The sequence below is a fragment of the Pseudomonas graminis genome (assembly GCF_001705435.1).
Classification (GTDB): Bacteria; Pseudomonadota; Gammaproteobacteria; order Pseudomonadales; family Pseudomonadaceae; genus Aquipseudomonas; species Aquipseudomonas graminis_B.
On the sequence record NZ_MDEN01000069.1, the window covers coordinates 283356 to 339792 of the forward strand.

The window sequence follows — 56437 nt, forward strand, 5'->3', positions numbered from 1 at the left end:
AACGGCCAGGTAGACCATCTGGTGAAAGCGTCTCAGGCCTGGATCCCGATGGTCATGCAATACGGCAGCAAGGTGCTGCTGGCAGTGGTCGTCCTGCTGGTCGGCTGGTGGCTGATCAATAGACTGACTTCCCGGGTGGGTGCACTGTTGGCGCTGCGCCACGTCGATCTGGCGTTGCAGGGTTTCATCAGCAGCATCACCAACATCATTCTGAAGATCCTGCTGATCGTCAGCGTGGCTTCGATGATCGGGGTTGAAACCACCTCATTCGTCGCCGCGATCGGTGCGGCCGGTCTGGCCATCGGCCTGGCGTTGCAGGGCAGCCTGGCAAACTTTGCCGGCGGCGTGTTGATTCTGCTTTTCCGTCCGTTCCGCATTGGCGACTGGATCGAAGCGCAGGGTGTATCCGGCACCGTGGACGGGATTCAGATCTTCCACACTGTGCTGCGTACCGGCGACAACAAGACGGTGATCCTGCCCAACGGCAATCTGTCCAACGGCATCATCACCAACACCAACCGTCAGCCGACGCGCAAGATCACCTTCGACGTGGGCATCGACTACGACGCCGACCTCAAGCAGGCGTTGCAAGTGTTGATGGACATGGCGGATGACCCGCGCATCCTGCAGGACCCGGCGCCACAGGCGGTGGTCGCGGCACTGGGCGACAGCTCGATTACCGTGTCCCTGCGTGTGTGGACCAAGACCGGTGACTTCGGTGACGTGTCGAACCGCTTCAACGCTGAAATCCGCGACCGCCTGCGCGCGGCCAACATCGACATCCCGTTCCCGCAACGGGTGATTCGTGTGGTGCAGGACGAGCAGCCTACGAAGGCCTAACGCTCGATCGCAGAAACCAAAAAGCCCCGACTCGTGAGAGTGCGGGGCTTTTTGTTGAGTGGGCCACGGGAGCGTGCACGTCAAACATGGCGACACTGCGGATCGTTAACGCGGACGACAACTTGTGGGAGCGAGCTTGCTCGCGAAGGGGCCGGAGCATCCGAAGCATCTTTAGCGGTCGGGCTAGAGTCTTCGTGAGCAAGCTCACTCCCACATTTACGGAGTATCCTGCGCGATCGCACATGGTCCGGACGATAAAGCGCTGCCTAGAGCACCGAGTCCACAGGCTTGGCCGGCTCTTCGGCTTCTTCCCGCGCTTCCCGGCGTGCTTCCTGCGCCCAGTGCAGGGCGATCATGAACAGCGTCGGCACGCCCATCAGCGCGGTCGCCAGGAAGAAGTTGTGATACCCCAGCTTCTCCACCATGACCCCGGAATAGCCGCCGATCAGGCGCGGCAACAGCAGCATGATCGAGCTGAGCAGCGCGTACTGAGTGGCCGAAAACTTGAGGTTGGTCAGGCTCGACAGATAGGCCACGAACGCTGATGTCGCGAGGCCCGAGCTGAAGTTATCCAGCGAGATCGTGACGATCAGCATCTTCAGGTTCGGGCCCATGTCGGCCAGCATCAGGAACAGCAGGTTGGTCGCTGCCGAGGTCACGCCGCCGATGAAGAGGATCGGCAGAATGCCGAAGCGCACGATCGCCAGGCCGCCAAACGCGGCGCCGGCCAGCGTCATCACCAGCCCGAAAATCTTGCTGACGCTGGCAATCTGATCCTTGGTGAAGCCCTGGTCGATGTAGAACACGTTCGCCATCACGCCCATGACCGTGTCGGACATGCGATACGTGGCGATCAGCCCCAGCAGCAGAAACGCCTGCCAGCGATAACGCAGGATGAAGTCGTTGATCGGCGTCAGCACCGGCGCCAGGCCGCGTCGGCCCATGGACGACAGGCAGGCCACGGTCAGCAGCGTGTAGAGAATCGCGCGCAGAAAGGCGCGGTCTTCCATCAGCAGGTCTTTCCAGGTGGTGCCCTGGAACAGCACGCTGGCGAAATCGGTGTTGTACAGCTGGGTGAACATCGCCGGCACCGAAACCAGCAGAATGATCAGCACGAACACCGAGGCCAGTTGATGAGCAAAGCCGTAACGCACCGCCGACAGCTGGGTGCGGATCGGCACCGATGGCTCACGCATGATCAGGCTGGTGATCAGTGCCGGCACCATGAGCAGGCCGAACAGTACGTAGGTGCCGGCCCAGGCCGAGTGTTTGTAGGCGAAGCCGGTCGAACCGAAGCCTTCGGCGAAGTACAGCGCGCCGGCGGTGGCGAGGAGGGCGGCGACGCGGTAGCCGGCCATGTAGCTGGCGGCAAGAGTCGCTTGCTGGCTGTCGCTGGCGATTTCGAGGCGGTAGGCGTCGATGGCGATGTCTTGGGTCGCGGAAGAAAACGCGACCAGCACCGCAATCGCGATCAGCCACGAGAGGTGCTGCTGCGGATCACAGAACCCCATCCCGATCAGGCCCAGGGTGACCAGCGACTGCGAAAGCACCAGCCACGAACGACGTCGGCCGAGCCGGCCCAACAAAGGCAGGCTCCATTGATCGAGCAACGGCGACCAGACCCACTTAAAGGCATAGGCCAGGCCGATCAGGCTGGCATAGCCAATGGTTTCACGCGCGACGCCGGCTTCACGGAGCCAGACCGACAGCGTCGAGAACACCAACATGTAGGGCATGCCCGCGGCAAAGCCGAGCAACAGGAGCACAAACGTAGAGGGGCTGGCATATGCGGCGAGCGCGGCGCGCCAGGTTTTGCGGGGCATGGGCTGGAATCTGCCTCAGGTTACGTAAACAAAGCGCGCACTCTAACCGTTGTGCTCTGTCGGGCGCCAGCCATGACGCTGCATATCCACACGATTGTTACGGATGGTCACGCCTTCGGCCCTCAGCCGTGCGCGTTGCTCCTCTCCCGACACCGTTCCGGGCGCCAGGCTGATGCGCCCGCCGGCGGCGATCACGCGGTGCCAGGGCAGGCTGCTGCCGTCCGGCAACTGACTCAACGCCCTGCCGACGAAGCGTGCCGCTCGTCCCAAACCGGCCAGCTCCGCCAACTGACCGTAACTGACCACTTTGCCTTCCGGCACTTGATGCAAGGTGAGGTAGAGCGCCGTGCGCCGTGCCTCTGCGGGCGAGAGACCGGTAGGGTCGTCGTGCGCCGGTGTTTGTTCGATCACGCATTCGTTCCTGTAAAAGGGATGAACGGGAATTTTCGACAAGGAACTATAGAAGCCTTAGACGGTCAGTCATACCTGTGTCGGCGGTCCGCCGATTGCCAAGACGTTGTCCATTCGGATAATGCCCGATTTTCCGCGAACCAGAGCCTTGTCGTTGCTTATGTTGTCCAGAACCCTGTTGTGCGTTGCTGTTGCCACTGCTTCTACCCCATTGCTCGCTGACACCGTCTGGTTGAAAAACGGCGACAAAATGACCGGGACCATCAAGTTCTTCGACGGCGGCAAGCTGCTGATCAATACCAAATACGCAGGCGACGTCCCGCTGGACTGGAAGGAAATCAAGACGCTGGAAAGTGACCAGCACCTTCTGGTGAAGCAGGACGCTACCACTGGCGAAGTCTCCAAATCGTTGCAGCCGGCCGAAGATGGCAAGGTCACGCTGGCCAATGGCGATGCACCGAAGACAGTTGAGCTGGCGAGCATTCAGCAGATCATCAAACCCAAGCCGGTGGTCACTGATCTGGTGTGGAAGGGCAATGTCGACGCTGCGCTCGACTTCCAGCGCGCCGAGAACGACACCGACGATTACAACATCGCCTTCAAGACCTCAGCGACCCACGGCCAATGGCGCCACAACGCCAAGGGCGAGTACAACCGCGAGTCCCAGGACAGCCTGACCACTACCAATAACTGGGACGCCGAGTACTCGGTGGACCGGTTCTTCACGGACAAGTGGTTCTGGGACGGCCGCATCACCTACAAGCGTGACACCATTGAAGACTTGGCCCGTCAGCGCACCGTCGGTACCGGTCCGGGTTACCAGTTCTGGGACGACGAGCTGGGCGCATTCAAAATCGGTGCGCTGCTTAACCGCACCGATTTCGAATATTCCAACGGTGAGAAGGACAACTTCTATTCCGTGTCCGGCACTTGGGACTACAACCGTTACCTGATCGGCAAGAAGGTCGAATTCTTCACCAACGGTGAAGTCGGCAAGCCTATCAGCGGCGTAGCTGACTACAGCCTCGAGACGGAAGTGGGCCTGCGTTACAAAGTCACCGAATGGGCCTCGCTCAACCTCAAGGCTGAGAAGGACATCATCAGCGGCTCCGACAACGGCGACCTGGACAAGACCCGCTACACCGCCGGTTTCGGTGTTTCCTGGTAATAGCAGCTCTATCGATGCCTGAACGTGCGCAGGTCAACCTCAGATCTGCGCGCGCCGGCTGGCTTGAGTTTTCACCGCGTTTTCTTTACGCGAACCTTCCGCCAAACCGTCACTCCCTCCCAATCTGGCACCTTCCCACGATTACGATTATCGTGTGGCATGCGTCGCCGTCTCCCGCTTCGCATCCCCGATGCCTTCGTTTTACTGCCCAGGAGCCCCACATGAGCGCCAGCGCCAACCGGCAAGCACGAGCCTTGCTGCTCAAGGAATACCGTGGCGTGTTGTCGACCCATTCCAAGTCGATGCCCGGTTACCCGTTTGGCTCGGTGGTGCCTTATTGCCTGGATGATCAAGGCCGTCCGCTGATCCTCATCAGCCGCATCGCGCAACACACCCACAACCTGCAGCTCGACGCCAAGTGCTCTTTACTGGTGGGCGAACGGGGCGCCGAACATGTGCAAGCGGTGGGGCGCGTCACGCTGATGGCCGAGGCCGAGAAGATCAGCGACGAGGCACAGACGGAAGCGGCCGCTCAGCGGTACTACCGCTATTTTCCGGAATCCCAGAGTTACCACAGCGCCCACGATTTCGATTTCTGGGTGCTGAAGCCGGTGCGTTATCGCTTTATCGGCGGCTTTGGCGCGATTCACTGGCTGGACGACGCAGCGCTGGCCAATCCATTTGCCGGGGCTGCGGAGGTGAGCATGGTCGAGCACATGAACGCCGACCACGCCAAGGCCATCGCACACTACGTCGAACTGGCCGGTTTGCCCAAGACCGAGCCCGCCATGCTGGTCGGCATCGACAGCGAGGGCATGCATTTGCGCGTGGGACAAAGTCTGCACTGGCTGGCCTTCGCTGAACCCTGTAATACGCCGACACACGTCCGCCAGGCCTTGATTCAACTGGCTCACGCTGAAAAATGGCCCACACTTGAACATGCCGAGGCTTGAATTAACGACTTTGCGACTTCACGTAAGGTCTACTGGAAGCCTTCTTCCGTTTAGGAACTCACTTTGATGCGCGTTTTTCTTCTGCTTTTATTGCTTTTTCCGGTGCTCGAGCTGTTCGTGCTGGTGAAAGTCGGGATGTCGATCGGCTTCCTGCCGACCTTCCTGCTGGTCGTTGCCGGGTCAATGCTCGGTGTGTTCGTGGTGCGGATCGCCGGTGTGGCCACCGCGCTGAGTGCCCGCCAGAGTCTCGCCCGTGGCGAACTGCCCGCCCAGCAGATGCTCGACGGTTTGATGATGACGATCGGCGGTGGTTTGCTCGTGCTGCCTGGCTTCATCAGTGACGTGCTGGGCCTGCTGTTTCTGATGCCGTTTACCCGTCGCCTGATCGTCGGTAAGGTGCGCAACCGCGCCGAGGCTCAGGCCGCGCGCCAGCGTGCGTTTGCCGAGAACATGCATGCGGCGAATTCACCGGGTCCCATGCACCCCGGCGCTGCCCGTCCTGAAGCACGCCGCCCTGAGGTCATTGAGGGCGAAGTGATCGAAGGCGAATTCGAGCCATTGGACAAAAAGTGATTCACGTCCACCACAACACGGCACCCGCGGGTGCCGTGTTCGTTTTTGCGACCACACTTCCTTCAAAAAATTTCTGGGGTCAGCCTTGAATTCGGCTTGCTCGCCCTTATGTATGGGTCACCGCAAGGTTTCTGGCGCGTTTCGTCAGACCGTATTCTGCGGTTCGCTCGCGAACCGTAACCGGCAAGCCCGGATGTTTTAACCCGCCGGTGTTCGCACCGGGCGTTTAAAAACCATAATTAGGAGATCGACAATGAAGCTTCGTCCTCTGCATGACCGCGTCGTAATCCGTCGCAGCGAAGAAGAAACAAAAACTGCTGGCGGTATCGTGCTGCCTGGTTCGGCTGCTGAAAAACCTAACCGTGGCGAGATCATCGCCGTCGGCAACGGTCGCATCCTGGACAACGGTGAAGTACGCGCGCTGGCCGTGAAAGTGGGTGACAAAGTGGTGTTCGGCCCTTACTCCGGCAGCAACACTGTGAAAGTAGACGGCGAAGACCTGCTGGTGATGAGCGAGAACGAAATTCTCGCGGTCGTCGAAGGCTGAGTTGATACCCCATTTCCCGTTACTACAAAGTATTTAAGGAATAACGATCATGGCTGCTAAAGAAGTTAAATTCGGCGATGCTGGCCGTAAAAAAATGCTGGCTGGTGTCAACGTCCTGGCCGACGCAGTAAAAGCAACTCTGGGCCCTAAAGGCCGTAACGTCATCATCGAAAAAAGCTTCGGCGCTCCGCTGATCACCAAAGACGGTGTGTCCGTAGCCAAAGAAATCGAGCTGAAAGACCGTTTCGAAAACATGGGCGCGCAGCTGGTCAAAGACGTTGCTTCCCGTGCGAACGATGACGCTGGCGACGGCACCACCACCGCCACTGTTCTGGCTCAAGCCATCGTTAACGAAGGCCTGAAAGCCGTCGCTGCCGGCATGAACCCGATGGACCTGAAGCGCGGCATCGACAAGGCGACCATCGCCATTGTTGCCGAGCTGAAGAAGCTGTCCAAGCCTTGCACCGACACCAAGGCAATTGCCCAGGTCGGCACCATCTCGGCCAACTCGGACAATTCCATCGGCGACATCATTGCCGAAGCCATGGAAAAAGTGACCAAAGACGGCGTTATCACCGTTGAAGAAGGTTCGGGTCTGGAAAACGAGCTGTCTGTCGTTGAAGGCATGCAGTTTGACCGCGGCTACCTGTCCCCGTACTTCATCAACAAGCCGGACACCATGGTTGCGGAGCTGGAAAGCCCGCTGCTGCTGCTGGTTGACAAGAAGATCTCCAACATCCGCGAAATGCTGCCAGTTCTGGAAGCCGTTGCGAAAGCTGGCCGTCCTCTGCTGATCGTGGCTGAAGACGTTGAGGGCGAAGCGCTGGCGACTCTGGTCGTGAACAACATGCGCGGCATCGTGAAGGTTGCAGCGGTCAAGGCCCCTGGCTTCGGCGACCGTCGCAAGGCCATGCTGCAGGACATCGCTGTTCTGACTGGCGGTACCGTTATCTCGGAAGAGATCGGCCTGAGCCTGGAAACCGCTACCCTGGAACACCTGGGTAATGCCAAGCGCGTTATCTTGAACAAAGAAAACACCACGATTATCGACGGTGCTGGCGTTCGTGCCGACATCGACGGTCGTATCGCGCAGATCCGTCAGCAGATCGGCGACACGTCGTCGGACTACGACAAAGAGAAGCTGCAAGAGCGTCTGGCCAAGCTGTCGGGCGGCGTTGCAGTGATCAAGGTCGGTGCGGGTTCCGAAGTTGAAATGAAAGAGAAGAAAGCCCGCGTTGAAGACGCCCTGCACGCAACCCGTGCGGCCGTTGAAGAAGGCGTGGTGCCTGGCGGTGGTGTTGCGTTGGTTCGTTCGCTGCAGGCGATTTCCGAACTGCGTGGCGACAACGCTGATCAGAACGTGGGTATCGCTCTGTTGCGTCGTGCGGTTGAAGCGCCTCTGCGTCAGATCGTGGCGAACTCGGGCGACGAGCCTAGCGTTGTGGTCGACAAGGTCAAGCAGGGTACGGGTAACTACGGTTACAACGCTGCGAGCGGCGAGTACGGCGACATGATCGAGATGGGTATTCTCGATCCGGCCAAGGTGACGCGTTCTGCTCTGCAGGCTGCTTCGTCGATCGCCAGTCTGATGATCACTACTGAGGCGATGATTGCTGATGTGGCTGATGAGAAGGCAGCCGGTGGCGGTATGCCTGATATGGGCGGCATGGGTGGTATGGGCGGCATGATGTAAGCCAGCCGTACCCCGATGTAGAAAAAACCCCGCTTAGGCGGGGTTTTTTTATGGGCGGCGCTAAATGACTCCCTCCGCGAGTGACCTTCGAAAAGCCTCAGGATCAAGAGCGTCTGCCTAGGGGCAGACATTTCGCCTCCGGCGAGTTACTTGGAAAAGTCGAAAGTCGCACCATCCCCAAGTAACCAAGGGTGCTTGCTCCTGGTTGGGCCCGACTTCGTCGGGTTCCTTCACTCCGGTCTCGCTCCGTGGGCCCGCGCCGAACGGGCATCCATGCCCTGACGGCGCTCTCGCCGCATCCATGCGGCTCGGCCCACTGCGCGAGATCTGCGTTCAGCCTGCACCCAAGTCGCGTTTGGCGGTGACTGGACTTTTTGTGTACGAAGATCAAAAGCGGATCAAGAGCAGATGCACATCAAGGGCTTCCCGGCTAAAGCCGGTCCTACAGGGAGAGCCAATCCCACGGGATGCACGCGGTCTCCTTGTAGGACCGGCTTTAGCCGGGAAGAGGCCCGTTTGGGCACCCTCAATTTTGGCTCTAACGCTTGATCATGCCCACGCTCTGCGTGGGCATGCATACCGGTTGTAGGGGACTCGGTTGTAGGGGACTGATTTATTTACCGGATTGAAGGGGACTGATTTATTTACAGCGCTTCACCGTAAATTAATCTGTCCCCGTCTAGTCATCATCCCGAAACTGCTTCTCCACCCACCACTGCATCCTTTTTCGCCGGCCGGTACAGCACGACGTAATACGCCCCCAAACAAAGCAGCCAGCAGAACACCGCCGTCCAGATGTTGTGGGAGAAGAAGTGCGCGCCTTGTAGCATTCGGCCGATGGAGAAGACGGTGCCCAGTCCCGCCGCGAAGATCAGGCCGGCTTTGGCCAGGCGGGGTTTGCGGTCGCGGAAGACGAAGAACAGGGCGAACAGTGTGAAGCCGGTGGCCGCATGGCCGCCGGGCCAGCAGCGGCCGGGTTTGTCGGTTTGGGGGCGGGGGCTGAGGAGTTCGCTGTAGGTTTCCTGGCCGCCGAATTCTTTCAGGCTCCACGGGCACTGCACCGATGTCACGACTTTCACCGGCGTGACGAAGCTGGTGGATAACGCCATCGACAAGACCATGCAGCCCAGTTCACGTTTCCAGGGCTTCAGCACGTTGACGAAGAACGAGGCGATGAAGCTCACGAAGGACAACACGCCGATGGCGATGACGGCCTGTTTGGCGCGGTCATGCAGGACGTCTTCGAGAAAGAAGCTGTGCCGACCGATGAACTCGCCCGCCACCGGGTCATAGGCCAGTTTGGCGATGTCCATGTCCAGCGAGGTCAATTCCAGCAAGATCAGAACGATGGCGGTCACGGCCGGTATGCCCAGATAAACCCAGGCGTTGATCGGGCGTGAGGCGGGCCGTTCGAGTGCGTGTGACATGGCAAATCCCGTGTGGTGGGCGAGGGGAGAGCGGGGGTGTATGGAGCCCGAGCGGTGCGAAGTCTGAGCAGAACGCTGTCGCGGCGCCGTGAACCGCGGGTGAAAAAAACGTTATGCACCGCAGTGCTGGCCCTTGAGCGCGCATCGCCGTAAGCTGCCGCCAACTCTGACCTTGTTGAGCGGCATCTCGAGCCGTGTCCCGGGTCTCGCCACACCGCATAGGGAGACACGCGCCATGAGAATTCTGCTGGTTGAAGACAACCGGGACATTCTGGCAAACCTTGCCGATTACCTCGGATTGAAGGGCTATACCGTCGATTGCGCGCAAGACGGTCTGTCTGGTCTGCACCTGGCAGCGACCGAGCACTATGACCTGATCGTGCTCGACATCATGCTGCCCGGTATCGATGGTTACACCCTGTGCAAGCGCCTGCGTGAAGACGCGCGCCGCGACACCCCGGTGATCATGCTCACCGCCCGCGACCAGCTCGACGACAGGCTGCAGGGGTTCCGCTCCGGCGCCGACGACTACCTGCTCAAGCCGTTCGCGCTGTCGGAACTGGCGGCGCGCATCGAGGCCGTGCTACGGCGTGCCCAGGGCGGCGGTCGGCGTACCCTGCAGGTCGCCGATCTGATCTACGACCTCGACACCCTTGAAGTGACCCGTGAAGGGCGTCTGCTTAAACTCAACCCGGTTGGCCTGAAGTTGCTCGCGGTGTTGATGCAGAAGAGCCCTCACGTGCTGCGCCGTGAAGTCTTGGAAGAAGCCTTGTGGGGCGACGATTGCCCGGACAGCGATAGCCTGCGCAGCCATGTTCACCAATTGCGTCAGGTCATCGACAAGCCGTTCGCCAAGCCGCTGTTGCAGACCGTCCACGGTGTCGGATACCGCCTCGCCGAGGGGCGTGATGGAGTTTAAGCAAAGCCTCGCCCAGCGGATCATCATCGCCTTCGCCTTGATGAGTGCGTTGGTTGCCGGTTGCTTCGCGATGGGCATTGTCGCGACGGTGCACCTGGTCGAAGAAAAGCTGATTTCGGCGGGACTGGGCGGCGACCTGACGCGGCTGTTGCTGATGGACAGCGTCAATGACTGGAACCATCGCCCCGAGCCGGATCAGCTGTTTTACTTCAGCGGCGGTCCGGGGGATTTCGAGCTGCCGAAGGATCTTCGTCATTTGGAGTCGGGCTTTCACGAAGTCTTTCGCGGGCCGTTGTCCTACCACGCGATGGTCGAGATCGTCGACGGTCGCCACTACGTGCTGCTCCAGGATCAAAGCGATTTCGAAGAACGTGAGCGCGTGCTGTTCGCCGTGGTGCTGGTGGGCTTTGTGCTGGCGTTGGCGCTGGCGATTTTCCTCGGCTGGATACTGGCGCGGCGGGTGATGGCGCCGGTGGTGCGGCTGGCCCGGCAGGTGCGCCATCGCGATCAGTTGCTCGGCCTCGCGCCGCCCCTGGCCCCTGATTACGCCGCTGACGAAGTGGGCGAGTTGGCGGTCGCCTTCGACGCCACACTGGGCCGCCTGCGTGATGCCTTGACCCGCGAGCGGATGTTCACCAGCGACGTCAGCCATGAACTGCGCACGCCGTTGATGGTGCTGGCCAGTTCCTGTGAGCTGTTGCTGGAAAACCCGGCGCTGGACCAGCGCGCGCGGGCCCAGGTCGAACGCGTGGCGCGGGCGTGCGAGGAAATGCGCGATCTGGTGCAGACCTTCCTGATGCTGGCACGCACCCAGCGCGACGACCTCGCCCTGAATCCGCAACTGACCCTGCAAGGCGCCGCCCAGCAGTTGATCAGCCTGTGGCGCGAGCCGATCGAGCGCAAAGGGCTGACCTTGGAATACCTGCCTGGCCAACCTTCCGAAGCCGCCTACAACGCCACCTTTCTGTATGCCGTGATGGGCAACTTGCTGCGCAATGCGTTGCACTACACCGAAACCGGCTTTATCCGCCTGACGCTGCGTGAAGGCGGCTTCATGGTGGAGGATTCCGGTGTAGGCATCCCCGAGGAAAAACGTGAGGCAATGTTTCAGCCATTCGTGCGCGGCACCGAGCAAAGGGGCGAAGGTCTGGGCCTGGGACTGTCGTTGGTGCAGCGTATCTGCGAAAACCAGGGGTGGTCGGTGAGCCTGGACACCATGGAGCCCAACGGCTGTCGATTCAGCGTGGACATGGGTTCGCGCCCTGCCAAAGACCCCGTTCGGTTGCCGTCGACAAATGTACAGCCTGTGTAAAGGTGCTAAAACTCCGCGGAATATGGCCGTATGCTGGCCCTAAGTCCTTGAATAATCTCGTAACATATCTTCACTTTTTCAGACGTTTTTTTCACATTCATGTGACCTGAACATAACGCCCCGCTGCTTAGTTTGGCCCTCTCATTCAAAGGAGAAGCGGCCGTGAGCAAGCGGATCGAGCTTGATTTTTCGCGCAAGTACGACGACGAACACGCGAAAAAGTACTTACGTAAACACAACGATGGACTGGCGAGACGCTTGTCGGACCGACGTGACAAACAGCTCGCCCGCCGCGCATTGGCGCTGGCAGGCGAGCCGGGTCTGGTGCTGGACCTGCCCTGTGGCGCCGGTCGTTTCTGGCCAGTGCTGGCAGAGAAGCCCAACCGGGTGATCATCGGTGCGGACAACTCGGCGGCGATGGTCAAGATCGCCTGCGAGTCGCAACCCGCGGAGGTCGTCAAGCGCGTGCAACCGCTGCAGACCTCGGCCTTTGCTATCGAGATGCCCGACAACGCCGTCGACAGCATCTTCTGCATGCGCCTGATGCATCACATCGGCAAGGCCGAAGACCGCGCCGTGCTGTTGAAGGAGTTTCACCGGGTGACCCGCGACAGCGTGATTGTGTCGTTGTGGGTGGATGGCAATTTCAAGGCCTGGAAGCGACGACGCGCCGAAGCGTCGCGACCGCAACATGATTATCAGAATCGCTTCGTGCTGCCGGTGGCCACCGTAGAGGCCGAATTTGAACAGGCAGGGTTTCGGATTCAGGAGTGCCTGGATTTCCTGCCGATGTACGCCATGTGGCGTGTGTATCTATTACGTAAGAGGTAACAACAGGATGGCCGTGGATTTCGCAACAGAGTTAGCCGTTCCTGCCAAGGACCGCTTCGCCTATTTCTGGAACACGCGGGGCGAGTGGGTCGAAGAACCCAATGTGCGCCGTGGCGGTGAAAGTGGCGTGCAGCGCGTCGTCTCGGAAAACGGTCGGCTGCTGTATGTGAAGCGCCAGACAGGCCATATCTACCGCAGTTGGTTGCACCCTTTTGGCCGTCCGACGGTGTTGCGCGAACGCGATGCCCTCGAGGGCCTTCGTCAGCTCGACGTCAACGTGCCGCGCATGGTGTTCTGCGGCGCAGAGCGCGATGAGAACAACGAGTGGCGCGCGCTGCTCGTCACCGCCTCGCTGGACGGTTTTGACGAATTCGAAAACTGGCTGCGCGCCGGCGGTCGTGAGCAGTATGGCGAAGCCGTCTACGAACAGATGCTCCAGGAAATCGCCAGCAACCTGGCCCGTATGCACAAGGGTCGCTGGCAGCACAGCTGCATCTACATCAAGCACGTTTTCGTTCGTGTCGTGGGCGAGGGCGCCAATGCCAGGGCTGAAGTGGCGTTGCTCGATCTGGAGAAATGCCGCCAGCGCCTGACGTCCTACGCTGCCGCACAGCACGACATGAAACAACTGCGCCGCCATTCGTCGTTTCAAGCGGCGGACTGGACAAAGCTGGTCTACTTTTACGAGACCGCGTTTGGCAGGCCCATCAAAGGTTTACAGCGATGAAGTTAGAAATGGCGCGAGGTTTGTTTTTGGTCGGGGCGTTGGGGGTGACTTCCATCGCGCTGGCTGCCTGGGATCAGCCCGGGCCGAAGATTCTGAGTGCAGTGCATGGCGAAGGCCATTGCCCGCTGCCTCGGGTGGCCAAGGTGTCTGACACGGCCCGGCCTGATCACGATCTGCTGCTGTTGATGTTCGGCTTGGCCCAAGGGAGCGGACCGCAAGGCTGATTCTTTTCCGTTGCGCTGACCAAAAGGCCCCGAAGATCGGGGCCTTTTTTGTGGGCGTGTGGCGAGGTTTTTGCGTCAGCGACCAGCAGTCGTGTCGGCAACCCCATGGCTATTGCCGTCGGGCTGCGCATCATCCCGCCGCGCCAGCAGCGTATACACGCACGGCAGCACAAACAGCGTGAACAACGTCCCCACCGACATGCCCGTGGCAATCACCAGCCCGATATCGAACCGGCTGACCGCGCCCGCACCCGTCGCGAGAATCAGCGGCACCATGCCGAACACCATCGCTGCGGTGGTCATCAAGACGGGACGCAAGCGTATCGCCGCCGCTTCCTCCACCGCTTCGCGGGCGGTCAGGCCTTTGTCCCGGCGTAGCTGGTTGGCGAATTCGACGATCAGAATGCCGTGCTTGCTGATCAGCCCGATCAACGTGACCAGACCCACCTGGGTGTAGATGTTCAGCGACGAGATGCCGAGGAACAGCGGGATCAATGCGCCGCAGATCGACAGCGGCACCGTCACCAGAATCACCAGCGGATCGCGGAAGCTCTCGAACTGCGCGGCGAGCACCAGAAAGATGATCGCCAGGGCCAGGCCGAACGTCACCCACAGCGCATTGCCTTCCTGCACGTACTGACGGGAGGCGCCAGCGTAGTCGTAGGCAAAACCCGGTGGCGATTCTTCGATCGCGATCTGTCTCACCAACTCAATCGCCTCCGCCTGACTCACCAGGGGGAAGCCGGAGATGATCGCCGAGTTGAGCTGCTGGAACTGATTGAGCTGTCGGGGCCTTGCCCGGTCGCTGACGGTAATCAGCGTCGACAACGGCAGCATCTTGCCGTCGGCGTTCTTGACGTAGTAATTCGAGAGCCACGCCGGGTTGTCGCGGTAGGCGCGCTCGACCTGGGCGATGACCTTGTAGCTGCGCCCGTCGATGGTGAAACGGTTGATTTCCGCCTCGCCGAGCAGCGTCGCCAGACTGCCGCCCAGGTCCTGCATCGACACGCCCATCTGGGCGGCCTTGGCGCGGTCGATGTCGACCACCACTTCCGGCTTGTCAAACGCCAGGTCAACGTCCAGAAACGCGAATTTGCCCGAATCGGCGGCGCGTTTCTTGATGCGATCCGTCACCTCCAGCAGCGCGGCATAGTCGCCCGGTGTATTGATCACGAATTGAAACGGCAACCCTTCACCGGTGCCGGGCAACGACGGCAGGTTGAAGCCGAAAACCTGCAGCCCGGTGATGCCGTTGAGCTTGGCCTGCACTTCTGGCAGCAGCTCCATTTGCGTGCGGCTGCGCTCATCCCACGGCTTGAGCAGGAACCCGCCGACGCCGGTTTGCACGCCATTGAAACCGTTGATCTGGAACGAGGAGTAGTACTCCGGGAACGCTTTGAAAATGCTGATGAACTGATCGGTGTAGGTGTTCATGTAATCGAGGTTGGTCGGCTGCGGTGCCGTCGCCATCATGAAGATGATGCCCTGGTCCTCGTCCGGCGCCAGTTGCGATTGGCTGAGCTTGAGAAACACCGGAATCAGGCACAGCACCAGCACCGCAAACACGATCACCACCGGACGCGTATTCAGCGTGCCATGGAGGACGCGCTGGTAACGGCCTTTCAGGCTCTCGAAGGCGTGATCGAGCTTGTGCGCCAGGCCGCTGGGGTTCTCTTCCCGGCGCAGGAGCACGGCGCACATCATCGGTGACAGGGTCAGCGCGACGATCCCGGAAATCACCACCGCGCCGGCCAGCGTCAGGGCGAACTCCTTGAACAGCGCGCCGGTCAGTCCCTCCAGAAAACCGATGGGTGCATACACTGCGGCCAGGGTGATGGTCATCGACACCACCGGCATGGCGATCTCGCGAGCGCCCTCGATGGCTGCATCGAACGGCGTCTTGCCTTCCTCGATGTGCCGGTGAATGTTCTCCACCACCACGATGGCGTCGTCCACCACCAGCCCGATGGCCAGCACCATCGCCAACAGCGTCAGCAAATTGATCGAATAGCCCATCAACTGCATGAAGAACAGCACCCCGATCATCGACAGCGGGATGGTGATCACCGGGATCAGCACCGAACGCAGGGCGCCCAAAAACAGGAACACCACGACGATGACGATGAGTACCGCTTCGATCAGGGTCTTCACGACTTCATGGATCGAGGCTTGAATGAACAGCGTAGCGTCGTAGGCGATGGACGCTTTGAGGCTCGGCGGTAACTGGGCTTCCAGCTCCGGGAGGATGCGCCGCACTTCCTTGATCACATCCAGCGGGTTCGAGCTGGGCGTGCCCTTGATGCCGATGTACACCGACGGTGTGCCGTCGAACGAGCTGACCGTGTCGTAGTTTTCCGCGCCCATTTCCACCCGCGCCACATCGCCCAGTAGCACGCGGCTGTCGCCCACGGTCTTGAGCGGGATGGCCGCAAAGGTCTCGGGGGATTTCAGGTCGGTGCTGGCGTTGACGCTGGTGACCACGTACTCGCCCTTTACCTCGCCCGCAGCGGACAGGAAGTTGTACTTGCGCACCGCCTCGGTGACGTCGCCGGCGGTGAGGCCGAAACCGGCGAGCTTCACTGGGTCGAGCCACAGGCGCATGGCGAAGACCTGATTGCCCAGGATCTCGGCTTCAGCCATGCCCGGCAGCGTCGCCAGCTTCGGCTGGATGACCCGGGACAGGTAATCGGTGATCTGCGGATTGCTCAGTTCGGCGCTGTAAAAGCTGATGTACATCAGCGCCGAGGCGTCGGCGGCTTCCTTGCTCAGCACCGGATCTTCCGCGTCCTGGGGCAGCTTGTTCTTGACCTCGTTGGCCTTGGCCAGCAGCTCGGTGTAGAGGCGGTCGCTATTGGAGCCGATGCGTGCATAGATGGAAATGACCGAGAAGTTCTGCCGGCTGACCGAGGTCATGTAGTCGATGCCTTCGGCGCTCGCCAGACTCTGCTGCAGCGGCTGAGTGATATAGCCCTGAATGGTTTCGGCGTTGGCGCCGGGGTAGGCCGTGGTCACGGTGATCAGCGCGTTCTCCATCTGCGGGTACTGGCGGATGGTCAGCTTGCTGAACGCCTGAAAACCCAGCAGCACGATCAACAGGCTGATCACGCTGGCGAGCACCGGGCGACGGATGAACGGGTCTGTAAAGGCCATGATCGATTCCTTGATCAGTCAGCTTTGGGCTGGCTGTTCTGCGCCGCCGGGGTGGCGTCAGACGGTGTTGCCGGGTCGGCCACGATGGCGACGGCAGCGCCGTTATCCAGTTTGAGCTGACCGCCGGTGACCACGTGCTCTCCGGCTTTCAATCCTTTGCTGATAATCACCAGCCCGCCCCGACGCTCGCCGGTTTCAACAAAGCGCCGCTCGACCATGAGCTGAGGCTCGCCCTTGCTGTTGTTTTCCGGCTGGCCGTCGGCGGTCTTTTTCGGCACGACGACGTAGACCGAGTTGCCGTACAGCGTGTAGGTGATCGTGCTTTCCGGCAGCACCAGTTGCGGCGTGTCCTGCCCGAGCAGCACTTGCAGGCTGGTGAACATGCCAGGCAATAGTTGGCTGTCGGGGTTGGGCAGCGTGGCGCGAATCAGCACATTGCGGGTGGTGCCTTCGACCTTGGGGTTGATGGCGCTGATGCGCGCAGTGAAGACGCGTTCGGGGTAGGCCGCGACGCTCACCTGTACTTCTTGGCCAAGGGCCAGTTTCGGGAGCATTTGCTCCGGCACGAAAAAGTCCGCGTACAGGCTGGTCAGGTCTTGAAGGGTGGCGATCACCGTGCCGCTGGCCAGGTAGTCGCCCACGTCAACCTGACGAATGCCGATGGTGCCGCTGAAGGGCGCGAGGATGCGCTTCTTCGCCAGGGAGGCGTTCAGTTGTGCGACGGTGGCGGCGGCCTTTTTCTGGGTGGCCGCAAGCTTGTCGAAGTCGCCACGGGAAATGGCGGATTCGCCCACCAGTTTACTGCCGCGGCCGTACTCCACCTGTGCCAGACCGAGGTCCGCTTCGGCGGTCCCAAGCAGGGCCTTTTCCACATCGCTGTCGAGTTGCAGGAGCGGCTGACCGACCTTGACCTTCTGGCCGGATTCGAACTGCACGGCCTTGACCGTGCCCGCGATTTCCAGCGACAGGTCCACGCCCTGGAAGGCCTTGAGCGTGCCGATGGCCGGCAGGCGATTCTGCCACGGGCGCTCGGCAACAACCGCTACCGCGACGTTGATCGGCGGCTTCGGCGCCGTGAATTGCTGGATCTGCTGATAGACCGAAAACGCCTTATACCCGCCCAAGGCCAGCACCACGATCAGGACAATGCCCAACATGATCAACATGCGGCGACGCAACATATTCCACTTCCTTGGAAAACCGACGAATCAGGCGAGCACGTTAGTCGTGTCGGGGTTTAGTTGCCAGTGGCATTGAGCAGGACTTCCGTTCCCGATCAAACCAAATGCAGATGGTTGTCCCACAACCCCGCCGGCAGCTCCAGCGGCTTGGCGACCAGCACCGTCTCGCGGCAGTCATAGAAACGGCAGCGGCCCTGGCCCGAGGTTACGACGAAGCCGTCCGCCACCGCACCCACCCCGGCGCAGTCGGGCAGTGGTGCGTCGAGCTTCAGCGCGCCGCTGTCCAGGTCCCAGATGAAGAAGCGGTTGCCCCTTGGCGCGGTCAGTGCCACCAGCCGCAGATCGTTGTGAATGGCGACGCTGGCGGTGTAATGGGCCATCGCCTGCAGCTGTTGATCGGCCACCGGAAAGGCCTGAAACGGTTGGCCCGGCCGCTTAATGGCCAGTAGCTCGGCGGACTCGTGGGAGGGGCCCATGAACTGCTGGCCCGCGACGACGGTGCCGTCGCTGGCAATCGCCATATGGCGCACGCTGTTCATCTGCTGCGCCAAGGTCTCTTTGCTCAGCAGCGTGCCGTCGCGTTGCATCAATACCAGGCTCGGCTCCATGGCGTCGAGGTTCATTTCGACGCGGCTCTCGGCCTCGGTGCGAATGCCGCCGTTGGCAACTGCGAGGGTCTCGCCATCCGGCATCCATGACACTTGGTGAGGGCCTACGCCGTGGGTAGAAATTTCCCCGGTGCGTTGCAGCCGCTCATCCACGAATCGATACACGCCCAACAGGCCGCGGCCGGGTTGCGTGGTGTCGTTTTCGGTGGCGTACAGCCATTCGCCGTCCTTGTGAATGACCGCGTGGCCGTAGAAGTGTCGGTGGGGTTGCGAGGTGATGGTTTGCAGCAGGCGACCGTCGCGCAGGTCGATCAGGTAACTTTCGGTCCCTGGCCGGCGTGCGACGAACAGCGCGATCGGCAAGCTCGGATGATTGATGATGTCGTGACAGCGCTGGGCGACGGCGGTGGCGAAGACTTGCGTGCCGTCGACGCGATAACCCACCGCAAAGTGCTGGCCGTTGCCGTCGTCCCGGGCGGACAGCAGCAGCGGGCTTTCGCCTTTTTTCGCGAACAGCGTCCAGCCGCCAAACGTGACGGCGCTGAGCAGCAGGCTGCCCAGACCCAGAGCCTGACGTCGCAACATATCAGTCACCATCATTGGCGTTGAAGCCCAGTTGGATGCCCAGCGCTTTGGCCAGCTCGCCCTCGTGCAGGCGATGAACCACGTTGAGGCTGTCGTAGAAGGCGTTGAGCTGATGGCGGCCTTCTTCGCTGGCCAACAGATCCCCGAGTGGCGGTTTCAGCGCGGCCAGCTGTCGATTGCTCTCAGCGTAGGCGGCGTCAATCTTGTCGGCCAACGGCTTTTGCTCCTTCGGCAATAGCCCGCGCAACCCCTTGTTGTCGACGCCGGCCCAGACGGTCTGCGCACTGGCCAGACTCGCCTGCAAGCTGCTGAGCGAGGCTTTGCTGCGCCAGGCTTCGGCCTGAAACGGTTGCGGTACGCCTTTGGTGCCACGGCCCAGCGGGGTGCCGAGCTTTTTCTTCAGCGAGTCCAGCGCAGTCACTTGCACGCGCAGCAACTCGGCAATGGCTTCGTGGGAATCGGCGTAACGCTGATTGGGAAACTTGCTCAACTGAGCGAGCATGCCGTCGTTGCTGTTCCAACTGCTGAGGATATCTTCGGCCAACGCTTTCTGACGCTCGCCGATGGCCACCAGCAGTGGGCAGTAGCGGGCTTTCTGCTCGGCATTGGCCATGTCGATGTCAGCGTCGAAGAGGATGTATTCATAGGCCGACAGGCCCTGAACCACCACACTGGATTTGCCTAGGGCATCGGCGCTGATCTGCGGCTGTGCGGTGACCAGTTGCTCCACCTGACGACCGACGAGGTTCTTTTTGTCCGGCCAGAACTGAATCTGCCAGGCGCGATTGCCTTCGGCCAGCGGTCCGATCAGCAGCGGTTGCAGCTCGGCCCAGGCTTTTTGTGCGTACAGGAAATCGGCGCGGGCGGTGTCCAGGTCGGATTTGCCCTGACAGTAGGACAGGGCACTGATCGCCAGTTGCCGGTCGGCATCGACCCAACGGCTGTAGGTCGGCAGGATGACCTGACTGGCAATGGCGGCAGACGTCACGGCTTGCGGGTCCGACGGCGCGCACGCGCCCAGTGCCAGTGCGGCAAGGCTGGTGAGCAACAACTTGGGGCGGAACATGCCCGACTCCTTATCTTCAGAAATACGTTAGAGAGAATTCAAGAACACCAGCAGCGCCGCGCGCTGTTCCGCGTCGAAGGCCAGCACCTGACGTTGCGCCGGCAGCGCCTCGCCGCCGTGCCAGAGCACGGCCTCCATCAGGTTGCGGGCGCGCCCGTCGTGCAGAAACTGCGTGTGGCCGCTGACGGCTTGCGTCAGGCCGATGCCCCACAACGGCGGGGTGCGCCACTGTTGGCCGCTGGCCTGAAATTCGCTGAGATTGTCGGCCAGGCCTTCGCCCATGTCATGCAGCAGCAGATCGGTGTAAGGGCGGATGACCTGATTCGCCAGTTCGGGTTCGGCGGCATCGGCGGAGGTAGTGAATTGGGGCGTATGGCACTGCTGGCAACCTGCTTTGAAAAACAGATTCTTGCCCGCCAGTACCTGCGGGTCGGCCACGTCTCGCCGGGCCGGAACGCCCAGATTACGGGTGTAGAAAGTGATCAGCCGCAGGATGTTGTCGCTGACCTCCGGCTCGCCGTTCGGGCCATTGCCGTTGGGCGCGGCAATGCACGCGGTCTGTGACGGCGTGCAGTCGTCGACCGGCATCAAGGTGGACGTCAGGCCCATGTCACCCGCCAGTGCGTGGGCATTCTGCTGTTTGATGCTCGGCTGCGAGGCTTTCCAGCCGAAACGTCCGAGGACGGATTTCTGCTGCGCATCGTCCCAGACCCAGTTGGGTTTACCGGTGATGCCGGTGCCCTGTTCATCATCCGGGTTGGCGTTGGCCAGAATCGCGGCCTGAGGAATGGCTTCCAGAAGTCCCAGCCCGATCATCGGCGGCGCAATACGCGCGGACGCTCGCGTCTGCGGGTGCATCGGGCCGTAACCGGGTTGGGTGATCTGCAGGGTAGGGCGGCGCAGATGCACCGGGGTGCCATCGCGAAAATGCAGGGTCATCGAATCGTAGTCGACCCGAACCTTGCCTTCAGGCGTCACGCCTGGGATGGCCATGTCCTGGAGTTGTTTGCCGTACACCGGCTCAGGCGTCAGGCCCAGTTGCTTGATGCGTTCGGCGAATGCCGGCTCATCGGGAATCGACAGGCGCACCAGCATGGAGACAGCGTTGTCGGCACCAGGCTCGGGCGGGTGTCCGCGACCGTCCTTGATGTGGCAGTTCTGGCAGGCGTTGGTGTTGAACAGCGGACCCAGACCGTCACGGGCGGTGGTCGTCGAGGGGGCGATCACCCAGGGGTTGCGAAAGAAACTGTTGCCGACGCTGAAGTCCAGTCGCCGGGCAGGCGACAGGTTCGCCGAGGGCAGGGAAAACGCGTTGCGGTCGCGCTTGTTGACGGTGGTGGCGCCGCCGGATCGCGACTCCCCTGGCTCGGCTGCGGTGAAACGCGGGGCGTCATCGCACCCACTGACGGCCAGCGCCATCAGCAGAAGAAACGAAGGACGTAACCGCGCAGTCATACAGGTCCTGCAAAGGGGTGGAAATCGGGGCGAGCAAGCTTACCAGCCCCGTGTTTTATGAATAAGAGGGATTAGCGTTTGAAGGACCTCTCGTAACGTGTTGTTACCAAATCATCCGCAGGCAACGGGTCGGTAAATCTCACGCTCCGGCGATCTCCAGGGCCGGGTTTTCCACGAGCAGCTGCATCAGGCGCCGTTCGCCCTCGACCACCTTGAACGACCGATAATCGCCAATGCCGTCGAGCTGCCGTTCGCGTTCGCGGATCGCCAGCTCCTTGGCCCGCTCGTAGCCGTAATGCTCGACCCTGAACGACTTGGTGACACTGCTGCCGTTGCGCAGCGTGGTCCGCGCCACCCAATAGGCAATGCCGGTGTAGCAGCGGTAATGCACCCCCGGATAGCCGCTGGTGTTGGTGGCGATGATGCGTTGACGGATGTCGCGGCTGAGCTTGGGCAGGTGCGCCAGCAGCAACTGGTCACGGCACGCGTCGGCGGCTTGGCGTGCCGGGTCACGGCCCCCGTAGCGGGAGAATGAGAAGAGCCGGTTGAAGGTCCTGCCATCGCGGTAGATCGTCACCTTCCAGGCACGCGGGCCCTTGACGCCGACCAGCAGGTGGATACCGTAATCGTTGGCTTTGAGCTTACTGACGCGGCGCCTTTTATTGTTTCTCTTGGGCACTTTCTGTCTCCTCCTGGATAGGGTGGGGTCAAGGAAGTGCGCATGATCGGCGGCGGGGGAGGCGTGTTCAATCCGACAAGGAGCGAACAGGAAATGCCCTACAAAGCTTACAGACCGGTCCCCGGATAAGGCCGGTTTTGGTGAGGTTTGGAGCTTCGATTGACGAAAAAAATGCCGGCCCGTGGTCGGGTCGGCATTTGTTTGCAGCTGGACCGGCTTCACTCCGAAAGGCGTGGCCCCACAGGGTTTGAAGCGGACGTGATGGGGATCAGAACTCGTGGTCGGCGTTGTCCGGGTTCAGGTCGGTGATGCCCAGCTTGCCGGCCGCTTGCTCGATGGCCCCGGTCTGTTTGACCAACGCAGCAATGGCGTTGCGCACCACTTCGTTGCCTGCTGTATTGCCGGCCGCGATGAGCTGGTCGAAATGCTCGCCCTTGTTGGCGTGGTCGACGATGACCTGCAGCTTTGCTTGGGTCGCGTCGAGGTCGGCACGAACGGTCTGGTCGGTCGCAGCGTCGGCCTTGGCCACCAGCGAAGACAGGCTTGGGCCAGTCACTTTGCTGCCGTCGACGCGGGTGTACTCGCCTAGGTAAACGTTGCGGATGCCCAGACCGTTGTAGAAGTGCGAGTTGTGGGTGTTGTCACTGAAGCAATCGTGCTCGTCCTCGCTGGAATTGGCCTCCAGCGCGACTTTCATGCGTTCGCCTGCCAGTTCACCCAGCGACAGGCTGCCCATGCCGAAGAGCATTTTGCGCAGTCCGCTCTCGGCGGATTCTGCTTCCAGCGTGGCGCGGTAGTTGTCGGCGACGCCCGGTTTCCAGTTGTTGACCATTTCTTCGAGGTCGCTCACCAGCAGGTCGGTGACGGCCTTCAGGTAGGCGCGACGGCGGTCGTTGTGGCCGCCGGTGCCGCCCTGGCCTTCGATGTAGTCGCTGGCCGGACGCTCGCCGGCGCCCGGGCCGGTGCCGTGCAGGTCCTGGCCCCAGAGCAGGAATTCGATGGCGTGGTAACCGGTCGCCACGTTGGCTTCCGAACCGCCGAGCTCGTTCAGGCTGGCGAGTTTTTCAGGGGTGATTTCGCTGACGTCGACTTTGTCCTCACCCACTTGCACGGACGTGTTGGCGATGATGTTGGCAGTCGCGCCCGGGTTGCCCAGTGCGTGCTGGTAATCCTTGGCGACGTAGTCGATCAAGCCTTCGTCCAGCGGCCATGCGTTCACCTGACCTTCCCAGTCATCGATGATGGTGTTGCCGAAGCGGAACACTTCGCTCTGCATGTAAGGCACCCGCGCCGCGACCCACGCTGCACGCGCTGCTTTCAGGGTCTGGTCATTGGGGGTGGCGAGGAAAGCGTCGACTGCCGTGCTGAGGGTTTTGGCAGTGGATTCGGCGTCGCTGAAGACGGCAAATACCATGTTGGCGTAGTTGGCGACCACTGCTTTGGTGGCGGCTTCGCTGGACTGGGTCGGTGCAGCGGCGGGGGTCGGCGCTGTGGCTGGGGCGGCGGCTGCGGCAGGTGCCGGGGCAGGCGCTGCAGCGGCGGGTTTGTCCTTGCCTTGATCACAACCGGCCAGAGCAATAGCGACAGCCAGCAGACTTGCGGTTGCCAGGGGCATACGAATCATGACGGAATCCTGCATCGAGAAGAGGTGTAAACGGTGGCGAACGCCAAAAAATGCTGCGCCATAATGCGAAAGATTTGCATTCGGTGTAAAGGCCATTTGCCCAGGCAGTCTGAGGGAGATATTTCAAGCTGTTTCAAGGGAGAGGTAAGGTGCCGCGTCGCAATGGCGAGGGGGAATCCGCGCAACGGCTGCCTCTTCGTCGCAAGGCAGGCGTGCTACAGCGCCTCGCTGTGAGTGCGCTGGGCTTGCTTGAGGTAAACCAGCAGTTCCCGCGCCGGCAGCGGCTTGCTGTAAAAATAGCCCTGACCTTCGTGGCAACCCTCGGAAATGATGTACGCCTCTTGCTCGGCGGTCTCCACACCCTCGGCAATCACCTGCATGCCCAGGCTTTTGCCAAGCTGGATGATGGCGCGCACGATCGTCGCGTCGTCATCGTCGTCGAGCAAATCCTGCACGAAGCTCTTGTCGATCTTGATCTTGTCCAGCGGCAGGCTTTTCAGATAACTCAGCGATGAATAACCGGTGCCGAAGTCATCAATGGCGATCAACGCCCCGGAGCGGCGCAGGCTCAACAGGTGCTGGGCGGCGGTGGTGATGTCTTCCATCAGGCCGGTTTCGGTGACTTCAAGCTCCAGACTGCGGGGCGGCAAGCGGTAGATCTGCAGCAGGTTGTTCACCACCCGCGGCAATTCGGCGTGGTGCAGCTGCACGGTGGACAGGTTCACCGCCATGCGCAGGTCGCTGAAGCCTTGATCGTGCCATTCGCGCAGCTGTTTGCAGGCCTGATCCAGCACCCACTCGCCGATGGCGATAATGGTGCCGTTCTGCTCGGCCAACGGGATGAACAGGTCAGGGGGCACGAAGCCGTGTTCCGGGTGAATCCAGCGGATCAGTGCTTCGACGCCGACCACACTGTGGTCGCGGTAGCTGATCTGCGGCTGATAGACCAGATGAAACTGCTCGCGGGCCATGGCTTCGCGCAGGTCCTTCTCCAGCTCACGTCGACGGCGCATCTCGCTGTCGACGCTGGCGATATAAAACTGGTAGCGATTGCGCGAGCGGGTCTTGGCCAGCGTCATGGTCTGTTCGGCTTTCTGCAGCAGCTTCTCGGTGCTGTCGCCATCTTCGGGGAACAGAGTGATGCCGATCGTGGCGCGCAACCGAATCTCTTGCTGATCAACAGCGAACGGCGCCTCCAGATCGTCGAGGATGTTCTGCGCCAGCTCGGCGGCTTCATAGGGCTGTTCGATATCGGCCTGGACCAGCGCGAACTGGTCGCCGCCCAGACGGGCGAGGGCGCCGAGGCGTCCGCTGTGGCCGCGCAATCGATCGGCGAGGGCCAGCAGCAACTGGTCGCCGGCCTGATAGCTGAATTGTTCGTTGATGCCTTTGAAGTCATCCAGCCCGACGCATAACACCGCGACCCGATGCTGCACCTTGCCGGCGTCGACGAGGATTTTGTCCAGTTGCTTCTGCAGTTGCAGCCGGTTGGGCAGCCCGGTGAGGAAGTCGTATTGGGACATCCGCAACAGGCTGGATTCAGCCTCGTGGCGCAGGGTGGTGTTGCGCTCGATGGACGCCAGCAGTTGGTTGGCGGTGTTGACCCAGATCCCCAGCTCGTTTTTTTCGTGGCCTTTGAGCAGGGGCAGTTGGTGTTCGCTGGGGCGGTCGGGGTTGATGGTAGTCAGGTGCTCGATGATTCTCGACAGCGGTTTGGTCAGCAGCCAGTGGTACACCAGGTACAGGACCAGACCCAACGCCAGCGCGCGCAACACGCCGGAGATGAAGATGATCATTGAGTTGGTGAGGAAGGTTTCGCCGTAGGTGGCGGTGTCCAGGGTGATGCGCAGGTCGCCGTAGTATTCGCTGTACGGGCTGCGGCCGACCAGTTGGGTGGTGAAGCTGCGTTCCTGGCCAAGGATCAGATCGGTGAGCCAGCGGGTAGGGGTGACTTCGAGGGCGCGGGATTTCTCGGCGAGCACCGTCTCGTTGGGATGACCAATGGACGCCAGTCGCACCGCTTCGTCCTGAAACAACCCTTCGATGACCTGCATGCCCATTTCCCGGTCCAGGCTGTAGACGGCCTGTGTCGACGGGTCGCGAAACATGTCGAGGATACGCGCTGCGTCCGAAGCAACGGCCTGGCGGGTTTTGTATGCGTCGTAGACGATCTGTGCGCAACTGAGCACGACCCCCACGATCAGCGCTGAAAGCAGCACAACGCGAAGCAGCTTCACCGACAAGCTGTGTTTGAGTTCCAGCTTCAAATGGCCATTCCTTCATCCATGCTGATAGCGGCCTGACTGTGTGCACGCACGGGCAATGCAGGCATTCGGATCAGACGCGTCTGGCTTGCGCCTGACCCCATCAATCGGGAAAACACTTAACAGGCAGACCACTCAGGCTAACCGTACTGTGTCGGTCGTCCGCGGGAAGAACTTGAGCCCAGCCGTTTGAATCAGCACGAAATTTGATATTAGTCGGCTATCGCTTCCAGACAATACATAAACGACAAACAGAAGGCGAAAAAAAAAACCGGACGTGCCGGGCTTTTTTTTATTCGAGCATTCAAGCATTCATCAGGCGGTGAAGCTTTTGCCTTCGAACTGCTCGGCAACGAACTTCCAGTTGACCAGGTTCCAGAACGCCTCGACGTACTTTGGACGCAGGTTACGGTAGTCGATGTAGTAAGCGTGTTCCCAGACGTCGCACGTCAGCAGCGGGGTGTCGCCGCTGGTGATCGGGTTGCCGGCGCCGATGGTGCTGGCCAGTGCCAGGGAACCGTCAGCTTTCTTCACCAGCCAGCCCCAGCCGGAGCCGAACGTGCCGATGGAGGTCTTGCTGAATTCTTCCTTGAACTTGTCGAAGGAACCGAACGCAGCGTTGATTGCATCAGCCAGAGCGCCGGTCGGTTGGCCGCCGGCGTTTGGCGCCAGGCAGTTCCAGTAGAACGTGTGGTTCCAGACTTGAGCGGCGTTGTTGAAGATACCGCCCGAGGACGTCTTGACGATTTCTTCCAGAGTCTTGCCTTCGAACTCGGTGCCTGGCACCAGGTTGTTCAGGTTCACGACGTAGGTGTTGTGGTGCTTGTCGTGGTGGTATTCCAGAGTTTCCTTGGAGATGTGCGGTGCCAGAGCATCATGTGCGTACGGCAGCGGAGGCAATTCAAAAGCCATGGTAATTCTCCTAATCAGGTCAGTTGCGGTTTGCGCAAGGCCGATCACGGGCGGCCAGACAGAACTTACGCTGGCGAGTTTGTACTCTTTGCAGCGCAGGGGCTGGATCATAGCACCGGCCCCGGACCTTAACCACGCAACAACAGTGTGGGATAGAGGTTCCAGAGCATTGCGCTGAAAGCGTAGTGGCAGGCTTGGGTTTTCACGCCGTTCTGATCAATTGCACCGCCACGCTGAACATCATCACCGCGACCATCAGGTCCAGCAGGCGCCAGGTGGCCGGGCGCGCGAGCCACGGCGCCAGCCAGGCGGCGCCGATCGCCAGCGTCGAAAACCACAATACCGAAGCGCTGGCTGCACCGGCCACATAGGCGCCGGGCACCGTTTGCTGCGCGCCGAGCGAGCCGATCAGCAGTACCGTGTCGAGATAAACGTGCGGGTTCAGCAAGGTCACCGCCAGGGCGGTCAGCAATACCGCGCGGCGTGACCGCTGGCCGTCGGTGTCGCCGTTGGCGAGGCTCTGCGGTGACAACGCGCGGCGCAAAGCCATGGCGCCGTACCACAGCAGAAACACCACTCCGCCCCAGCGCGCCACCGCCAGAAGCGTCGGGTTGTGGGCCAGCACATTGGCCAGCCCGAACACGCCGGCGGCCACCAACAGGGCGTCGCACACGATGCACAGCAAGGCCACGGACAGGTGGTGTTCGCGACGCAGACTTTGCGCCAGCACGTAAGCGTTCTGGTTGCCGATGGCCATGATCAGCCCGAGGGAAACCAACAGGCCATTGAGGTAGCTTTGCCACATGATGTCGGGCCTCGATCAGTTCAGGGATGGATGGGATCAGGCGCTCGTCGCCAGTGCGCGCAACGTGCTCATGGCCTCCAGCGCGTCGTCCTTACCCACGAAAAGATGGTCGTGGTAAAAGCCCGCGACCACGTTGCAACTGATGCCCGCCTGCCCCAGGGCGCTGGCGAACGCGGCGGTCAGTCCGACGGCCGCGAGTGAGGAATGGACGGTCAGGGTGATCCAGGCCATGACGTAATCGCTGGCCAGGCCCAAGTGCTGCGCCTGGCTGCGTTCAAGTATGACGGTCAGGCCTTCACGTTCCCGGAAGCTGCCGATCACCTCGACACCTTGCACGTGGCTGCTGTCAGCCACGGTGCAGAACACGTAATCACCTTCGTTCAGTTCGGGGTCCATGCTGCGCAGCAACGCGCTGAGGGAGGTTTCGCCAGTCATTGATATTCGCCGTTTGTTGAGGTGGGCATCAGTCAGTGGTGGCGATTGTCAGTCGAGAGCGAGTATAAGAAAAACCAATAAAGCTCATCACCCATTAGAGAAACTGATGTTCGACTACAAGTTGCTTTCCGCGCTGGCAGCGGTGATCGAGCAAGCCGGCTTCGAGCGTGCTGCGCACGTGCTTGGCCTTTCGCAGTCGGCGGTGTCCCAGCGCATCAAGCTGCTGGAAGCGCGGGTCGGCCAGCCAGTACTGGTCCGGGCGACGCCGCCCACGCCGACAGACATCGGCCGGCGCTTGCTCAACCATGTCCAGCAGGTGCGCTTGCTGGAGCGGGATCTGCAAAGCGTGGTGCCCGCGCTGGACGAAGGCGGCATGCCCGAGCGCCTGCGCATCGCACTGAACGCCGACAGCCTGGCGACCTGGTGGGCCCTCGCGGTCGGGGACTTCTGCGCCGAGCATCGATTGCTCACTGATCTCGTGGTTGAGGATCAGGATGTCGGGCTCAAACGCATGCGCGCCGGTGAAGTGGCCGCGTGTCTGTGCGGCAGTGAACGGCCGGTGGCGGGGGCGCGAAGTGTGTTGCTCGGCGCCATGCGCTACCGGGCGCTGGCCAGCCCTGACTTCATTGGTCGGCATTTCCCGCAGGGCGTGACGCCGCAAGCGGTCGCCCGATCGCCCGCGCTGGTGTTCGGCCCGGATGATTTCCTGCAGCACCGCTACCTCGCTTCGCTGGGCGTCGAAGGCGGATTCGAGCATCATTTGTGTCCCTCGTCCGAAGGCTTCATGCGCATGGTCGAAGCTGGAATGGGCTGGGGACTGGTGCCGGAATTGCAGGTCCGCGGGCAATTGGCGAGCGGTCAACTGGTCGAGTTGCTGGCCGATCACTGCATTGATGTGCCGTTGTACTGGCATCATTGGCGCAATGGCGGTCGCTTGCTGACGGAGCTGACGGACCATCTGGCGAAAAAAGCGGGGCAATGGCTGGTGCCGTTGCAGCCTGAATGAACGTCAGTAGTCGACGCAGCAGATTGTAGGCTCGGTCGCAGAACAGCCGCGGCGATCACTGGCACAAGATGATTAAACGGAGCAGGCAATGAAAATTCTGGTCACCGGCGCAGGCGGCTTCATTGGCGGACGCTTCGCGCGTTTCGCGCTGGAGCAAGGCTTGAACGTCCGGGTCAACGGCCGTCGTGCGGAGGGTGTCGAGCATCTGGTGCGGCGCGGGGCCGAGTTCATCCAGGGCGATCTTTCCGATCCGGAACTCGTTCATGCGCTGTGTGACGACGTCGAAGCCGTGGTCCATTGCGCGGGTGCGGTTGGCACATGGGGACGACGCCAGGACTTCCATCAGGGCAACGTTCAAGTCACCGAAAACGTCGTTGAAGCCTGCCTGAAACAGAGAGTCCGGCGGTTGGTGCATCTGTCCTCGCCCTCGATCTATTTCGATGGCCGATCGCACCTCGATATCCGTGAGGAGCAAGTGCCCAAGCGCTTCGGCAATCACTACGCCGCGACCAAATACCTGGCCGAGCAAAAAGTATTTGGTGCTGAAGAGTTCGGTCTGGAAGTCATCGCCCTGCGTCCTCGTTTTGTGACGGGCGCAGGTGACACGAGCATTTTCCCGCGACTGCTGCAGATGCAGCAGAAGAAGCGGCTGTCGATCATCGGCAATGGCTTGAACAAGGTGGATTTCACCAGCATCCAGAACCTCAATGAAGCGCTGCTCAGCAGCTTGCTGGCGGCGGGTTCGGCGCTGGGCAAGGCCTACAACATCAGTAATGGCGCGCCGGTGCCGCTCTGGGACGTGGTCAATTACGTCATGCGCCAGATGGAATTGCCACCGGTCAGGCGTTATCGGTCTTACGGCCTGGCGTACACCGCGGCGGCCATGAACGAGGCGGCGTGCCTGATCTGGCCCGGGCAACCTGAACCGACGCTGTCGCGCATCGGGATACAGGTGATGAGCCGGGATTTCACGCTTGATATCAATCGCGCCAGGCATTATCTGGATTACCAGCCCGACGTCAGCGTGTGGACCGCCCTCGACGAGTTCTGCGGCTGGTGGAAAGCCCAGCACGGCGGCGCGTTGTAAAAGGCTTCAACATCCGTGGTTATACTGCGAGCCATTCAGATTCAGCGGTTTTTTCAAAGGTAAATCCATGCGCAAAGATCCCTATGACGACGTCGATGACGTCCCGAGCCTCAGCGCCAAAGACGATGACGATGACTTTCTGCCGCCACCGGGTGCCCGCGAGCGCACGACGGTGTATTCCCGTGATACGCCGGTGGTGAAGGTGAAGGCGCCCGGTACCGGTGCGTTGTGGGCGTTGATCTGTGTGCTGTTTATCGCGTTTTGCGGCCTGGGCTGGTGGAGTTTTCAGCAGGTCTCGTTGATGGAGCAGCAGTTGGTGGCGACGCAGGAAAGCTTCGCGCGGATCAGTGAGGAGGCGGCGGGGCGCTTGCAGGATATTTCCGGCAAGGTGGTGGCCACCGAGTCGATGGCGAGCAGCAGCGAGGCGCTGAAGGCGCAGATCAAGCAGTTGCAGGATCAGTTGGCTGATCAGAGCAAGCAACAGCAGGGCGTGGCAGGTTTGCAGGGCGGGCTGGACAAGCGGCTGGAGCAGATCAGTACGCAGAGTGCGCAGCAGCAGGCGGTCAATCAGCAGTTGCAGGATCAGGTGAAGGCCGTGACCACGGAGCTGGCGGCGTTGAAGGCGGCGATGCCGGATGGCAAGTCGGCGCAGTCTGAGCAGGAGCGGCTGGAGTCGCAGTTGAAGGGCTTGAGCGCGGATGTGGCGAGTCTGAAGAAGGCGAATGGCAGTCAGGCGATCGAGCAGCTTGAGCAGGATATGGTGGTGGTGAAAAGTGAGTTGGAGAATCGTCCGGTAGCTGCTTCTTCGGGTGCCAGCACGGCGGAGTTTGATGCGTTTCGTGGTCAGATGACGCGGACGATCAATACGTTGCAGAGTCAGATTCAGACGTTGTCGCAGCAGATTAATGCGCGGGGGCAGTAGATCAAAGGCGTCGGCCTAACGGCCTCGGGTTTCGCCTTCGGCGAGTTACTTGGAAAAGCACCCCAAGTAACCAAGGGTGCCTGCTCCTGGTTGGGCCCTTCCTTCGTCAGGGTTCCCTCACTCCGGTCCCGCTCCGTGGGCCCGCGCCGAACGGACATCCATGTCCTGACGGCGCTCTCGCCGCATCCCTGCGGCTCGGCCCACTGCGCGAGACCTGCGTTCAGCCTGCACCCAAGTCGCGTTTGGCGGTGACTGGGCTTTTTGCGCAGGAAGATCAAAAGCAAATCAAAAGCAGATCAAAAGCTTCCCGGCTGAAGCCGGTCCTACTTGTTGTACGGGTCTTTGCACGCTGATCGTTCCCACGCTCCGCGTGGGCATGCATCCCGTGACGCTCCGCGTCACCTGAAGCCGGTCCCACTGACTGCACGCATCGCTTTTCGTGGGACCGGCTTTAGCCGGGAAGGGGCCAGTGAGTGCGCCATCAGTTTTATGGTTAAAACCGGCCTGATGGTTCCCATGCTCCGCGTGGGAATAAAGCCCGCGCCGCTCCGCGTCCTTCCTGCTTACAGCGTCGGGTAATCCACATAGCCTTCGGCGCCTTTGGCGTAGAAGGTTTCGGGATGAGCTTCGTTCAGCGGGGCATCCTTGGCCAGACGTGCCGGCAGGTCGGGATTGGCGATGAAGGGCACGCCGAAGGCGACGGCATCCGCCTTGCCGCTCGCCAGCCAGGCGTTGGCGCTTTCTTTGGTGAATTTCTCGTTGGCGATGAACACTCCGCCGAACGCTTCTTTCAGGCGTGGGCCCAGGCTGTCGTCGAGTTCACGTTCGCGGGCGCAGATGAACGCGATGCCGCGTTTGCCCAATTCGCGGGCGACGTAGGTGAAGGTCTCTGCCAGGTTGGCGTCGCCCATGTCGTGCGCGTCAGCGCGGGGTGCCAGGTGCACGCCGACACGGCCAGCGCCCCAGACGTCAACGGCGGCGTCGGTCACTTCCAGCAGCAGGCGTGCGCGGTTTTCCAGCGAGCCGCCGTAGGCATCGGTGCGGGTGTTGGTGCTGGTCTGCAGGAACTGGTCGAGCAGGTAACCGTTGGCGCCGTGGATCTCTACGCCGTCAAAGCCGGCGGCCTTGGCGTTCTCGGCACCGACGCGGTAGGCGTCGACGATCTCTTCGATTTCAGCCAGTTCCAGTGCGCGAGGGATGACGAAGTCAGACAGCGGACGCACCAGGCTCACGTGGCCTTTTGGCTGGATGGCGCTCGGTGCGACCGGGGTTTCGCCGTTCAGGTAAGTCGGGTGGGAAACGCGACCCACGTGCCACAGTTGCAGCACGATCTTGCCACCGGCGGCATGCACGGCTTTGGTGACGTTGGCCCAGCCGCGCACTTGATCGTTCGACCAGATGCCCGGGGTGTCGGGGTAGCCAACGCCCATGGGCATGACCGAAGTGGCTTCGCTGATGATCAGACCAGCCGAGGCGCGCTGAACGTAATACTCGGCCATCATCGCGTTGGGCACGCGGCCTTCGTCGGCGCGGCAGCGGGTCAGCGGCGCCATGATGATGCGGTTGGTCAGTTCCAGGTCACCCATCTTGATCGGGTCAAAAATCGTAGTCATCGTGAAATCCTTAGTGCAGTCGGTAAAAGGTGGATCCGCAGGTTTCAAATTCGGGGAATCAGTTGGTCACAGGGGCCATTTCGACATCGTTGCGCTGACGGAAATTGATCAACGTAACCAGTAGCGCCAGCACCGCCAGAACGCCAGCAGCCAGAGGCACGGTGGTCAGGCCGAAGCCATGGGCGATGACGCTGCCGCCGACCCAGGCGCCCAGCGCATTGCCCACGTTGAAGGCGCCGATGTTCAGGGTGGACACCAGATTGGGCGCGGCCTTGCCGAAGGTCACCACGTTGATCTGCAAGGCAGGCACGGCGGCGAACGCAGCGGTGGCCCAGAGGAACAGGGTGATTTCAGCCGGGATCAGCGCCGTGCTGGTCCAGCTCAGCACCGTGGAGATCACTGCCATGGCGATGAACACGCCGATTAGCGTGGCGGCCAGTCGGCGGTCGGCGAGTTTGCCGCCGATGATATTGCCCAGCGTCAGGCCGAGGCCGATGAGCATCAGCGTCCAGGTCACGCCCAGCGGCGAGACGCCGGTGACTTCGCCCAACAGTGGCGCAACGTAGGTGAAGAGGGCGAACACAGAGGCGGCGAACAGCGCGGTCATGCTCAGCGACAGCCAGATGCCCACGCCTTTGAGCGCGGCCAGCTCGGCGCGCATGTCGAGTTTCTCTTCATCGCGCTTGCTCGGCAGGAAGCGAATCAGGCCGATGAAGGCGATGACGCCAATCACCGTCACCGCGAAGAAGGTCGAGCGCCAGCCGGCCTGTTGTCCCAGTGCAGTGCCCAACGGGACGCCGAGGACGTTGGCCAGGGTCAGGCCGGTGAACATCAGCGCGACGGCCGAAGCGCGACGATTGGCCGGGACCAGATTTGCCGCTACCACCGACCCGATGCCGAAGAACGCGCCATGGCACAGCGCGGTGACCACGCGGGCGAACATCAGAATGTTGTAGTCCGCCGCCAGCGCGCAGAGCAGATTGCCGATGATGAAGACGCCCATCAACGTGACCAATGCGCCTTTGCGCGGCAACTTGGCGGTGGCCATCGCCATGAACGGCGCGCCGATTGCAACGCCCAGGGCGTAGCCGGTCACCAGCCAGCCGGCACCGGGAATGCTGACGCCCAGATCGCTGGCGACGTCGGGAAGCAAGCCCATGATGACGAATTCGGTCGTCCCGATGGCAAAGGCGCTCAGGGCCAGAATGAGTAGTGAAAGGGGCACGTTGCGTCTCCTGGATGTGGGGCGAAGGGCTCAGAGCCGCTGCGTCAGTTGCTGCAAGAACGCCTGAATGACGTCTTCGTTGCGCTTGAAAAAATGCCACTGGCCGTGTTTCTGGTTGGTGATCAGACCGGCCCTTTGCAATGTGGCCAGATGGGCAGAAACGGTCGACTGCGACAGACCGGCGCGCTGGTCGATCTGCCCCGCACACACACCGCCATCAATGGTGTGACGCTGATCGGGGAAAGTCGTAACCGGGTCTTTGAGCCAGTCCAGAATCTGCCGGCGAACCGGGTGGGCGAGGGCTTTGATGATTTCGTCGATATCGATGTCAGTAGGCATGTCGTGCTCAGTGCAGGTGCGCTGTATCGCGATGGGGCGAACCTTATATCTATAAATCGCGATATACAAATATGAATAAGTGCTTAGGACGGGCTGGTTCGTTATATCGGGTTATAACGATATGGCGCTGGGCTGATCTGTTGGTAGAGCGTTGACGGGCATTCCCGCTTTACAGGCGCAGGGAATGTGGCGACTGTACGAGCGTCATTGCGCATGAGTCCCCGCACATTCGGCGGACTCAGGCGCAGAAAAAAGGCTCGCAGCAATAGGCAACAACCATGAATTACCTCGCACACCTGCACCTCGGCGGGCAGACGCCGGCCCAATTGCTGGGCAGCCTGTACGGCGACTTCGTAAAAGGCCTGCTGCCGGGGCGCTTCTCGGCAGACATCGAAAGCGCGATTCGTCTGCACCGGCGAATCGATGCATTCACTGATTCGCACCCGCTTATCAAGCAGGCACTGGGGCGTTTTCCCGATGGCCGTCGTCGCTATGCCGGCATTGCTCTGGATGTGTTTTTCGACCATTGCCTAGCGCGGGACTGGCACCTGTATTCCGACGAGCCGCTGGATGGCTTCACGCGTAAGGTTTACCGCGTGCTGGCCGAAGAGCCCGCGTTGCCGGAGCGTCTCGCGTTGATTGCGCCTCGCATGGCGGCGCAGGACTGGCTGGGTTCGTACCGTGAATTTTCGGTGGTGGGTGATGCGCTGGCTGGCATCTCGCGTCGCCTGACACGGCCGGAAGGGCTGGCCGGGGTCAACCAAGAGTTGCACGCGCTGTATCGACCACTGAGTGACGATTTCAGCGCGTTTTATCCTGAACTTCAGGCGTTTGCTCAGGCGGCCTTGGCGGCGGAACGCACCATCGCCGGTTGAACCGCCTCACCGAACAGCGCGACCTGTACCGCCTGCTGCGCTTCGAACGCCAGCGCTGCGCGTTCTTTCCCCTGGGAAGCGATTGGCGAGAGGAGCTGGATATGCACTTCACTCACTTCATTTGCGAACAGCCGACGCAGGTGTGAGAGCAGGTCGTCGTCGCCTATGAACGGCGCGATCTGATCCGGCTGGCCGTCCCGCACGTATTGAATGGCAACAGGCTGTACCGGCACGCCGGTTTCAATGGCGCTCGACAACAGGCGGCCGTGGAAGGTACGCAAGCTACGACCGTCGGTGGTGGTGCCCTCGGGGAAGATCACCAGCGAATGCCTGCCCAGCAAGTGCTGGCCCATCTGCTTCTGAATCAGCTTGCTGTCGCCCGAGCCCCGGCGAATGAACAGTGTGCCGGCTTTCAAGGCCAGCCAGCCCGCCACCGGCCAGGTGCGCACTTCGGCCTTGGACAGGAACGACAGCGGCGCCAGCATGCCCAGCAGCGGGATGTCGGTCCACGACACGTGATTGCTCACCCACAACATCGGCTCGCTCGGCAGCTTGCCGCTGACGGTCACGCGAAACGGCAGCGCGGCACTCAGGCGCGCCATGAGCCAGGCTGTCCAGCGCTGGCGACGGGCCATGGAATTGCCGATGCGCAGGCGTTCCATCAGGGCAAAGGTGCCGGCGATGCTCAAGCCCAGCGCAATCACCCAGAGCACCCGCACCACGCGCGCATGACTGCGCCAGGTGCTCATCACACCGCTGCCTTGAAGTGGCGAGCATAGCGTGGGCACAGCTCGTCGCGCTTGAGAAGGATGAAGACGTCGGCGACCTGGAAATCTTCGTCCCAGCACGGCTCGCCACAGATCTTCGCGCCCAGGCGCATGTAAGCCTTGAGCAGGGGCGGCATCTCGCAGATCACGTTGTTGGGCAGGTCCAGCGTCGGCAGGGGATTCTTCGGTTCGGCGCGCAGGTGTTCGTTGCACAGATAACGTTCGCGCAGGCGTTGCATGATCGCGTGGGCCTGAATGCCGCCGTCCTGCATCGGAATGCTGGCGCAGCCCATCAGGTAGCTGTAGCCGCCTTCGTTGAGGATCTCGGCCAGTTCGCTCCAGAGTACGGCGATGGTGCCGCCGTTGCGGTAGGAGGGATCGACACAGGTCCGGCCCAATTCCAGGATCGGGCCCTGTAAATGGCGCAGGCCGTGCAGGCTGAATTCTTCTTCGCTGTAGAATTTGCCCAGGGTGCTGGCGGCCTTGTGGTCAAGCAAACGGGTGGTGGCTACCAGGCGACCGCTGCTCAGATCGCGCACGCCGATGTGCATGCAGTGAACGTCGTAATCATCGATATCCAGGCCCAGCTCGGCGCCCTTGAGCCTGGCGTTGAATTCGCCACTGAACACACTGAAGCGCAAAGCCTGTGCTTCCTGCAGGGCCTTATCACCGGTCAGGCGTTCTGCCTGCAGGCGACGTTCGGTTCGGGTGTCTCGAATGCTGGCGATCTGAGTCATGCGGCATCTCCGTAATCCCGCCTTCGTCCAGGCGGGTCGACTGATTGTTCGAGCATTGCTGTACGAATTCAGGCTAGGGAGGGGCCGTGTCACGACCATTAAGCTTTGGTGATGGTTGCGTGACAGGGGTTTGCGTTCAATGGGCTGTCATCATTGCCTGCTAGGTTGCCTGCATCCGAGCCCGAGTCCCCTCCATGACCCGTCTGCTGTTCACCCTTGCGCTGGTCCTCATCAGCTGTTCGGCCGCTGCCGAAACCTGGCCTGCGCCGGATTGGTCCGAGCGACTGCTCAATCGAAATAATGCAGTCACCGCTCTGGACAGCTATGCCTTCCCGGCCCGCGACGAAGCCTCCCGCGAAGGCGTGCGCACAGACGCGCTGCTGATCATTCACGACGGTGAAGTGGTGTATGAACGCTACGGCGGCGTGACCCGTGCAGACACCCCGCACCTGACTTGGTCGATCAGCAAAAGCATTCTGGCGAGCGTGCTGGGCGTCGCCTTTGGTGAAGGCCGTTTCAAGCTTGAAGACGCCGTCGCCAGGTTCTACCCGCCTTTCAGCGCGCATCCCGATATCAAACTTCAGGACCTGCTGCACTGGGCTTCGGGGCTCGACTGGCAGGAAGATTATGAATACGCGCCGCTCAACTCGTCGGTCGTCGCGATGCTCTATACCCGAGGGCGGGGCGACATGGCGCGATACACCGCTGAGCACGGCACCGCCAGTGCGCCGGGCACTTCATACCGCTATTCCAGCGGCGACAGCACCGTCCTCGCCGCTGCGCTGAAAGGCATGGTGGGTGAACGCGCCTACGCTGATTACCCCTGGACCGCCTTGTTCGACCCGCTGGGCATCACCAGCGCCACATGGGAGCGCGACGCCACCGGCACTTTTGTCGGGTCGTCCTACGCGTACATGACGGCCCGTGACCTTGCGCGCATCGGTCTGCTGATGGAACGCGGCGGACGCTGGCAAGACCGCCAGTTGATGCCCAAGGCCTGGGTTGATTTCAACCTGACGCCGTTCAAATCCCTTACCCAGACCCCGGCCGATGAAGCCCCCGGCGGTCACTGGTGGCTGAACAAGACCGCCGACGGCAACCTCGGTCCGTGGCCCGACGCACCTCCCGACACCTTCGCCGCACTCGGCCATTGGGGGCAGGCGCTGTACGTGATCCCCAGCGCGAAGCTGGTGATCGTTCGCTACGCCGACGATCGCGACGGCACTTATGACCACAACCAGTTGCTCAAGCTGGCGCTGAAGGCCGTGGCCGGGGAGGGTAATCAATGAACGCTCGCAAGGCATTCATCCGACGCCGCCCGTTCCGCAGCTTCTTCATACTGGTGCTGCTGATCATTGCCGGCCTGATATGGGACTGGCGCGTTCAGCTGCAGGTATTCCCCAGCATCATCAGCGCCTACACCGCCAAAGAATATTGCTCGTGCCGCTTCGTCATGGATAACCCTGCAAACTATTGCCGCCGCTACGTGAAGCAGTGGCTGCCGAGCACCCTCGACGAAGACGCGCTGAACAAGCGCATCACTGCGACAGGGCTGGGCCGCGAGAGCGCAGCGCAGTGGGAGGGCCCGCGCCAGGGCTGTCGTTTGTCGCCGCCGGTGCCGTAGAACGTTGAAGTTTGCGTGCGGTCAGACAGCCGGATAGGGTTGCGCATCGCACCCTCTGGAGTCCGCATGTCCATTCGCCTTCCCACCTCGCTTGCCCTCGCGGTCCTCGTCGCTGACGCCTCTGCTTTGAACGCCCGGCCGGCCCGCTCATGAGGGGCGCGATTTTTCCGTGGCGCGAGGAAAACCAGTTCAACCTGCTGATCGACGGCCCGGCGTTCTTCCCGCGCATGATCGCTGCGATTGAAGGCGCGCAGCAGCAAATCGAGCTCGAACTGTATCTGGTGGAAGCCGGGGCCTGCGCCGAGGCGATCGTGCAGGCGCTGGTCGGTGCGGCGAATCGCGGGGTCATCGTGAGGTGTCTGTTCGATGGTTTCGGCGCCGCGGCGTTCACGATCAGTCTGCGCAAGCGCCTGACCGACGCTGGCGTGATTCTGCGTTTCTATAATCCCGTCCATTGGCGGCGTGGCTTTCGAAACCTCTACCGCGACCACCGCAAACTGCTGCTGGTCGACAAAGAGCTGGCGGTGGTGGGCGGGACGGGTGTCACCGACGAGTTCTGGCGCCCGGACCTGAACAGCAGCGAGTGGCATGAGGTGATGGTCGAGATTCGCGGGCCGCTGGTGATCGACTGGCAAGCGTTGTTCGACCGCCAGTTCCACGCCAACCCTCGGCGGCGAGCATGGCGGCCTGCGGAAAACTTCGGTCTGCCGCGTCTGCCCAAGGCACCCGTCAGCGGGAATGGGCTGGGTCGTGTGGCCTATGCCGATTCCCGTCAGCACCGGGATATCGTGCAGTCACTGGTGCGTGCACTGAACACCAGCAAGACGCGCATCTGGCTGGCGACGCCGTATTTCCTGCCGACCTGGAAAGTCCGCCGTGCCTTGCGCCGAGCGGCCTCTCGGGGCGTCGATGTGCGCCTGCTGCTCACCGGTCCGCGCACCGATCACCCTTCGGTTCGCTACGCTGGCCACCGTTATTACCCGCGCTTGCTCAAGGCCGGGGTGCAAATCTTCGAATACCAGCCGTGCTTCCTGCACTTGAAGATGGTGCTGATCGACGACTGGGTCAGCGTCGGCTCATGCAACTTCGATCACTGGAACCTGCGCTTCAACCTGGAAGCCAACCTCGAAGCGATCGACCCCGCGCTGACCCGTGCCGTGGCCGCCAGCTTCACCCAGGATTTTGCCGTGAGCAGTGAAATCACCCTGGACGGCTGGAAATCCAGACCGCTGTGGCGACGGGTTCAGGAACGCGTATGGGGATGGCTGGATCGGCTGGTGGTGAACGTGCTGGATCGGCGGGGGTAAACGCCTCCGCAACCATCGCCCACAAAAAAGCCCGACATGCAGGTCGGGCTTTTTCGTTTTAGCGATTGAAACGCTTACTGCACTTCCACCGCCAGGCTTTCACTGATCTTCTTCTGCCAGATGGCGGGGCCGGTGATGTGAACCGACTCGCCCTTGCTGTCGACGGCAACCGTGACGGGCATGTCCTTGACCTCGAACTCGTAGATCGCTTCCATGCCCAGCTCCGGGAACGCCAGCACTTGCGACTTCTTGATCGCCTGAGCGACCAGATAAGCGGCGCCGCCAACGGCCATCAGGTAAACCGCTTTGTTGTCCTTGATCGCCTCGATGGCGGTCGGGCCGCGCTCGGATTTGCCGATCATACCCAACAGGCCGGTCTGCTCAAGGATCTGGCGGGTGAACTTGTCCATCCGCGTCGCGGTGGTCGGCCCGGCAGGCCCCACCACTTCGTCACCGACCGGATCAACCGGGCCGACGTAATAGATGAAGCGGCCCTTCAGGTCTACCGGCAGGGTTTCGCCCTTGTTCAGCATCTCGACCATGCGCTTGTGCGCAGCATCGCGACCGGTGAGCATTTTGCCGTTGAGCAGGACGGTTTCGCCCGGCTTCCAGCTCTGCACGTCTTGCGGCGTCAGCGTGTCGAGGTTGACACGGCGCGCCGACGGGCCGGCTTCCCAGACGATCTCGGGGTAGGCGTCCAGCGGTGGCGCTTCCAGCGAAGCCGGGCCGGAGCCGTCGAGGACGAAGTGGGCATGGCGGGTGGCGGCGCAGTTAGGGATCATGCAGACCGGCAAGGACGCTGCGTGGGTCGGGTAATCCATGATCTTGACGTCTAGCACGGTGGTCAGACCGCCGAGGCCCTGGGCGCCGATGCCCAGCTGGTTGACCTTCTCGAACAGCTCCAGACGCATTTCTTCCAGACGGTTCGACGGGCCGCGCGCCTTGAGCTCGTGGATGTCGATGGATTCCATCAAGACTTCCTTGGCCATGACCGCCGCTTTCTCGGCCGTACCGCCGATGCCGATGCCGAGCATGCCGGGTGGGCACCAGCCGGCGCCCATGGTCGGCACGGTTTTCAGCACCCAGTCGACGATGGAGTCGGACGGGTTGAGCATCGCCATTTTCGATTTGTTTTCCGAACCGCCGCCCTTGGCCGCCACGTCCACTTCCACGGTATTACCCGGAACGATGGAGTAGTGAATGACCGCAGGTGTGTTGTCCTTGGTGTTCTTGCGGGCGCCGGCCGGATCGGCGAGGATCGAGGCGCGCAGGACGTTTTCCGGCAGGTTGTAGGCGCGACGCACGCCTTCGTTGATCATGTCGTCCAGGCCCATGGTCGCGCCATCCCAGCGCACGTCCATGCCGACGCGGACGAACACGGTCACAATGCCGGTGTCCTGGCAGATTGGCCGGTGACCGGTGGCGCACATGCGCGAATTGATCAGGATCTGGGCCATGGAGTCGCGTGCGGCGGGCGACTCTTCTCGCAGGTAGGCCTCGTGCATGGCCTGGATGAAATCAACGGGGTGGTAGTAAGAAATGAACTGCAAGGCGTCAGCGACACTCTGGATCAGGTCATCTTGCTTGATCACGGTCATTGGGCGCGCTCCTCTGATTTGGCGGGAACATTCGAATTGCGGGTGGCGACGGGACCGCTTGGGCCGGATGAAAGCATCTTGATCAGGCGTCAGACAGCCGGGCAACACCTCGGCAGGCCGGGGTAAAAAAGGCGCGGCAGTATAACCCGAGGTCAAATAAGGTACATCTGCCGAGCGCCAATCAATGGTCGAACATCGTACAACGTATATACCGGAACACCGGTGAAACAGATTGCTACGGCCGTCTGGAACACAGGAATTTGAATAGTCATTTTTTTGCGCAAGCACTACAGTGGCAAGCTGCCTGCATTACCGCGCACGGCGCAGGATTGCTTCGATCTGGTGCCTGAAAAGTATCACAGGTCATCTTGCCGGTACGGGACGGACCCTTAATACCCATGATGAGTCAACGAGTGAATGCCCAAACTATCCAGCGCTTGCTGCTGAAACGTTTCGCGCTCGCTACCGGCACCTACGTGCTGGGGCTGATGCTCGTATGGATGGCGTATTTTACCGGCTACTATCACGCCACTTTCTTCGGGATCTGGTGCACCAGTGTGCTGGTGCTCTTCTGTCAGGCCGCGTTGAGTCTGGTGTTTTTTGGTGGCTACAATCGACGCTTCAAAGACCCCAGCCTGACCGAGTTTCAGGTGTTGCTGGGGCTGGGCTGGCAGACGTTTCTGATTAGCCATACGGAAGCCTCCCGCGGCACCTTTCTGCTCGTTTACGTGCTGGTGCTGATGTTCGGATTGTTTCATCTGCGCCCCAGTATTTTCGCGCGTTGCGCCCTGTTTGCCCTGCTGGGGTTCGCCGGCGTCAACCTCTGGGACGCCAGCCGCGGACGCCTCGCCGATCCGGGGCTGGCGGTGATTCAGACCTGCGCGCTGTTCATCGTTTTCTCCTGGCTGTGCCTGTTCGCGCGCTTCGTGCAGAACTCGCGCAATCGCATGCACCAGCGGCGGATCACCTTGCAGGCGCACCAGGAAACCCTGCGCGGCATGATGCTCCAGCTCGAAGAGCTGGCGTCCACCGACGAACTCACCAACCTCTACAACCGCCGTCACTTCCTGCGCATAGCGACCCGCGAACTTGAGCTCATGGACGGCAATTACACCGCCGGGCTGGCGCTCATCGACCTGGATCACTTCAAGCGGGTCAATGATATCCATGGTCACGCGGCGGGGGATCGGGTGCTGCAGGTGTTCGGCAAAACCGCTGCCCAGTGCCTTCGCTCCGACGACATCCTCGCGCGTTATGGCGGTGAAGAATTCGTGTTGCTTATCCCTCGCTGCACCCGTGCGCAGTTGGTCGATTGCTGCGAACGTATCCGGCTGGCGTTTACCCGGGTCACGCTGCCGGAGTTTCCTGAACTGGACCTGAGCCTGTCGATCGGCATGGCCGTCATTGAGCGTGGCGACCACATGGACCGCGCACTGCAACGCGCCGACCAGTCGCTGTATCGCGCCAAGCACGAGGGCCGCAACCGTTGCCACGGCGCCTGGGATTACGCCGATGCCTGAGTTGCGTGTGGGCGACCGGCAATGGTCGGTGGCGCCTGCGGCGAATTTGCTCGACGCGCTTAACGACGCCGGGTTGTCCGTCCCCTACAGTTGCCGCGCCGGCAGTTGCCACACGTGCATGGTGCGTTGCGTCAGTGGCGATCCGCTGGACGCCGCGCCCGATGCGCTGGAGGCCGACAAGCGCGCCCAGGGCTGGCGGCTGTCGTGCCAGTGCCGGGTGACGAGCGATCTGACCGTTGAGATCTTCGATCCCTTGCGCGATGGCTTGCCGGCAACCGTCGTCGGGGCTGACTGGCTCAGCGCATCGGTGCTGCGCTTGCGACTGAACCCCGAACGTCCGTTGCGCTATCGTGCCGGACAGCATCTGGTGCTGTGGACCGAGAGCGGCTTAGCACGGCCATACTCGTTGGCGAGTGTGCCGGGGAACGATCCCTTTCTGGAGTTTCATATCGACTGCCAGCGCCCGGGCGCTTTCGTTGATGTCGCCCGTAGGCTGCAACCGGGCAATCCTGTCCGTCTCGGCGAACTTCAAGGCGGCGCGTTGCATTACGACCCTGACTGGCAGGACCGGCCGTTATGGCTGCTGGCGGCGGGGACCGGATTGGCACCGTTGTGGGGTGTGCTGCACGAGGCGCTGCGGCAGGGCCATCAGGGTCAAATTCGCCTGATGCATCTGGCGCGCGAGCCTCAAGAGCATTACTTGGCAGGGCCTCTCGGCGAGCTGGCGCTCCAGCATCCGAACCTGCACGTGGAGTCGATCGAGCTGGCGGACTTCTCGGCCGTGCTGAGTGGGTTGCGCGTGACGTCTCGTCAGACCATTGCGCTGGTCTGCGGGTCGCCCGTCAGCGTCGAGGCTTTTTCGAAGCGGCTCTTCATCGCAGGACTGCCGCGCAGTCAGTTGCTGGCGGACGTGTTTGTGGAGAAGGGCTGACGGGCCATGGGTTCAGAGACGTAAAAAAGCCCCGCACTCTCACGAGGCGGGGCTTTTTCGTGTTGCGGTGTCGCTTAAACCATTGGGTCGCCGACGTGCAGGATCTTCATGCCGTTGGTGCCGCCGATGGTGTGATAGCTGTCGCCTTTGGTCAGGATGACCCAGTCGCCTTGCTCAACCAGACCGCGCTTGACCAGTTCGTCCACAGCCGACTGGCTGACCTGACCAGGCGGCAGTGCGGCCGGGTCGAACGGGATGGTGTAGACGCCACGGAACATCGCCGCGCGCGCCTGGGTGCCGCGGTGCGGGGAGAACGCGTAGATCGGCACCGAGGAGCGAATGCGCGACATGATCAGCGGGGTATAGCCGCTTTCAGTCAGCGCAATGATCGCTTTTACGCCAGGGAAGTGGTTGGCGGTGTACATGGCGGCCAGCGCGATGCTTTCGTCACAACGGGTGAACGAGTGACCGACGCGGTGGCTGGAGGTCTTGCCGGTCGGATGACGTTCAGCGCCGACGCAGATACGCGCCATCGCTTCAACGGCTTCCACAGGGTATGAGCCCGCGGCACTTTCAGCGGACAGCATCACGGCGTCGGTGTAGTCGAGCACGGCGTTGGCCACGTCGGACACTTCAGCGCGGGTTGGCATGGGGCTGGAAATCATCGATTCCATCATCTGCGTGGCAACGATCACCGCCTTGTTGTGGCGACGCGCGTGCAGGATGATTTTCTTCTGGACGCCCACCAGCTCGGCGTCGCCGATTTCCACGCCCAGGTCGCCACGGGCAACCATGACCGCGTCACTGGCGCGGATCAGGGCATCGAGGGTGTCGTCGTCGGCAACGGCTTCGGCGCGTTCGATCTTCGCCACCAGCCAGGCCGTGCCGCCGGATTCGTCACGCAGCTTGCGCGCGTATTCCATGTCGGCCGCGTCACGCGGGAACGAAACGGCCAGGTAATCCAGGTCCATTTCGGCAGCGAGTTTGATGTCCTGCTTGTCTTTCTCGGTCAGCGCCGGTGCCGTGAGGCCGCCGCCGCGACGGTTGATGCCTTTGTGATCCGACAGCGGGCCGCCGATGGTCACGGTGCAATGCAGTGCATCGGCGGTTTGCGTGTCGACGCGCATGACCACGCGCCCATCGTCCAGCAGCAGCTCGTCGCCGACGCCGCAGTCCTTGACCAGATCGGGGTAATCGATACCGACGATGTCCTGGTTGCCGTCGGTCAGAGGATGGCTGGTGGAGAAGATGAACTTGTCACCTACCTTCAGCTCGATCTTCTTGTTGACGAATTTGGCGATGCGGATTTTCGGGCCTTGAAGGTCACCCAGCAACGCGACGAACCGACCGTTCTTGGCGGCGATGTCGCGGATCAGCTTCGCGCGAGCCTTGTGCTCGTCGGGCGTACCGTGGGAGAAGTTAAGGCGGGCGACGTCCAGGCCAGCAAGAATCAGCTTTTCGATGACTTCTGGCGAATTACTGGCAGGGCCCAGTGTGGCTACGATTTTGGTGCGGCGAACGGTCATGCACAAACTCCTTAAATGAAGCGCAGCGAGAGGCTACTACTGTATTGCTCTGTAGTCATTGTTCCTTTGCACTACCTGACCCTCTGATCGCTGGGCAATCGGCAGGCCGGCGGGGCTCAAATCGGCCTTGAAGAAATCCCGGAATACGCCGATACAAGGGCTGAGCACAGGAGACTCTCATGCGAATCGTGATGATATTAGTGGCGCTGCTTGCCTTGGGTGGTTGCACCCGCTGGGCAATGAACAGCCATTTGAACAATGCCAACCGCGCCTACGCCCAGGGCGACTGTGACGCGGTGATGTACAACCTGTCGAAAGTCGACCGGGAGAGCCGTTCGCGTCGCTACGTGCAGCCCGAAGTGTCGATGTTGCGGGGTCAGTGCCTGGAGCGCCAGAAGTTCTACATGGATGCGGTACAGACCTACCAGTACATCATCACCCAGTTCCCGGAAAGCGAATACGCGTTCCGCGCCAAGGCCCGCCTGGACACCCTGCATCAGCTCGGCCATGACAACCTGGCGCCGCCCGCCACACCGCGCCCTGCTTCACGTTAGTTACACCCGAGTGGATGTACGGTAGCGTTTTCGAGTGGATATCGGGAAAACCTGAGCTAGGCTGCGATGGGTAGGGACCTAAGTGTTTTGACGAAGGTGGCAGTGCCACTGATCCGAAAGCGAGCCCGATAGGGGTGTTTAACGCCGATCGGCCATGGGAGTCAGTGACTTTTGCCAGTACCGAGTGAGTCAGATGCCGTGATGGGCTTATCCATTGATGGGTTCTGGCTTTACGGGTCTGGCAGTTCCGTGCAACCGAATCCCAAAGCACTAGCGCGGCCATGCTCAATGGTCATCTCAGGGCGAGTGTCCGCATGCTTAATGAACGACGAATAGAGCGTCACCAACTGCCTTACTACCTGCAAGTGTTCAACCGGTACACCGATAAACCCTTGGGTTGTCTGGGGAACGTGTCAGAGCAGGGCCTGATGCTGATCAGCGATCTGCCCATTCTGGTGGGCGCCGATTTTCAGCTGCGCCTGAAAGTGCCTGACGGCAAGAACGGCCTCTACCCCATCGACATCGACGCCAGCTGCCTGTGGTGTCAGGAAGACGAAACCCCTCGCATATTCGATTCCGGCTTCCGTCTGCAAGCGGCGCCGGCGGAATACTTTGTCCTCATTCAGGCCTTGCAGCGCTATTTCAGCTTCTATCCGCTCGAAGCGTCCGCATGAAGGCCGGCGCCCTACAGCGCGCCGGCTTTTTTCCAGCTCATGTATCGGCTTACCAACTCTGGCCCCAGCTCACTGGGGCGCACATCCAGCACAGGGATGCCATGGGCGATCAAACGCTCGTGCAGCCCGCTGCGTGCGTTGAGCAGGTCGACCGTTCCGCAATAGTCCACGGCCTGTTGCCAGGTGTGCACCGGCGCTTGACGAAGATCGTCGAGCACGGCCTCGCGCAGACTGGCAATCAGCACCCGGTGATGGCGACTCAGCTGTTTGACCGCTTCGAGTAATTGCTCGTCATCCTCGTCCCGCAGGTTGGTGATCAACACCACCAACGCCCGTCGCTTCTGCCGCGCGAGGAGGGCTCGCATCGCCACCGCATAATCGGCGGGGCGCTGGGTCGCGTTGACGTTGTAGAGGTGATTCAGCAGCACGTTCAGCTGCCCCGCGCCTTTGACGGGTGGCAAATGCCGGTCCTGATCGCCCGCGAAGGTTGAAAGACCGACCGCGTCGCCCTGACGCAAGGCCACATAGCTCAACAGCAGGCAGGCGTTCAGCCCATGGTCGAAATGCGTCAACTCGCCGTCCTGGCTGCGCATGCGTCGGCCACAGTCGAGCATGAACAGGATTTGCTGATCGCGCTCATCCTGATATTCCCGGGCAATGGGCGCGCGATGCCGGGCCGTGGCTTTCCAGTCGATCTGGCGCAGGCTGTCGCCTTCACGAAATTCGCGCAGCTGATGAAACTCCAGGCCCAGTCCCCGACGCGGTTGCTGGCGGATGCCGATCTGCCTGAGCCAGTTCTCGACGCCCAGCAACTGCCCGTTCTGCAGCCGGGCGTAATCAGGGTACACCCGGACGGCGTCATGGCTGGGTACATACCGCCGGGATGACCACAGGCGCAACGGGCTGCGCATGAGGATTTCGGTCCGTTCGAAAGTGAAATCCCCCCGGCTGGCCGGCCGCAGCCGATAGGTCAGCTGGGCCGTTCGCTGGGGGCGCAGCACGACGACCTGGGGCAGATTGTCGGTTTCGTAGCGGGCGTCCGGCTCGGAGGGGCCGTGATCAAAGAAGGTCATGTGCAGCGCGCGGGGCGAATCGTGTTCCAGCTCGACCCGCACCTCGCTCCAGCGTCCCATCCCCAGGCTGCCGGTCAAATGCCGCTTGACCCGAGGGGAGGGCAAGCGCCACAGCCATGCTGCATCCAGCCCTGCCACGGCAGCCATTCCCCACAGCAGGGTCCAGAAAAAGCCGTCCAGCCGTGCAACGGGGCCTCGACCCAATGCCTGCAGAATGCCGAGTAGCACCGACACGCCGAGCAGAACGGCCAGCCACCAGAGCATGCGGGTCGAAGGCTTGAGCAGTTGTTTCATCGGCGCGGCGCCGCCACCTGATCCAGCAATTGATTGAGCACGTGATCCACCGACAACCCTTCGATGTCCAGCTCCGGCGCCAGCCTGACCCTGTGCCTCAGTACTGCCAGCGCACAACCTTTGACATCGTCGGGTACGACGAACTCGCCGCCGCGCAACAGCGCCCGCGCGCGGGCTCCCCGAATCAAAGCAATGGATGCTCGCGGCCCCGCGCCGAGTGTCAGGCCCGGCCACGTACGGGTGGCGCGGGCCAGCCGTACGGCGTAATCGAGGACCTGTTCATCCACCGGCAGATCGCCGGCGATGCGTTGCAGCGCTAGCACATCTTTCGCCTGCATCAAGGTGCGCAGGGGCTGGATGTCGAGCATGTCGGAGCGCGTCGAACGGGTCACCTGGCGGACCATCTCCAGCTCCTGATCAGCTTGGGGATAATCCATACGCACTTTGAGCATGAAGCGGTCGAGTTCGGCTTCAGGCAGCGGATAAGTACCTTCCTGCTCGATCGGGTTCTGCGTCGCGAGCACCATGAACGGTTGCGGCACCGGCAGGGCGCGGCCTTCCAGAGTGACCTGACGTTCCTGCATCGCCTCAAGCAGCGCGGCCTGGGTCTTCGCCGGTGCGCGGTTGATCTCGTCCGCCAGCAGCAGATGGGTGAACAGCGGCCCTTTGCGCAGCTTGAACTGCTCGCTCTGCATGTCATAAACGGCATGGCCGGTGACGTCGCTGGGCATCAGGTCAGGGGTGAACTGAATGCGCGCGAACTCGCCGCCGAAACACCGGGCCAGCGCCCGTACCAGCAGCGTCTTGCCCAGCCCGGGAACGCCTTCAAGCAACACATGGCCGCCGCCGATCAGTGCAGTCAGTACATCATCGATCACGGCGTCCTGGCCGATCACCGCTTTTTGCAACTCGTGCCGCACCGCCTGCGCCAGATGAATCGCACGCTGGCGCTGCTGCGCCGGATTGCTGCCCGAGGGGGTGGCTGGCTCGATGTGCTTGTGGTCCACGGCCCCGTGTTCTGGAGTGGGGAGGTGATTGGCGGCGTGGCCTGGCTCGGTCGGTTGATCGTTCATAAGGCATTCCTGATGGTTTGCAGGTACGCAACCTGACGGGTGAATTCGCTGCTGGACAGGCGCTGCTCCGGCCGCGGACGCAATGCCTGGCCGATGCTGCTGGTGGACTGACGTGTCATGCGCGCCAGCGTTTGCCATTGTTCGGTGACGGCCAGGGTTTCAAAACCGGGATGCCGTTGCCGGGCGCGGCGCAGGATGTCTTGCTGCAAGGCGCGCAACGCGGCGTGCTGGCCTTCGCGGCGGAGCATGAAGTCGGCGCTCGCCCGCAGGTGCTCGCTGAGCTGACGGCGGCCACGTGACAGGACTGGCAGCATCGGGCCATGGCGCATGGCTGCATGCCACAGCGTCGCGATGAGGCACAACGTCAGCGCGAGGAGGGCTTGTGGGAAGTATTTCCAGAGCAGGCCGAACAGGTTGTCGTGTTCCGTGCGCAGCACCATCGTGACAGTGCTGTCCTGGCTCAGGTACCAGAGCAGCCAGGCATTATCGTATTCGCCGATGGCGTGGGTTTTCCAGAGGTCGGCGTCGGTGACGACGGTGATCAATCCGGAGCCGTACACCATTTGCAGCAGGTGCGTGGCGTCAGCGCTGTTGGCCCATGACTGCGCATGATCCTCGGGGTCATCCAGGTGGAAGGCCGGGTCGAAGCTCATGTAGGCCGGATCGTTTTCATTTTGCAGGAATAGCCGGGTCAACTCGGGCCACGGCGTTTCGGAGCCTTGAATGTCCGGAGTGCTCAGCGGGATGACCGGCTTGAGCTGTTCGCGCTGACGTTCGCGGTCCTGCTCTTGCAGATCCAGGGTGAGAAATTGATGAATCTGCAATTGATCCAGCAACAGGTCGCCGCTGCTCCCCTTGGTCGGGTCCCACAGTTGTTCCGCAACAAACAGAAGCCGGCCTCCCGAACGGGTCCAGGCCAGCAAGCGCTGGACCTCGGACGGCGTCATCTTGTCGCGAAAATCCAGCAGCATGAGCGTCTGCGGCTGGTCCTGGATATCCGGGAGAGTGGCGAGGGTTTCGACCGTCTTCACCACAATGTTCCGCTGACGCAGGAACGTCTGAGCGGCGAGGTAAGGGTTGGCCAGCGCCTCGGGAGAAGGGCCCTGATCGACGGTTTCCTGGTAACGCTCGAGCCGCTTCAGTACGGGCACACTGGCGATGACGATGCTTGCCAGCATCAGCGTGGCGACCAGCCCGATGATCCAGCGCCGGCTCATGCCCCTGGCCCTTGCGCGAACAACTTCCGCCAGTCTGCACACAACGTCTGCCGTGCCTGATCCGGCGGCATCTGGTGCCCGTACGCGAGATTCTGCCAGTGCCGCGTCAGCTCATGGCTGAAGTCATCGAGGGAGGGCTGCTTGAGCTCGGCGATCCGCGCCAGTATCTGGACCTCGGTGTCTGCGCTTCTCAGCGGCAGCTGGTAATCCGTCAACAGGCGGCTCAGCAGTGCGCGGTAAAGCAGGCTCAACGCCTCGCGCGGTGACTGCTGCCAGAGCCTTTCTGCTGCATCGGCGACATCCGCCGGCAGGCTTTCAGCCCGAACCTGCAGGCCAAAGAGTTGCTGAGGGAGGTCTTGTGGTGCAATTGCCTTGGGCGTGCTTTTACCAACGAAGGTGGCGAACCAGACCCGATAGCGCCAGATCACCCACGCGACCGTCAGGCCGACGAGCGTCCATAACAGTGCCCCGAACAGCGTTGATAAGGTTTTGCCCACGTTGAGCAGGCCGACGATCAGCCGCGCCAGCCAGGTCAGTGTCTCGGCTGACCTGGCATCATGGCTGGCATCCTGTTTTGGCTGGGCGATGCGCCAGCCGGACACTGGTTTGGGATTTTTAAACGGCGGTTGCTCAAGCACTGAATGGATGGCGTCCTGTGACGCCTGGCTGGTCAGCAACTGATTACGCAGGCGAGGGGAATCCGGCGAGGCCACGTTCTCGTCCGTCTGCGGGTTGTCCAGCGGCGGCAACGGGCAGCTATTGCCCGATTCGCTGGGGATTTCGTCCGCCATTGACGGGTCTGTCATCGACGGGTTTAGCGCCGACTCTGCCAGGGCGGAAGACGGCAGCAACGTCAGTGCAAGGCACCCGCCCAGTAGCAACGCCACTGCGCTGCCCATAACCCGCTGACGCAGCTTGCGGAAACCCAGTTCGATGTCCCACGCCTCCAACGCGGTTCGGCGATTGAGGTACAGCGCGAACCCGCACGACACATACACCGGCCCCCAGACGATAAGGACCAAGGCATAAAACCCGTTGGTCAGATGCTCCAGCCAGTTCCACTCACCCTCGATGTCCAGCAAGCTGCGCCACGACCAGTCGGCTTCGATCTGCGGCGGAATCATGGCGTAGAACAGCACCATCAGGCCGATCCAGAAAGTCAGTTCAAGGGTGCTGCCCAGCGCGGTCAGAAGACGCGCCGCCCGGGAATCCTTCTGCCCAAGCACGGCAATCCGCTGCGCACGCGGCAATCCGTCGAGTCCTTCGAGTTGCTGCACCGGCTGATAAAAGCTGCGGCTGAGGCTCAGACGGCGCCACGTCAGGCTCGCTATCAACTGCGGTTTGAGTGCGGACGGGAAGCTCTTCAGCGCCTGTCTGAGCGAAGGTGCCGAGCCGAAGAGCGCCTGGGACAGAATCAGCAGCGGCAGCCGTTCGTAGGCCGGCTTCAGCCACCAGAACACGAGCACTACCACCGACAGGTAATCCCACAGCAGCAGGGTAATCAGTGCGAAGACCGGCAAGGTGACGATGGCCCAACTGGTCATCAGCAACGCGCGATGCCGCTGCGCCAGAAGAACGCCCAGGTCGATGGCCTCCCAGGACGTACGTGGGCGTATGACAACGCTGGCGTCAGTCAGGCGCATGGGGCGTGCGTCCGGCAAGCGTCAGGTAGGCGCCCACGAGCAGCCACAAAGAAGCGCCCACCCCATATTTGGCCATCGCTGGTGGCCAGCTCATCGACGACCAGTACGCTTCAATGAATGCGGCGATGAGCAGGAACATCATGACCCCGCCGATCAGTCGTACGCTGGTCCGGGCAGCGCCTTGGAGCGCCTCGCTCCGGCGCAGTTGACCAGGCGCCACCAGCGCCCATCCGAGTTTGAGCCCCGCCGCACCCGCCAGCATGATGCCGGTCAGCTCAAAGGCGCTGTGTCCGACCACGAACGGCCAGAAAGTTGCCCCCATGCCCGCGTCGGTGAGATGGCCTGCAACCGCGCCAATCATCAGCCCGTTGAAGAACAGAAAAAACAGACTGCCGACGCCGAAGAGCAGGCCGCTGGCGAAGGTCTGGAAAGCAATGCCGACGTTGTGCATGACGTAGTAACCGAACATTAGCCAGTCAGTGCTCGATGCGCGCTCGGCCGTCTGCCCGATGCGCCGCGCGGCGGGCTCGTACATCGCGTGCATCTCGGCGACATCGGCCGGGCTGACGACGCTGTAGACCAGATCCGGATAGCCGTAGACCAGCAGCGCCATGAGCGTCAGGCTGCCATAAAACAGCAGGCCGGCGAGGGCAACCCATCGCCATTCAGCACGCACCATCCGCGGAAAGTCCGCCAGCACGAAGCTCAGCAACTGCGCAGTGAACTGGCTTCGGTGGCGATACAACTGTTGGTGGCCGCGCATCGCAAGCTGTTGCAGTTGCTCGACCAGATAACTGGCGTACCCACGGTCAATCGCCAGCGCAAGGTGTTGGCAGATCTGACGGTATTCGCGGCTGAAGCCAGCACCGGATTCGCTTTTACGTCGACTCCCTTCCAGCGCCTCAAGACGCGTTGCAAAACGCTGCCAGTCGTCTGCATGGCGTTGTTCGAACAGGCTCTGCTTCATGACGAACCGGCCAGGCTGCGGGCGATACCGTGTAGTTGCTGGACCGGATAGTGCGGATCTGGCGAGGTAGCCAGCTGCAACGGCTGCGTGACGATGGCGGCGAGCTCCTGAGCCCTCGCCGGAGAAAGTGTGTCGTGACGCTCGGCAAAGGCTTGTATGGCGCGCTGCTCCTCCAGCAAGAGGGGCAGCGGTGGGCTCACCGCAGTGGCCTCTGCCAGTGACGACCGCTGCGGGGGTAAATCCCGATAGATGACCAGCGTGCCGGCCGCCAGATCCCCCAGGCGTTTGAACAACGGGTGCTGCAAACAGGTGAACCCGCCAACGCAGTAGCCGAAGGGCAGCATGTCGACGAAACGCAGCAGGTTGCGCAGCACTGAGGCCGACCAGCCAATCGGCGTGCCGTCATCGTGAATGACCCGCAGCCCCATGATCTGTTTCCCCGGCGTGCGCCCCTGGTGCAGCACCTCGAAGAGCACCATATAGCCCCAGGTTCCGAGAAACAGCGCGAGCATGAACAGTCCGGTGCCGAAGTCGCCCAGTGTTCCCAGCACAAAAAACAGGACACCCAGCAATACGCCGCGAATCATCAGGTCGATGCCGAACGCAACGGAGCGGGGCAGTAAACCGGCGGGGCGCAGGATGAGGTCTATGCCCTCGGGCGTTTCCATGCGAACACGGGTGTCCAGCAGGACAAGCGGCGCAGCAATTCCTGGCTCTGCATGGGAAAGGGACATAAAGAAAGGTACGCCGGTGAAAGAGGTTTGATGCTAGCCACGCCGGAGCGGCTAAGCAACCGGATGATTCTGGACACAGTGTGGGAAGGGTCCTGTTACAACTTGCTGCCCACAGACAGCCGACACTTTCGCACAAACTGTGTCGCAGTATCCCAAGCGGTGGTGTGCATCCGCTGGCGTCAGACGCCCAAAGGCATCTGATAAACTCGCCCGGTCTTTTGCTCAGGATCAGCCCGTGACTTCCAGCATCTTCTGGTACGACTACGAAACCACCGGGATCAATCCACGCAACGACCGGCCGCTGCAAGTGGCGGGCATTCGTACGGACGATCAGCTCAACGAGATCGGCGAACCGATCAACCTCTATTGCCAGCCCGGCGATGACATCCTGCCCCATCCGGCCGCGTGTCTGGTGACGGGCATTACGCCTGACCGGCTTGCGGAAAAGGGCCTGTGTGAAGCGGACTTCATGACGCGATTGCACGCAGAGATGTCACTCCCCGGCACCTGCAGCGCGGGATACAACACGTTGCGATTTGACGATGAGATGACCCGCTACAGCCTTTACCGAAACTTCTTCGATCCTTACGCCCGCGAGTGGCAGAGCGGTAACAGCCGCTGGGACCTGATCGACGTGGTCCGCACGGCTTACGCATTGCGCCCCGAAGGCATTGTCTGGCCGGAAGAAGAGGGCCGGGTCACGCTGAAACTCGAGCGGCTGACGGCGGCCAACGGGATCGACCATGGTCAGGCCCACGACGCGCTCTCCGACGTCCGCGCGACCATCGCACTGGCGCGCCTGGTTCGCGAAAAACAACCCAAACTTTACGATTATCTTTTTGAGTTACGCTTCAAGCACAAGGTGCAGGATCAGATTCGGTTGATGCAGCCGCTGGTGCATATATCGGGTCGGTTTTCCGCGGCGCGAAGTTATGTGAGCGTTGTACTCCCGCTGGCCTGGCATCCGGTCAACCGAAATGCATTGATTGTCTGCGACCTGTTCCATGACCACAGCCCGCTGCTGGACGAAGACGGCGAGACCTTGCGTCAGCGTCTATATACCCGTCGCGAAGATCTGCTCGAAGGCCAGTTGCCGGTCCCGCTCAAATTGCTGCATGTAAATAAATGCCCGGTCATTGCCCCGCTGAGCGTGCTTCGTGAGGAGGACCGTCAGCGTCTGCAATTGGACATGAGTGTTTATAAAATGCGCGTCGCCGCATTGAATGAAGGGCAGACGATCTGGCAGGACAAGTTGAAAAGCGTGTACGCCAACGACAACTTCGCTGCCAGTGAAGATCCGGAACAGCAGTTATACGACGGCTTCATCAATGACCGGGACCGTCGTCTCTGCGAGCAGGTGCGAACTGCCGAGCCGCAGCAACTGGCTACCGATGTCTGGCCGTTCGATGATCATCGACTGCCCGAGTTGTTATTCCGCTATCGCGCCCGCAACTTTGCTGAAACCCTGAGCGTTGCAGAGCAACAGCGCTGGCTGGCGTTTTGTCAGTTGCGCCTGAGCGACCCTCAGGCCGGCGCGCCGAATACGCTCAGGGCATTCAGCCGTGCGCTGATCGAGCTCTCACTGAAGGCCACGCCCGAGCAACTCAAGGTGCTCGCTCAATGGCAGGAATACTCTCTGGTGTTGAAACAGCGTCTGGCGCTTTAAGCCAGGCTGGATTAATGGCAGGCAATAAAAAACGCCAGCATCAGCTGGCGTTTTTTTGGGGTCGGACGTTTCAGTGCGACGACTGACTCTACACCCGGGAATTAACCCAGCAGAGTTGCCCAGCCTTCAACCTCGTCGCCGCCCCACTTGGCTTTCCACTCTTTCAACGTCTTGTGGTTGCCGCCTTTGGTTTCGATGATTTCACCGTTGTGCGGGTTCTTGTATTGCTTGACCTTGCGAGCGCGCTTGGTGCCAACCGGCTTTACAGCAGCGCCACGTGGCGCCTTCATTTTGGACTCTGGATCCAACAGCGCGATGATGTCGCGCAGGGATTTCTGATATTCGCCCATCAACGTGCGCAGTTTGCCTTCGAACTCAAGTTCTTTCTGCAGTTTGTCGTCTTGTTGCAGATTTTGTAGGCGGGCTTGCAATTCTTTGATGGCTTCTTCTGTTGCGCGGTATTCGTTGATCAATGACATGGGGGTTACCTATGTTGTGATGGGCAAGATGCGATGGGCGCATAATAATCAGAGTGTTTGCGCAAGTAAACATTTAAGAAAAGTTTTATCCGTAGCATTTTGAAATAGCCGCAGACATACGCTCGATTTAGATACACATGTTGCGTTATAGAACGCCCCTCATGGTGCAGTTCCAGCGAAGTATCTGGCGTCGAATTTCCGTCGCCGATGAACCGGTCTGGCACTTATGCATTAACCCCCGCAGGGTGCGCTTTTTTGCCGCCTGAAATGAGCGGCATACGGGTACTGCACAGTCCTCAGGTAATCGCTAGAATGGCGGCCTTTGCGAAGTTCTGGAGTTTTTCACATGCGCACTTTTCGTCTGGTGATTGCTTGCCCGGACCGTGTCGGTATCGTTGCCAAGGTCAGTAACTTTCTGGCCTCGCACAACGGCTGGATTACCGAAGCGAGTCATCACTCTGACAGTCTCAGCGGCTGGTTTTTCATGCGTCATGAAATCCGTGCCGATTCCCTGCCTTTCGACCTCGAAGGTTTCCGCCAAGCCTTTGCGCCTATCGCCGAAGAGTTTTCGATGGACTGGCGGATTACCGACTCCGCGCAGAAAAAACGCGTCGTGCTCATGGCAAGCCGGGAATCCCACTGCCTGGCCGACCTGTTGCACCGCTGGCACAGCGATGAGTTGCACTGCGAAATCGCCTGCGTGATTTCCAACCACCAGGACCTGCGCAGCATGGTCGAGTGGCACAACATTCCTTATTACCATGTGCCGGTTGA

General features: G+C 61.3%; 52 protein-coding genes (2 of these 52 only partly in view). 24 read left to right on the forward strand and 28 right to left on the reverse strand.

What is annotated here, in order from left to right; translation table 11 throughout:
• Nucleotides 1-840, forward strand: the 3' portion of a protein-coding gene (locus BBI10_RS23425; RefSeq protein WP_065993168.1) for a mechanosensitive ion channel family protein. 9 nt of this gene lie to the left of the window's left edge; the window shows 840 of its 849 coding nt (coding positions 10-849); its start codon lies off the left edge, out of view; its stop codon occupies nucleotides 838-840.
• Between the two features lie 266 nt (nucleotides 841-1106).
• Here the strand turns inward: BBI10_RS23425 and BBI10_RS23430 are convergent, their stop codons facing one another.
• Nucleotides 1107-2663: an AmpG family muropeptide MFS transporter gene (locus BBI10_RS23430; protein ID WP_065992167.1), complete on the reverse strand. Its 1557-nt coding sequence runs from the start codon at nucleotides 2661-2663 to the stop codon at nucleotides 1107-1109.
• A 42-nt stretch (nucleotides 2664-2705) separates the two neighbouring features.
• Complete coding sequence (locus tag BBI10_RS23435; RefSeq protein WP_083233242.1) at nucleotides 2706-3074, reverse strand: MGMT family protein; 369 nt, start codon at nucleotides 3072-3074, stop codon at nucleotides 2706-2708.
• A 160-nt stretch (nucleotides 3075-3234) separates the two neighbouring features.
• Between BBI10_RS23435 and BBI10_RS23440 the strand changes: the two genes are divergently transcribed.
• The 5 genes from BBI10_RS23440 (at nucleotide 3235) to groL (ending at nucleotide 8008) form a co-directional block, all read left to right on the forward strand.
• Nucleotides 3235-4242: a DUF481 domain-containing protein gene (locus BBI10_RS23440; protein ID WP_065992174.1), complete on the forward strand. Its 1008-nt coding sequence runs from the start codon at nucleotides 3235-3237 to the stop codon at nucleotides 4240-4242.
• A 221-nt stretch (nucleotides 4243-4463) separates the two neighbouring features.
• Nucleotides 4464-5195, forward strand: coding sequence for a HugZ family protein (locus BBI10_RS23445; protein ID WP_065992175.1), 732 nt, complete (start codon nucleotides 4464-4466; stop codon nucleotides 5193-5195).
• Nucleotides 5196-5261: 66 nt separating this feature from the next.
• A complete protein-coding gene (locus BBI10_RS23450; RefSeq protein WP_065992177.1) occupies nucleotides 5262-5768 on the forward strand; it encodes an FxsA family protein in 507 nt (168 codons plus the stop codon).
• Between the two features lie 253 nt (nucleotides 5769-6021).
• Entirely contained in the window at nucleotides 6022-6315 is a 294-nt protein-coding gene (locus BBI10_RS23455) for a co-chaperone GroES (RefSeq protein WP_065992178.1), read from the forward strand.
• Between the two features lie 49 nt (nucleotides 6316-6364).
• Nucleotides 6365-8008 carry a chaperonin GroEL gene (gene groL / locus BBI10_RS23460; RefSeq protein WP_065992179.1) on the forward strand — a complete coding sequence of 548 codons (1644 nt, stop codon included), beginning with the start codon at nucleotides 6365-6367 and terminating at the stop codon, nucleotides 8006-8008.
• 686 nt (nucleotides 8009-8694) lie between these two features.
• Here the strand turns inward: groL and BBI10_RS23465 are convergent.
• Nucleotides 8695-9435: a phosphatase PAP2 family protein gene (locus tag BBI10_RS23465; protein WP_065992180.1), complete on the reverse strand. Its 741-nt coding sequence runs from the start codon at nucleotides 9433-9435 to the stop codon at nucleotides 8695-8697.
• Nucleotides 9436-9670: 235 nt separating this feature from the next.
• Here BBI10_RS23465 and colR point away from each other — a divergent pair, with 235 nt between their 5' ends.
• The 5 genes from colR to BBI10_RS23490 all read left to right on the forward strand — a co-directional run bounded on the left by colR (nucleotide 9671) and on the right by BBI10_RS23490 (nucleotide 13448).
• A complete protein-coding gene (colR, locus tag BBI10_RS23470) occupies nucleotides 9671-10354 on the forward strand; it encodes a two-component system response regulator ColR (RefSeq protein ID WP_037014624.1) in 684 nt (227 codons plus the stop codon).
• Nucleotides 10344-11666, forward strand: coding sequence for a sensor histidine kinase (locus tag BBI10_RS23475; RefSeq protein WP_065992181.1), 1323 nt, complete (start codon nucleotides 10344-10346; stop codon nucleotides 11664-11666). The genes colR and BBI10_RS23475 overlap by 11 nt, the downstream gene beginning before the upstream one ends.
• Before the next feature lie 162 nt (nucleotides 11667-11828).
• Entirely contained in the window at nucleotides 11829-12497 is a 669-nt protein-coding gene (locus BBI10_RS23480) for a class I SAM-dependent methyltransferase (protein WP_065992183.1), read from the forward strand.
• Between the two features lie 7 nt (nucleotides 12498-12504).
• Entirely contained in the window at nucleotides 12505-13224 is a 720-nt protein-coding gene (locus tag BBI10_RS23485; protein WP_065992185.1) for a lipopolysaccharide kinase InaA family protein, read from the forward strand.
• On the forward strand, nucleotides 13221-13448 hold the full coding sequence (locus tag BBI10_RS23490) for a hypothetical protein (RefSeq protein ID WP_065992187.1): 228 nt from the start codon (nucleotides 13221-13223) through the stop codon (nucleotides 13446-13448). Before BBI10_RS23485 ends, BBI10_RS23490 begins: the two co-directional genes overlap by 4 nt.
• A gap of 75 nt (nucleotides 13449-13523) precedes the next feature.
• On the opposite strand, the gene BBI10_RS23495 is transcribed toward BBI10_RS23490, so the two are convergent.
• The 11 genes from BBI10_RS23495 to BBI10_RS23545 all read right to left on the reverse strand — a co-directional run bounded on the left by BBI10_RS23495 (nucleotide 13524) and on the right by BBI10_RS23545 (nucleotide 28212).
• Entirely contained in the window at nucleotides 13524-16598 is a 3075-nt protein-coding gene (locus BBI10_RS23495; RefSeq protein ID WP_065992189.1) for a multidrug efflux RND transporter permease subunit, read from the reverse strand.
• Between the two features lie 14 nt (nucleotides 16599-16612).
• The gene (locus tag BBI10_RS23500; RefSeq protein WP_065992191.1) at nucleotides 16613-17779 is read right to left on the reverse strand and encodes an efflux RND transporter periplasmic adaptor subunit; all 1167 of its coding nucleotides are present in this window, start codon (nucleotides 17777-17779) and stop codon (nucleotides 16613-16615) included.
• Nucleotides 17780-17874: 95 nt separating this feature from the next.
• Entirely contained in the window at nucleotides 17875-18972 is a 1098-nt protein-coding gene (locus BBI10_RS23505; protein WP_065992192.1) for a DUF1513 domain-containing protein, read from the reverse strand.
• A gap of 1 nt (nucleotide 18973) precedes the next feature.
• A complete protein-coding gene (locus BBI10_RS23510; protein ID WP_065992194.1) occupies nucleotides 18974-20038 on the reverse strand; it encodes an imelysin family protein in 1065 nt (354 codons plus the stop codon).
• A gap of 27 nt (nucleotides 20039-20065) precedes the next feature.
• Nucleotides 20066-21493 carry a di-heme oxidoredictase family protein gene (locus BBI10_RS23515; RefSeq protein ID WP_065992196.1) on the reverse strand — a complete coding sequence of 476 codons (1428 nt, stop codon included), beginning with the start codon at nucleotides 21491-21493 and terminating at the stop codon, nucleotides 20066-20068.
• 139 nt (nucleotides 21494-21632) lie between these two features.
• Nucleotides 21633-22172, reverse strand: a complete 540-nt coding sequence (locus tag BBI10_RS23520) for an AP2/ERF family transcription factor (RefSeq protein ID WP_065992198.1) — start codon at nucleotides 22170-22172, stop codon at nucleotides 21633-21635.
• Between the two features lie 268 nt (nucleotides 22173-22440).
• Nucleotides 22441-23796, reverse strand: coding sequence for an imelysin family protein (locus BBI10_RS23525; protein ID WP_065992202.1), 1356 nt, complete (start codon nucleotides 23794-23796; stop codon nucleotides 22441-22443).
• A 215-nt stretch (nucleotides 23797-24011) separates the two neighbouring features.
• Entirely contained in the window at nucleotides 24012-26063 is a 2052-nt protein-coding gene (locus BBI10_RS23530) for a putative bifunctional diguanylate cyclase/phosphodiesterase (RefSeq protein ID WP_065992207.1), read from the reverse strand.
• Nucleotides 26064-26375: 312 nt separating this feature from the next.
• Entirely contained in the window at nucleotides 26376-26972 is a 597-nt protein-coding gene (locus tag BBI10_RS23535) for a superoxide dismutase (protein WP_065992213.1), read from the reverse strand.
• Between the two features lie 202 nt (nucleotides 26973-27174).
• The gene (locus BBI10_RS23540; RefSeq protein WP_065992214.1) at nucleotides 27175-27777 is read right to left on the reverse strand and encodes a LysE/ArgO family amino acid transporter; all 603 of its coding nucleotides are present in this window, start codon (nucleotides 27775-27777) and stop codon (nucleotides 27175-27177) included.
• A gap of 36 nt (nucleotides 27778-27813) precedes the next feature.
• Nucleotides 27814-28212 (reverse strand): ACT domain-containing protein, encoded by a 399-nt coding sequence (locus BBI10_RS23545; protein ID WP_065992215.1) that lies wholly within the window; start codon nucleotides 28210-28212, stop codon nucleotides 27814-27816.
• A gap of 106 nt (nucleotides 28213-28318) precedes the next feature.
• On the opposite strand from BBI10_RS23545, the gene BBI10_RS23550 reads away from it, so the two are divergent.
• From BBI10_RS23550 to BBI10_RS23560, 3 genes are all read left to right on the forward strand, one after another.
• Nucleotides 28319-29218, forward strand: coding sequence for a LysR family transcriptional regulator ArgP (locus BBI10_RS23550; RefSeq protein ID WP_065992216.1), 900 nt, complete (start codon nucleotides 28319-28321; stop codon nucleotides 29216-29218).
• Between the two features lie 88 nt (nucleotides 29219-29306).
• The gene (locus BBI10_RS23555) at nucleotides 29307-30305 is read left to right on the forward strand and encodes an NAD-dependent epimerase/dehydratase family protein (protein WP_065992217.1); all 999 of its coding nucleotides are present in this window, start codon (nucleotides 29307-29309) and stop codon (nucleotides 30303-30305) included.
• Between the two features lie 67 nt (nucleotides 30306-30372).
• On the forward strand, nucleotides 30373-31227 hold the full coding sequence (locus BBI10_RS23560; RefSeq protein WP_065992218.1) for an ATPase: 855 nt from the start codon (nucleotides 30373-30375) through the stop codon (nucleotides 31225-31227).
• Between the two features lie 563 nt (nucleotides 31228-31790).
• Here BBI10_RS23560 and BBI10_RS23565 read toward each other — a convergent pair.
• Genes BBI10_RS23565 through BBI10_RS23575 form a run of 3 tightly spaced genes read right to left on the reverse strand, consistent with a single transcriptional unit; the run spans nucleotide 31791 to nucleotide 34404 of the window.
• Nucleotides 31791-32840, reverse strand: coding sequence for an alkene reductase (locus tag BBI10_RS23565; protein ID WP_065992220.1), 1050 nt, complete (start codon nucleotides 32838-32840; stop codon nucleotides 31791-31793).
• A 58-nt stretch (nucleotides 32841-32898) separates the two neighbouring features.
• A complete protein-coding gene (locus tag BBI10_RS23570) occupies nucleotides 32899-34065 on the reverse strand; it encodes an MFS transporter (protein ID WP_065992222.1) in 1167 nt (388 codons plus the stop codon).
• A gap of 30 nt (nucleotides 34066-34095) precedes the next feature.
• The gene (locus BBI10_RS23575; protein ID WP_065992224.1) at nucleotides 34096-34404 is read right to left on the reverse strand and encodes an ArsR/SmtB family transcription factor; all 309 of its coding nucleotides are present in this window, start codon (nucleotides 34402-34404) and stop codon (nucleotides 34096-34098) included.
• A 278-nt stretch (nucleotides 34405-34682) separates the two neighbouring features.
• Here BBI10_RS23575 and BBI10_RS23580 point away from each other — a divergent pair, with 278 nt between their 5' ends.
• Nucleotides 34683-35279 carry an ACP phosphodiesterase gene (locus tag BBI10_RS23580; protein WP_065992226.1) on the forward strand — a complete coding sequence of 199 codons (597 nt, stop codon included), beginning with the start codon at nucleotides 34683-34685 and terminating at the stop codon, nucleotides 35277-35279.
• Here the strand turns inward: BBI10_RS23580 and BBI10_RS23585 are convergent.
• The gene (locus BBI10_RS23585; RefSeq protein WP_065992228.1) at nucleotides 35240-36028 is read right to left on the reverse strand and encodes a lysophospholipid acyltransferase family protein; all 789 of its coding nucleotides are present in this window, start codon (nucleotides 36026-36028) and stop codon (nucleotides 35240-35242) included. The genes BBI10_RS23580 and BBI10_RS23585 overlap by 40 nt on opposite strands.
• A complete protein-coding gene (olsB, locus tag BBI10_RS23590) occupies nucleotides 36028-36783 on the reverse strand; it encodes an L-ornithine N(alpha)-acyltransferase (RefSeq protein WP_065992230.1) in 756 nt (251 codons plus the stop codon). Before olsB ends, BBI10_RS23585 begins: the two co-directional genes overlap by 1 nt.
• A 194-nt stretch (nucleotides 36784-36977) precedes the next feature.
• Here olsB and BBI10_RS23595 point away from each other — a divergent pair, with 194 nt between their 5' ends.
• The 3 genes from BBI10_RS23595 to BBI10_RS23605 all read left to right on the forward strand — a co-directional run bounded on the left by BBI10_RS23595 (nucleotide 36978) and on the right by BBI10_RS23605 (nucleotide 39714).
• Nucleotides 36978-38072 (forward strand): serine hydrolase domain-containing protein, encoded by a 1095-nt coding sequence (locus BBI10_RS23595; protein ID WP_065992232.1) that lies wholly within the window; start codon nucleotides 36978-36980, stop codon nucleotides 38070-38072.
• On the forward strand, nucleotides 38069-38407 hold the full coding sequence (locus BBI10_RS23600; RefSeq protein ID WP_065992234.1) for an amidase: 339 nt from the start codon (nucleotides 38069-38071) through the stop codon (nucleotides 38405-38407). Before BBI10_RS23595 ends, BBI10_RS23600 begins: the two co-directional genes overlap by 4 nt.
• 149 nt (nucleotides 38408-38556) lie before the next feature.
• The gene (locus tag BBI10_RS23605; protein WP_065992236.1) at nucleotides 38557-39714 is read left to right on the forward strand and encodes a phospholipase D-like domain-containing protein; all 1158 of its coding nucleotides are present in this window, start codon (nucleotides 38557-38559) and stop codon (nucleotides 39712-39714) included.
• Between the two features lie 74 nt (nucleotides 39715-39788).
• Here the strand turns inward: BBI10_RS23605 and BBI10_RS23610 are convergent, their stop codons facing one another.
• Nucleotides 39789-41312 (reverse strand): fumarate hydratase, encoded by a 1524-nt coding sequence (locus tag BBI10_RS23610; RefSeq protein WP_065992238.1) that lies wholly within the window; start codon nucleotides 41310-41312, stop codon nucleotides 39789-39791.
• A 413-nt stretch (nucleotides 41313-41725) separates the two neighbouring features.
• Between BBI10_RS23610 and BBI10_RS23615 the strand changes: the two genes are divergently transcribed.
• Together BBI10_RS23615 and BBI10_RS23620 are read left to right on the forward strand one after the other, a co-directional pair.
• The gene (locus BBI10_RS23615; protein ID WP_410928500.1) at nucleotides 41726-42832 is read left to right on the forward strand and encodes a GGDEF domain-containing protein; all 1107 of its coding nucleotides are present in this window, start codon (nucleotides 41726-41728) and stop codon (nucleotides 42830-42832) included.
• Nucleotides 42825-43763, forward strand: coding sequence for an iron-sulfur-binding ferredoxin reductase (locus BBI10_RS23620; protein WP_065992244.1), 939 nt, complete (start codon nucleotides 42825-42827; stop codon nucleotides 43761-43763). The genes BBI10_RS23615 and BBI10_RS23620 overlap by 8 nt, the downstream gene beginning before the upstream one ends.
• Nucleotides 43764-43837: 74 nt before the next feature.
• On the opposite strand, the gene pyk is transcribed toward BBI10_RS23620, so the two are convergent.
• Nucleotides 43838-45289, reverse strand: a complete 1452-nt coding sequence (gene pyk / locus BBI10_RS23625; protein WP_065992245.1) for a pyruvate kinase — start codon at nucleotides 45287-45289, stop codon at nucleotides 43838-43840.
• Nucleotides 45290-45468: 179 nt separating this feature from the next.
• Here pyk and BBI10_RS23630 point away from each other — a divergent pair, with 179 nt between their 5' ends.
• Both BBI10_RS23630 and BBI10_RS23635 read left to right on the forward strand, forming a co-directional pair.
• Nucleotides 45469-45843 (forward strand): tetratricopeptide repeat protein, encoded by a 375-nt coding sequence (locus BBI10_RS23630; RefSeq protein ID WP_065992246.1) that lies wholly within the window; start codon nucleotides 45469-45471, stop codon nucleotides 45841-45843.
• Between the two features lie 314 nt (nucleotides 45844-46157).
• Nucleotides 46158-46517, forward strand: coding sequence for a PilZ domain-containing protein (locus tag BBI10_RS23635; RefSeq protein ID WP_065992248.1), 360 nt, complete (start codon nucleotides 46158-46160; stop codon nucleotides 46515-46517).
• 11 nt (nucleotides 46518-46528) lie between these two features.
• Here BBI10_RS23635 and BBI10_RS23640 read toward each other — a convergent pair whose 3' ends face one another.
• The 6 genes from BBI10_RS23640 to BBI10_RS23665 are packed head-to-tail and all read right to left on the reverse strand — an operon-like array spanning nucleotide 46529 to nucleotide 53518.
• Nucleotides 46529-47884: a DUF58 domain-containing protein gene (locus BBI10_RS23640; protein WP_065992253.1), complete on the reverse strand. Its 1356-nt coding sequence runs from the start codon at nucleotides 47882-47884 to the stop codon at nucleotides 46529-46531.
• Nucleotides 47881-48957 carry an AAA family ATPase gene (locus BBI10_RS23645; RefSeq protein ID WP_083233244.1) on the reverse strand — a complete coding sequence of 359 codons (1077 nt, stop codon included), beginning with the start codon at nucleotides 48955-48957 and terminating at the stop codon, nucleotides 47881-47883. The genes BBI10_RS23640 and BBI10_RS23645 overlap by 4 nt, the downstream gene beginning before the upstream one ends.
• A complete protein-coding gene (locus BBI10_RS23650; RefSeq protein WP_065992255.1) occupies nucleotides 48954-50174 on the reverse strand; it encodes a DUF4350 domain-containing protein in 1221 nt (406 codons plus the stop codon). The genes BBI10_RS23645 and BBI10_RS23650 overlap by 4 nt, the downstream gene beginning before the upstream one ends.
• Complete coding sequence (locus BBI10_RS23655; RefSeq protein WP_065992257.1) at nucleotides 50171-51817, reverse strand: DUF4129 domain-containing protein; 1647 nt, start codon at nucleotides 51815-51817, stop codon at nucleotides 50171-50173. The genes BBI10_RS23650 and BBI10_RS23655 overlap by 4 nt, the downstream gene beginning before the upstream one ends.
• Nucleotides 51804-52784: a stage II sporulation protein M gene (locus BBI10_RS23660; protein WP_065992259.1), complete on the reverse strand. Its 981-nt coding sequence runs from the start codon at nucleotides 52782-52784 to the stop codon at nucleotides 51804-51806. The genes BBI10_RS23655 and BBI10_RS23660 overlap by 14 nt, the downstream gene beginning before the upstream one ends.
• Nucleotides 52781-53518 carry an RDD family protein gene (locus tag BBI10_RS23665; protein ID WP_065992261.1) on the reverse strand — a complete coding sequence of 246 codons (738 nt, stop codon included), beginning with the start codon at nucleotides 53516-53518 and terminating at the stop codon, nucleotides 52781-52783. The genes BBI10_RS23660 and BBI10_RS23665 overlap by 4 nt, the downstream gene beginning before the upstream one ends.
• A gap of 235 nt (nucleotides 53519-53753) precedes the next feature.
• Between BBI10_RS23665 and sbcB the strand changes: the two genes are divergently transcribed.
• Nucleotides 53754-55184: an exodeoxyribonuclease I gene (gene sbcB / locus BBI10_RS23670; protein WP_065992263.1), complete on the forward strand. Its 1431-nt coding sequence runs from the start codon at nucleotides 53754-53756 to the stop codon at nucleotides 55182-55184.
• Between the two features lie 101 nt (nucleotides 55185-55285).
• On the opposite strand, the gene mvaT is transcribed toward sbcB, so the two are convergent.
• Nucleotides 55286-55663, reverse strand: a complete 378-nt coding sequence (mvaT, locus tag BBI10_RS23675; protein WP_065992265.1) for a histone-like nucleoid-structuring protein MvaT — start codon at nucleotides 55661-55663, stop codon at nucleotides 55286-55288.
• 346 nt (nucleotides 55664-56009) lie between these two features.
• On the opposite strand from mvaT, the gene purU reads away from it, so the two are divergent.
• A protein-coding gene (gene purU / locus BBI10_RS23680; RefSeq protein ID WP_065992267.1) for a formyltetrahydrofolate deformylase crosses the window boundary here: on the forward strand, nucleotides 56010-56437 show its 5' portion. It continues 424 nt past the right edge of the window; the window shows 428 of its 852 coding nt (coding positions 1-428); it begins with the start codon at nucleotides 56010-56012; its stop codon lies beyond the right edge, outside the window.

Excerpts from the sequence above, each read along its gene's own strand:
- BBI10_RS23580 (WP_065992226.1), top strand. The coding sequence starts at position 34,683 with ATGAATTACCTCGCACACCTGCACCTCGGCGGGCAGACGCCGGCCCAA.
- groL (WP_065992179.1), top strand. The coding sequence starts at position 6,365 with ATGGCTGCTAAAGAAGTTAAATTCGGCGATGCTGGCCGTAAAAAAATG.
- BBI10_RS23525 (WP_065992202.1), bottom strand. The coding sequence starts at position 23,796 with ATGATTCGTATGCCCCTGGCAACCGCAAGTCTGCTGGCTGTCGCTATT.
- BBI10_RS23630 (WP_065992246.1), top strand. The coding sequence starts at position 45,469 with ATGCGAATCGTGATGATATTAGTGGCGCTGCTTGCCTTGGGTGGTTGC.
- BBI10_RS23565 (WP_065992220.1), bottom strand. The coding sequence starts at position 32,840 with ATGACTACGATTTTTGACCCGATCAAGATGGGTGACCTGGAACTGACC.
- BBI10_RS23475 (WP_065992181.1), top strand. The coding sequence starts at position 10,344 with ATGGAGTTTAAGCAAAGCCTCGCCCAGCGGATCATCATCGCCTTCGCC.
- BBI10_RS23600 (WP_065992234.1), top strand. The coding sequence starts at position 38,069 with ATGAACGCTCGCAAGGCATTCATCCGACGCCGCCCGTTCCGCAGCTTC.
- BBI10_RS23440 (WP_065992174.1), top strand. The coding sequence starts at position 3,235 with ATGTTGTCCAGAACCCTGTTGTGCGTTGCTGTTGCCACTGCTTCTACC.
- BBI10_RS23505 (WP_065992192.1), bottom strand. The coding sequence starts at position 18,972 with ATGTTGCGACGTCAGGCTCTGGGTCTGGGCAGCCTGCTGCTCAGCGCC.
- BBI10_RS23660 (WP_065992259.1), bottom strand. The coding sequence starts at position 52,784 with ATGAAGCAGAGCCTGTTCGAACAACGCCATGCAGACGACTGGCAGCGT.
- BBI10_RS23495 (WP_065992189.1), bottom strand. The coding sequence starts at position 16,598 with ATGGCCTTTACAGACCCGTTCATCCGTCGCCCGGTGCTCGCCAGCGTG.
- BBI10_RS23540 (WP_065992214.1), bottom strand. The coding sequence starts at position 27,777 with ATGTGGCAAAGCTACCTCAATGGCCTGTTGGTTTCCCTCGGGCTGATC.
- mvaT (WP_065992265.1), bottom strand. The coding sequence starts at position 55,663 with ATGTCATTGATCAACGAATACCGCGCAACAGAAGAAGCCATCAAAGAA.
- BBI10_RS23535 (WP_065992213.1), bottom strand. The coding sequence starts at position 26,972 with ATGGCTTTTGAATTGCCTCCGCTGCCGTACGCACATGATGCTCTGGCA.
- colR (WP_037014624.1), top strand. The coding sequence starts at position 9,671 with ATGAGAATTCTGCTGGTTGAAGACAACCGGGACATTCTGGCAAACCTT.
- BBI10_RS23645 (WP_083233244.1), bottom strand. The coding sequence starts at position 48,957 with ATGAACGATCAACCGACCGAGCCAGGCCACGCCGCCAATCACCTCCCC.
- BBI10_RS23620 (WP_065992244.1), top strand. The coding sequence starts at position 42,825 with ATGCCTGAGTTGCGTGTGGGCGACCGGCAATGGTCGGTGGCGCCTGCG.
- BBI10_RS23610 (WP_065992238.1), bottom strand. The coding sequence starts at position 41,312 with ATGACCGTGATCAAGCAAGATGACCTGATCCAGAGTGTCGCTGACGCC.
- BBI10_RS23485 (WP_065992185.1), top strand. The coding sequence starts at position 12,505 with ATGGCCGTGGATTTCGCAACAGAGTTAGCCGTTCCTGCCAAGGACCGC.
- BBI10_RS23640 (WP_065992253.1), bottom strand. The coding sequence starts at position 47,884 with ATGAAACAACTGCTCAAGCCTTCGACCCGCATGCTCTGGTGGCTGGCC.
- BBI10_RS23665 (WP_065992261.1), bottom strand. The coding sequence starts at position 53,518 with ATGTCCCTTTCCCATGCAGAGCCAGGAATTGCTGCGCCGCTTGTCCTG.
- BBI10_RS23490 (WP_065992187.1), top strand. The coding sequence starts at position 13,221 with ATGAAGTTAGAAATGGCGCGAGGTTTGTTTTTGGTCGGGGCGTTGGGG.
- pyk (WP_065992245.1), bottom strand. The coding sequence starts at position 45,289 with ATGACCGTTCGCCGCACCAAAATCGTAGCCACACTGGGCCCTGCCAGT.
- BBI10_RS23650 (WP_065992255.1), bottom strand. The coding sequence starts at position 50,174 with ATGAGCCGGCGCTGGATCATCGGGCTGGTCGCCACGCTGATGCTGGCA.
- BBI10_RS23655 (WP_065992257.1), bottom strand. The coding sequence starts at position 51,817 with ATGCGCCTGACTGACGCCAGCGTTGTCATACGCCCACGTACGTCCTGG.
- olsB (WP_065992230.1), bottom strand. The coding sequence starts at position 36,783 with ATGACTCAGATCGCCAGCATTCGAGACACCCGAACCGAACGTCGCCTG.
- BBI10_RS23605 (WP_065992236.1), top strand. The coding sequence starts at position 38,557 with ATGAGGGGCGCGATTTTTCCGTGGCGCGAGGAAAACCAGTTCAACCTG.
- BBI10_RS23595 (WP_065992232.1), top strand. The coding sequence starts at position 36,978 with ATGACCCGTCTGCTGTTCACCCTTGCGCTGGTCCTCATCAGCTGTTCG.
- BBI10_RS23560 (WP_065992218.1), top strand. The coding sequence starts at position 30,373 with ATGCGCAAAGATCCCTATGACGACGTCGATGACGTCCCGAGCCTCAGC.
- BBI10_RS23500 (WP_065992191.1), bottom strand. The coding sequence starts at position 17,779 with ATGTTGCGTCGCCGCATGTTGATCATGTTGGGCATTGTCCTGATCGTG.
- BBI10_RS23635 (WP_065992248.1), top strand. The coding sequence starts at position 46,158 with ATGCTTAATGAACGACGAATAGAGCGTCACCAACTGCCTTACTACCTG.
- BBI10_RS23550 (WP_065992216.1), top strand. The coding sequence starts at position 28,319 with ATGTTCGACTACAAGTTGCTTTCCGCGCTGGCAGCGGTGATCGAGCAA.
- BBI10_RS23430 (WP_065992167.1), bottom strand. The coding sequence starts at position 2,663 with ATGCCCCGCAAAACCTGGCGCGCCGCGCTCGCCGCATATGCCAGCCCC.
- BBI10_RS23455 (WP_065992178.1), top strand. The coding sequence starts at position 6,022 with ATGAAGCTTCGTCCTCTGCATGACCGCGTCGTAATCCGTCGCAGCGAA.
- BBI10_RS23445 (WP_065992175.1), top strand. The coding sequence starts at position 4,464 with ATGAGCGCCAGCGCCAACCGGCAAGCACGAGCCTTGCTGCTCAAGGAA.
- BBI10_RS23515 (WP_065992196.1), bottom strand. The coding sequence starts at position 21,493 with ATGACTGCGCGGTTACGTCCTTCGTTTCTTCTGCTGATGGCGCTGGCC.
- BBI10_RS23465 (WP_065992180.1), bottom strand. The coding sequence starts at position 9,435 with ATGTCACACGCACTCGAACGGCCCGCCTCACGCCCGATCAACGCCTGG.
- BBI10_RS23555 (WP_065992217.1), top strand. The coding sequence starts at position 29,307 with ATGAAAATTCTGGTCACCGGCGCAGGCGGCTTCATTGGCGGACGCTTC.
- BBI10_RS23450 (WP_065992177.1), top strand. The coding sequence starts at position 5,262 with ATGCGCGTTTTTCTTCTGCTTTTATTGCTTTTTCCGGTGCTCGAGCTG.
- BBI10_RS23545 (WP_065992215.1), bottom strand. The coding sequence starts at position 28,212 with ATGACTGGCGAAACCTCCCTCAGCGCGTTGCTGCGCAGCATGGACCCC.
- BBI10_RS23585 (WP_065992228.1), bottom strand. The coding sequence starts at position 36,028 with ATGAGCACCTGGCGCAGTCATGCGCGCGTGGTGCGGGTGCTCTGGGTG.
- BBI10_RS23510 (WP_065992194.1), bottom strand. The coding sequence starts at position 20,038 with ATGTTCCGCCCCAAGTTGTTGCTCACCAGCCTTGCCGCACTGGCACTG.
- BBI10_RS23575 (WP_065992224.1), bottom strand. The coding sequence starts at position 34,404 with ATGCCTACTGACATCGATATCGACGAAATCATCAAAGCCCTCGCCCAC.